40 protein-coding genes, 2 tRNA genes and 1 pseudogene (1 of these 43 running past the window's edge) are annotated in these 57,671 nt (G+C 70.6%); 30 read left to right on the top strand and 13 right to left on the bottom strand.

The window, feature by feature from the left end:
* On the bottom strand, window positions 1–2,482 hold the 5' portion of the coding sequence (locus tag AB0C62_RS35830) for a S8 family serine peptidase (RefSeq protein ID WP_362980481.1). The gene continues 827 nt to the left of window position 1, outside the view; 2,482 of the gene's 3,309 nt are visible here — the first part of the coding sequence; it begins with the start codon at window positions 2,480–2,482; its stop codon lies beyond the left edge, outside the window.
* Window positions 2,483–3,079: 597 nt separating this feature from the next.
* Here AB0C62_RS35830 and AB0C62_RS35825 point away from each other — a divergent pair.
* Both AB0C62_RS35825 and AB0C62_RS35820 read left to right on the top strand, forming a co-directional pair.
* Window positions 3,080–4,864 carry a TIGR03767 family metallophosphoesterase gene (locus AB0C62_RS35825; RefSeq protein WP_362980479.1) on the top strand — a complete coding sequence of 595 codons (1,785 nt, stop codon included), beginning with the start codon at window positions 3,080–3,082 and terminating at the stop codon, window positions 4,862–4,864.
* A gap of 90 nt (window positions 4,865–4,954) precedes the next feature.
* On the top strand, window positions 4,955–6,127 hold the full coding sequence (locus tag AB0C62_RS35820) for a serine hydrolase domain-containing protein (RefSeq protein ID WP_362980477.1): 1,173 nt from the start codon (window positions 4,955–4,957) through the stop codon (window positions 6,125–6,127).
* 12 nt (window positions 6,128–6,139) lie between these two features.
* Here the strand turns inward: AB0C62_RS35820 and AB0C62_RS35815 are convergent, their stop codons facing one another.
* The 3 genes from AB0C62_RS35815 to pepN all read right to left on the bottom strand — a co-directional run bounded on the left by AB0C62_RS35815 (window position 6,140) and on the right by pepN (window position 10,922).
* Window positions 6,140–6,706 (bottom strand): isochorismatase family protein, encoded by a 567-nt coding sequence (locus AB0C62_RS35815; protein WP_362980475.1) that lies wholly within the window; start codon window positions 6,704–6,706, stop codon window positions 6,140–6,142.
* A 225-nt stretch (window positions 6,707–6,931) separates the two neighbouring features.
* Window positions 6,932–7,984, bottom strand: coding sequence for a hypothetical protein (locus AB0C62_RS35810; protein WP_362980473.1), 1,053 nt, complete (start codon window positions 7,982–7,984; stop codon window positions 6,932–6,934).
* Window positions 7,985–8,318: 334 nt separating this feature from the next.
* Window positions 8,319–10,922, bottom strand: a complete 2,604-nt coding sequence (gene pepN / locus AB0C62_RS35805; RefSeq protein ID WP_362980471.1) for an aminopeptidase N — start codon at window positions 10,920–10,922, stop codon at window positions 8,319–8,321.
* Window positions 10,923–11,122: 200 nt separating this feature from the next.
* Between pepN and AB0C62_RS35800 the strand changes: the two genes are divergently transcribed.
* Window positions 11,123–11,791, top strand: a complete 669-nt coding sequence (locus AB0C62_RS35800; RefSeq protein WP_362980469.1) for a DsbA family protein — start codon at window positions 11,123–11,125, stop codon at window positions 11,789–11,791.
* Window positions 11,792–11,867: 76 nt separating this feature from the next.
* Here the strand turns inward: AB0C62_RS35800 and AB0C62_RS35795 are convergent, their stop codons facing one another.
* Both AB0C62_RS35795 and AB0C62_RS35790 read right to left on the bottom strand, forming a co-directional pair.
* On the bottom strand, window positions 11,868–12,074 hold the full coding sequence (locus AB0C62_RS35795) for a hypothetical protein (RefSeq protein ID WP_362980467.1): 207 nt from the start codon (window positions 12,072–12,074) through the stop codon (window positions 11,868–11,870).
* Window positions 12,075–12,679: 605 nt separating this feature from the next.
* On the bottom strand, window positions 12,680–14,089 hold the full coding sequence (locus AB0C62_RS35790; RefSeq protein WP_362980465.1) for an amino acid permease: 1,410 nt from the start codon (window positions 14,087–14,089) through the stop codon (window positions 12,680–12,682).
* Window positions 14,090–14,608: 519 nt separating this feature from the next.
* Here AB0C62_RS35790 and AB0C62_RS35785 point away from each other — a divergent pair.
* Window positions 14,609–15,193, top strand: coding sequence for a biotin transporter BioY (locus AB0C62_RS35785; RefSeq protein WP_362980463.1), 585 nt, complete (start codon window positions 14,609–14,611; stop codon window positions 15,191–15,193).
* A 156-nt stretch (window positions 15,194–15,349) separates the two neighbouring features.
* Here the strand turns inward: AB0C62_RS35785 and AB0C62_RS35780 are convergent, their stop codons facing one another.
* Window positions 15,350–16,069, bottom strand: coding sequence for an LPXTG cell wall anchor domain-containing protein (locus AB0C62_RS35780; RefSeq protein WP_362980461.1), 720 nt, complete (start codon window positions 16,067–16,069; stop codon window positions 15,350–15,352).
* 185 nt (window positions 16,070–16,254) lie between these two features.
* Between AB0C62_RS35780 and AB0C62_RS35775 the strand changes: the two genes are divergently transcribed.
* Window positions 16,255–19,386 carry a protein kinase gene (locus AB0C62_RS35775; RefSeq protein WP_362980459.1) on the top strand — a complete coding sequence of 1,044 codons (3,132 nt, stop codon included), beginning with the start codon at window positions 16,255–16,257 and terminating at the stop codon, window positions 19,384–19,386.
* A gap of 63 nt (window positions 19,387–19,449) precedes the next feature.
* Here the strand turns inward: AB0C62_RS35775 and AB0C62_RS35770 are convergent, their stop codons facing one another.
* On the bottom strand, window positions 19,450–20,937 hold the full coding sequence (locus AB0C62_RS35770; RefSeq protein WP_362980457.1) for an amino acid permease: 1,488 nt from the start codon (window positions 20,935–20,937) through the stop codon (window positions 19,450–19,452).
* Window positions 20,938–21,196: 259 nt separating this feature from the next.
* Here AB0C62_RS35770 and AB0C62_RS35765 point away from each other — a divergent pair, with 259 nt between their 5' ends.
* On the top strand, window positions 21,197–21,685 hold the full coding sequence (locus AB0C62_RS35765; protein ID WP_362980455.1) for a ribose-5-phosphate isomerase: 489 nt from the start codon (window positions 21,197–21,199) through the stop codon (window positions 21,683–21,685).
* Between the two features lie 64 nt (window positions 21,686–21,749).
* Entirely contained in the window at window positions 21,750–22,559 is an 810-nt protein-coding gene (locus AB0C62_RS35760; protein ID WP_362980453.1) for a DNA-formamidopyrimidine glycosylase family protein, read from the top strand.
* Window positions 22,560–22,595: 36 nt separating this feature from the next.
* Here the strand turns inward: AB0C62_RS35760 and AB0C62_RS35755 are convergent, their stop codons facing one another.
* A complete protein-coding gene (locus tag AB0C62_RS35755; RefSeq protein ID WP_362980451.1) occupies window positions 22,596–23,825 on the bottom strand; it encodes a GNAT family N-acetyltransferase in 1,230 nt (409 codons plus the stop codon).
* A 170-nt stretch (window positions 23,826–23,995) separates the two neighbouring features.
* Between AB0C62_RS35755 and AB0C62_RS35750 the strand changes: the two genes are divergently transcribed.
* Complete coding sequence (locus AB0C62_RS35750) at window positions 23,996–25,168, top strand: PP2C family protein-serine/threonine phosphatase (protein ID WP_362980449.1); 1,173 nt, start codon at window positions 23,996–23,998, stop codon at window positions 25,166–25,168.
* 100 nt (window positions 25,169–25,268) lie between these two features.
* Complete coding sequence (locus AB0C62_RS35745; RefSeq protein WP_081217266.1) at window positions 25,269–25,724, top strand: HD domain-containing protein; 456 nt, start codon at window positions 25,269–25,271, stop codon at window positions 25,722–25,724.
* Window positions 25,725–25,894: 170 nt separating this feature from the next.
* Here the strand turns inward: AB0C62_RS35745 and AB0C62_RS35740 are convergent, their stop codons facing one another.
* Complete coding sequence (locus AB0C62_RS35740; protein ID WP_362980447.1) at window positions 25,895–27,082, bottom strand: acyltransferase family protein; 1,188 nt, start codon at window positions 27,080–27,082, stop codon at window positions 25,895–25,897.
* Window positions 27,083–27,731: 649 nt separating this feature from the next.
* On the opposite strand from AB0C62_RS35740, the gene AB0C62_RS35735 reads away from it, so the two are divergent.
* Window positions 27,732–27,926 carry a hypothetical protein gene (locus tag AB0C62_RS35735; RefSeq protein WP_016435177.1) on the top strand — a complete coding sequence of 65 codons (195 nt, stop codon included), beginning with the start codon at window positions 27,732–27,734 and terminating at the stop codon, window positions 27,924–27,926.
* Between the two features lie 220 nt (window positions 27,927–28,146).
* Here AB0C62_RS35735 and AB0C62_RS35730 read toward each other — a convergent pair.
* Window positions 28,147–28,220: transfer RNA gene (locus AB0C62_RS35730), tRNA-Gly, on the bottom strand.
* A 162-nt stretch (window positions 28,221–28,382) separates the two neighbouring features.
* Here AB0C62_RS35730 and AB0C62_RS35725 point away from each other — a divergent pair.
* From AB0C62_RS35725 to AB0C62_RS35700, 6 genes are all read left to right on the top strand, one after another.
* A tRNA-Pro gene (locus AB0C62_RS35725) sits at window positions 28,383–28,459 on the top strand.
* Window positions 28,460–28,660: 201 nt separating this feature from the next.
* Window positions 28,661–30,040 (top strand): trigger factor, encoded by a 1,380-nt coding sequence (gene tig / locus AB0C62_RS35720; protein ID WP_362980445.1) that lies wholly within the window; start codon window positions 28,661–28,663, stop codon window positions 30,038–30,040.
* Window positions 30,041–30,517: 477 nt separating this feature from the next.
* Window positions 30,518–31,123 carry an ATP-dependent Clp protease proteolytic subunit gene (locus tag AB0C62_RS35715; RefSeq protein ID WP_362980489.1) on the top strand — a complete coding sequence of 202 codons (606 nt, stop codon included), beginning with the start codon at window positions 30,518–30,520 and terminating at the stop codon, window positions 31,121–31,123.
* Between the two features lie 117 nt (window positions 31,124–31,240).
* The gene (locus AB0C62_RS35710) at window positions 31,241–31,921 is read left to right on the top strand and encodes an ATP-dependent Clp protease proteolytic subunit (protein WP_081217263.1); all 681 of its coding nucleotides are present in this window, start codon (window positions 31,241–31,243) and stop codon (window positions 31,919–31,921) included.
* Window positions 31,922–32,081: 160 nt separating this feature from the next.
* The gene (gene clpX / locus AB0C62_RS35705; protein WP_081221566.1) at window positions 32,082–33,368 is read left to right on the top strand and encodes an ATP-dependent Clp protease ATP-binding subunit ClpX; all 1,287 of its coding nucleotides are present in this window, start codon (window positions 32,082–32,084) and stop codon (window positions 33,366–33,368) included.
* 248 nt (window positions 33,369–33,616) lie between these two features.
* Window positions 33,617–33,829 (top strand): hypothetical protein, encoded by a 213-nt coding sequence (locus AB0C62_RS35700; RefSeq protein WP_362980443.1) that lies wholly within the window; start codon window positions 33,617–33,619, stop codon window positions 33,827–33,829.
* A gap of 95 nt (window positions 33,830–33,924) precedes the next feature.
* Here the strand turns inward: AB0C62_RS35700 and AB0C62_RS35695 are convergent, their stop codons facing one another.
* The gene (locus tag AB0C62_RS35695) at window positions 33,925–34,917 is read right to left on the bottom strand and encodes a hypothetical protein (RefSeq protein WP_362980442.1); all 993 of its coding nucleotides are present in this window, start codon (window positions 34,915–34,917) and stop codon (window positions 33,925–33,927) included.
* A gap of 136 nt (window positions 34,918–35,053) precedes the next feature.
* Here AB0C62_RS35695 and AB0C62_RS35690 point away from each other — a divergent pair, with 136 nt between their 5' ends.
* From AB0C62_RS35690 to AB0C62_RS35640, 11 genes are all read left to right on the top strand, one after another.
* On the top strand, window positions 35,054–37,678 hold the full coding sequence (locus tag AB0C62_RS35690) for a valine--tRNA ligase (RefSeq protein ID WP_362980440.1): 2,625 nt from the start codon (window positions 35,054–35,056) through the stop codon (window positions 37,676–37,678).
* A gap of 256 nt (window positions 37,679–37,934) precedes the next feature.
* Entirely contained in the window at window positions 37,935–39,470 is a 1,536-nt protein-coding gene (locus AB0C62_RS35685; protein ID WP_362980438.1) for a folylpolyglutamate synthase/dihydrofolate synthase family protein, read from the top strand.
* A 5-nt stretch (window positions 39,471–39,475) separates the two neighbouring features.
* On the top strand, window positions 39,476–39,889 hold the full coding sequence (locus AB0C62_RS35680) for a DUF4233 domain-containing protein (protein WP_362980436.1): 414 nt from the start codon (window positions 39,476–39,478) through the stop codon (window positions 39,887–39,889).
* Between the two features lie 155 nt (window positions 39,890–40,044).
* Window positions 40,045–40,458, top strand: a complete 414-nt coding sequence (gene ndk, locus AB0C62_RS35675; RefSeq protein ID WP_362980434.1) for a nucleoside-diphosphate kinase — start codon at window positions 40,045–40,047, stop codon at window positions 40,456–40,458.
* 382 nt (window positions 40,459–40,840) lie between these two features.
* Window positions 40,841–41,860, top strand: a complete 1,020-nt coding sequence (locus tag AB0C62_RS35670; RefSeq protein WP_081217257.1) for a rod shape-determining protein — start codon at window positions 40,841–40,843, stop codon at window positions 41,858–41,860.
* A 220-nt stretch (window positions 41,861–42,080) separates the two neighbouring features.
* A complete protein-coding gene (gene mreC, locus AB0C62_RS35665) occupies window positions 42,081–43,019 on the top strand; it encodes a rod shape-determining protein MreC (protein ID WP_081217256.1) in 939 nt (312 codons plus the stop codon).
* Window positions 43,020–43,037: 18 nt separating this feature from the next.
* Complete coding sequence (gene mreD, locus AB0C62_RS35660) at window positions 43,038–43,709, top strand: rod shape-determining protein MreD (RefSeq protein ID WP_362980432.1); 672 nt, start codon at window positions 43,038–43,040, stop codon at window positions 43,707–43,709.
* A gap of 140 nt (window positions 43,710–43,849) precedes the next feature.
* Entirely contained in the window at window positions 43,850–46,114 is a 2,265-nt protein-coding gene (mrdA, locus tag AB0C62_RS35655; protein WP_362980430.1) for a penicillin-binding protein 2, read from the top strand.
* A 34-nt stretch (window positions 46,115–46,148) separates the two neighbouring features.
* Window positions 46,149–47,345: a rod shape-determining protein RodA gene (rodA, locus tag AB0C62_RS35650; protein ID WP_362980428.1), complete on the top strand. Its 1,197-nt coding sequence runs from the start codon at window positions 46,149–46,151 to the stop codon at window positions 47,343–47,345.
* 158 nt (window positions 47,346–47,503) lie between these two features.
* A complete protein-coding gene (locus tag AB0C62_RS35645; RefSeq protein ID WP_362980426.1) occupies window positions 47,504–49,042 on the top strand; it encodes a CYTH and CHAD domain-containing protein in 1,539 nt (512 codons plus the stop codon).
* Window positions 49,043–49,152: 110 nt separating this feature from the next.
* Window positions 49,153–51,117: a TIGR03960 family B12-binding radical SAM protein gene (locus AB0C62_RS35640; RefSeq protein WP_362980424.1), complete on the top strand. Its 1,965-nt coding sequence runs from the start codon at window positions 49,153–49,155 to the stop codon at window positions 51,115–51,117.
* Window positions 51,118–51,191: 74 nt separating this feature from the next.
* Here AB0C62_RS35640 and AB0C62_RS35635 read toward each other — a convergent pair whose 3' ends face one another.
* A complete protein-coding gene (locus AB0C62_RS35635; protein ID WP_362980422.1) occupies window positions 51,192–51,881 on the bottom strand; it encodes a DUF899 family protein in 690 nt (229 codons plus the stop codon).
* Window positions 51,882–52,043: 162 nt separating this feature from the next.
* On the opposite strand from AB0C62_RS35635, the gene AB0C62_RS35630 reads away from it, so the two are divergent.
* From AB0C62_RS35630 to AB0C62_RS35620, 3 genes and pseudogenes are all read left to right on the top strand, one after another.
* On the top strand, window positions 52,044–53,252 hold the full coding sequence (locus AB0C62_RS35630) for a hypothetical protein (RefSeq protein WP_362980421.1): 1,209 nt from the start codon (window positions 52,044–52,046) through the stop codon (window positions 53,250–53,252).
* Between the two features lie 48 nt (window positions 53,253–53,300).
* Window positions 53,301–54,089: a TIGR03936 family radical SAM-associated protein gene (locus tag AB0C62_RS35625; RefSeq protein ID WP_362980419.1), complete on the top strand. Its 789-nt coding sequence runs from the start codon at window positions 53,301–53,303 to the stop codon at window positions 54,087–54,089.
* A 261-nt stretch (window positions 54,090–54,350) separates the two neighbouring features.
* A pseudogene (locus AB0C62_RS35620) lies at window positions 54,351–57,596 on the top strand (Rne/Rng family ribonuclease); the annotation flags it as partial.
* Between the last annotated feature and the right edge of the window lie 75 nt (window positions 57,597–57,671).

Raw genomic sequence — 57,671 nt, 5'->3', positions numbered from 1 at the left:
AGATGAACCGGGTCTGGCTCTTGTCCTTCAGCCCGCCGATCGCGACCTCCAGCGCGGAGGCGCCCTCGGGGACCGTGACGAAGTAGGACGTGGTGCTGTTGCGCTGCACCGAACCCGACGCCTTGTAGGTGTACTTGACCGGCGCGGAGACGACGACGGTCGACAGGATCTGCTTGTCGACGCCCTCGGTGCGCGGGTCGTCGACCTCGAGGATCGCGCTCTTGAGACCGGCCGACCGCGGGGCGGCCTGGACCTTGACGGTCACCGGCTGGTTCAGCGGGAGCCTGACCTCGTCCGAGCCGACGATGCGGAAGGTGTTCTCGGCGTTGTTCTCGAAGTACAGCTCGTGCCGGATCGCCCGGTCCTCACCGGACGTACGCGTGACGGTGATGTCGTACGTCCTGCGCTCGCCCGCCTTGAGACCGCCCTCGCGGTCGTAGAGGCCGGTGCCGAAGCCCGGCGTCTTCAGCGCGTAGTCGATCGCGGTGTCGACCGGCGCCTTCACGGCGTAGTCGTGGGCGGTGGCGCCGTCACGGATCGAGTCCCAGGCGTCGGGGATGTTGATGAGCCCCGCACCCTCCTCGTACGCCTGGACACCCTTGATGTGGTCGGCGGTCGACGTCAGCGCGGTGCGCAGGGTCGCCGGGGTGAGGTCGAGGCCCTTCTGCTTCGCGGCGCTGATCAGCAGGGCGGAGGCGCCCGCGGCCTGCGGCGACGCCATCGAGGTGCCCTGGAGCATCGAGTAGCCGGCCGGCAGGGTGTAGCCCGCCTCGGCGACCGGGGAGCCCGGCAGCCAGGTCTGGGTGGAGTTGATGGAGGCGCCGGGCGCGCTCAGCGTCGGCGCGAAGCCGCCGTCCTCACGCGGGCCGCGCGAGGAGAAGGGCAGCATCGCGTACTTCTTCTCCACCTGCGAGCCGTAGTTGGAGGCCCAGGTGTCCTTGGAGATGGTCGCGCCGACCGAGATGACCTTGTCGGCCAGGCCCGGGTCGCCGATGGTGTTCGCGCCGGGGCCGGAGTTGCCCGCGGAGATCACCAGCTGGACGCCGTAGGTGTCGATGAGACGCGTGTAGAGCTCGCTGCGCGCGTTGTTGCCGTCGTTGAGCGCCGGCAGTCCGCCGATGGACATGTTGACGATGTCGACGCCACGGTTGGCGACGAGGTCGATCATGCCCTCGGTGAGCGCGACGTTGGTGCAGCCGCCGGTCCAGGTGCAGGCGCGCGAGGAGACGATCTTCGCGCCGGGCGCCGCGCCGTTCATCTTCCCGCCGAACAGGCCGTTCGCGGAGGTGATGCCCGCGACGTGGGTGCCGTGCTCGGACTCGATGACGCCGATGTTGACGAAGTCGCGCTTCTGGCCGACCCAGTCGCCGCCGTACGGGTCCATCGGGACGTCCTTGCGGATCTCCACGACGAAGGGCTGGCGCTCGACGACGTCCGTCGCCGGGTTGTCGGTACCGAAGTAGCCGATCTGGAAGCCGTCCTTGTACGGCTTCATCGGCTTGTCGTCGGTGAAGTCGCCGTTGTTGTTCAGGTCGACGGTCACCGTGCCCGCCGCCGGGTCGTAGAGCACACCCCAGACGTCGGTCGTGTCGCCGTCGCGGTTCGCGTCGCCCTTGGCGTCACCGCCGGCCGTCACCGACTCGCGGAAGGTGCTGATCTCGTAGGAGCCCGCCGGCGCCGTCCACGTCCGGCCGCTGTACGTGAAGGTGGGCCCGGCCACGGGCGTGATCATCGGGCGCCACGTCGCGTCGCTGTCGAGGATCGGGTCCGTCGAGGTCACCCAGTCGACGATCTTGCGCTCGCCGGTGGTGGTCTTCTGGAGCGCGGGGTGGCCGAGGTCGACCCCCGAGTCCAGGATGCCGATGGTGACCCCGCGGCCGTCCGCCTTCGGGTGGTCCTTCACGAAGTCGACGGCACCCGTCTCGAAGGACGGGTTGTACGGGTTCTCGGCGGGGGTGTTCTTGCCGGGGGCCCGGTACGTGGTGGCCGTCGCGGTGTTGCTGCCGTGCTTCGCGGTGTCGGCGCTCGGCGTCGGGTCGTCCAGCGCGATCTCCTGGCGCAGATCGATCCCGTGCACCGAGGACAGTTTCGCGGCGGCGGCGATGGCCGCGTCCGCCCGGCCCGTCGGGACGGTCGCCCGGACGTAGCCGAGCTTGTCGTAGGTACGGCCCACCGAGCCGCCCTTGACCGCGTCCAGCTGCTCGGCCACCTGCTCGGTCCTGCCGGGAGCCGTGGCGATCATCATCGTGACGTTCTTGTCGCCGTTCGCCTTGGCCTCGGTGAGGAGGTCGGCGTCGCTCGAACCGAGCTTGGCGGCGGCTGACTTGGTGCCGGGGTCGGCGGTGGGCGCACCCGGGTCCGCGGAGAAGGCCATGGGTATCGGCCCGGCCGCGGAGAGCGCGGCCACCAGGCCCGCGGCCACGGCAATGCGGGCCACGCGTCTCGCGCCCGATATCGGGGCGCGCTGAGGGTCGGAGATCATCTGCATCCCTTGTAGGTAAAGGAACGAGCGTGGAGCGGCCGGTTCCGGCAGTCGATTCGGGCCGGTCGCGTCAGTCCGGTATGTGAACCCGGATGACCGCTCAGCTTTACCTAAGGGACAGTTGTTTGGGGAGAGTTGACCGATGCGGGATGAAGCCATGGCGTACTTCCGCCATACGCCACGCCGGTGATCACCCGCTATGAGCGGACATGCCGGACGATGCCGCGTCCGCTTCCGCCGATCCGACGTTCTTTCGTGTGCGCGCCGTGGCGGGACGCCTTCGTGCCGTGACGGTGATCTACCGTCAGATGCTCGCGGTGCGTCCGGCTCCCGAGGGTGGCGATCGTTTCCCTGGGGGCGAACGAAGCTCCCCTACCCAGGAAGGTGAACGCGGAGTGACCGGGCCCGGGCCGTTCGGACAGGGCTCCATGGACGCACAGGGTGCGCCAAGATCCACGTACGGTGATCGGCGCCGGGCGTTGCTGCCGAGTTAACGCGCAGGTCACCCCCGCTGCCAACGATCCATGGTGAGCGGGGTGTTCGTTCCTGGCGCCCCGCGACCACAGCCGACGCGTTCGCACTCGGGGAGACCGCGCCATGTCGCGCACACGCTCTGTCGCCGCCGTACCCGCTCTCAACCGCCGCACCCTGCTCGCCGCCACCGGAGCCCTGTCGCTCTCCGCCGGCGTCGGCCTCGCCCGGCGCCCGGAGGCCGCGGCGCACGCCGCGACCCCGGGACGGGAGACCGTCGCCGACTCCGTCGCCCAGTCCGAGGCCCGGTCGGCGGCGGTCACGCCGCTCGCCCCGCCCGAGCTGGTCCCCTACACCCGCGGCACCACACTGCGCGGCGTCGCCGCCCCACGCTCCGGCACCTCCGGGTACCGGCGGCTCGGCGACGGCGCCGGCTGGCAGCGCGTCGTCCGGGACGAACTGGCCGCGGGGAAGAAGGGCCGCGCCGACCGGCGCACCGCGCTCGCCTCCTTCGTGCAGCTCACCGACCTGCACCTGACCGACGCCCAGCACCCGCTGCGCCTGGAGTACCTGCGCGCCCAGAACAAGAGCTTCTGGCGCCCCCAGGAGACCCTGACCGTCGCCGGAGCCGTCTCCCTCGTGGAGCGGGTCAACTCCCTGCGGGGAGCCCCCGTCACCGGCTCCCCGCTGCACTTCGTCATGACCACCGGCGACAACACGGACAACAACTCCAGGACGGAACTGGACTGGTTCCTGAAGGTCATGAGCGGCGGCCGCATCAGCCCGAACAGCGGCGACCCGCGGCACTACGAGGGGGTCCAGGCCAGCGGCCTCAAGACCTACTGGCAGCCCGACGCGGCCCTGCGCGACGCCGACAAGCAGCTCGGGTTCCCGCGCATCCAGGGGTTCCTGGAGGCGGCCATCCGCGAGCTGCGCAGTCCCGGCCTGAGCCTGCCCTGGTACTCCACCGTCGGCAACCACGACGCCCTCCCGCTGGGCTGCTACGGCACGCGGGGCGACTCGTACCTCACCGAGTTCGCCGTCGGCGGCAAGAAGCTGATGTCCCTGGGCGCGGCGGAGTGCGACAAACTCGCCAAGAGCATGAAGAAGGGCTCCAGCCCCAAGGGCGCCGAGGTCCACGCCCTGCTCAAGGCGCACACCCGGCAGATGCGCTCGGTCACCCCCGACGAGAACCGGGCCCCGTTCACGCCGGCCGAGTACCTCAAGGCGCACCTCGACCCGGCGCACACCGGGCCCGGCCCGATCGGCCACGGCTACTCCTCCGCGAACCTCTCCGCGGGCACCCAGTACTACACGTTCCGCATCGCGGAGGACGTCATCGGTGTCAGCCTCGACACCACCGACCCCGGCGGTCACTACGAGGGGTCCGTCGGAACGGCGCAACTGCGCTGGCTGGAGAAGACGTTGCGCGACAACAAGGACGCCTACGTCATCGTCTTCAGCCACCACACCAGCAAGACGATGCGCAACATGAACGCCGACCCGACCCACCCGGGGGAGAAGCGGCACGGCGGGGACGAGGTCGTCGCCCTCCTCGCGCGCTTCAGCAATGTGCTGGCCTGGGTGAACGGCCACTCCCACAAGAACGACATCACCCCGCACGCCGCCCCCGGCAACCGCTCCTTCTGGGAGATCTCCACCGCCTCACACGTCGACTTCCCCCAACTCGCCCGCGTCATCGAACTGGTCGACAACAAGGACGGCACGCTCTCCCTGTTCACCACCCTCATCGAGTCAGCCGCCCCGCACGCCACGGACTTCTCCGACCTCAGCCAGACGGGCCTGGCCGCGCTCTACCGCGAGCTGTCCTTCAACACGCCCGGCGCCCGCACCGACCTCGCCGGCACCTCGCGCGACCGCAACACGGAGCTGATCCTGAAGAAGGGCTGAAAGCAGCTCAACCCGCGCGGACCGGGCAACCCCGTGCCGCGGACCCGGGTCCGTCCCCCTGACACGTTCGACAGTGAGACGGGGGAAGACATGAGGGTACGTACGGGACTTGTGGGAGCCACCGCCGTGGCGGTCGCCGCGGCGCTGGCGGGCACCGCGGTGGCGGCGCCCGCCGCGGGAGCGGGCCACGCGCCGACCCGGCAGGCCATGGAGGCGGCCGTACGCGACGGTGTGCCGGGCGTGACGGCGACGGCCTCCGGCCGGCACGGCACCTGGTCCGCGACGGCGGGCACCGGCGACCTGCGGACCGGTGCACCGCGCTCCACCGCCGACCACTACCGCGTCGGCAGCATCACCAAGACGTTCGTCTCCACCGTGCTGCTCCAACTGGAGGCGGAGGGACGGCTGTCGCTGGACGACACGGTGGACCACTGGCTGCCCGGCGTGGTGCGGGGCAACGGCAACGACGGAAGGAAGATCACCCTCCGCCGGCTCCTCAACCACACGAGCGGGATCTTCGACTACACGACCGACGACGACTTCGTGCGCACCTACTTCGCCAAGGACGGCTTCGTCCGGCACCGCTACGACACCGCGACACCGGAACACCTCGTCGCGATCGCCATGGCCCACGAACCGAACTTCGCGCCGGGCGCCTCCTGGAGCTACTCCAACACGAACTACATCCTGGCCGGAATGGTGATCCGGAAGGTCACCGGGCACTCCTACGCCACGGAGATCCGGGACCGCATCATCGAACCGCTCGGACTGCGCGGCACGTCGGTCCCCGGCACCACGGCGACGCTGCCGCGACCCAGCAGCAGGGCCTACTCCAAGCTGGCCAGGACCACGACGGGACCGACGTACGACGTCACCACGCTCAACCCGACGCTCGCCGCCTCGGCCGGCGGGATGATCTCCGACAACGCCGACCTGAACCGCTTCTACACCGCCCTCCTGCGCGGCAGGCTGCTGCCGCGCAAGCAGCTCGCCGAGATGAAGACGACGGTCCGCGTCGACGAGGTCCCGAACGCGGGCTACGGCCTCGGTCTCATCGACCGCGAACTGAGCTGCGGTGTCCACGTGTGGGGCCACGACGGGGGCATCCACGGCTCGACCTCCTCCGCCGTCACCACGGCGGACGGCCGGCACGCCCTCGCCTTCAACTTCAACGGGGACTGGTCGGGCGACAGCGACGCGGTGATCGAGGCGGAGTTCTGCGGAAAGCGGCCGGCGGCGGGCCGGACGGCCCGGACCCGCTAGCCGCCGGCCGCTCTAGTCCGCGGTCGTCGCCGTGAAGGCCACCTTCGCGGTGTCGACCGTGGCCGCCTGCCGGCCCGGCGCGTCCTGCCCCCGCCAGTACAGGTTCGTGTGCGCGACGACCTGGGCCGGGGCGGGCGCGCCGTACGCGGTGAGGTCCTCCGTGGTGTGGGCGTCGCCGACCAGCGTCACGTCGTACCCGCGGGTGAACGCGCCGTGCAGGGTGGAGCGGACGCAGGCGTCGGTCTGGGCGCCGGTGACGACCAGGTGGCCGACGCCCCGCTGGGCTAGCACGTCCTCCAGGTCGGTGGCCTCGAACGAGTCGCCGTAGTTCTTGTGGACGACGGGCTCGGTGTCCTCGCGGACCAGCTCCGGCACATAGGTCCAGGCCTCGCTGCCGACCTTCATCTCGTCGTCCGAGTGCTGCACCCAGATCACCGGCACCGCCTCGGCGCGGGCCCTGGCGACCAGGATGTTGATGTTCTCGATCACCTCGGCGCGGTTGTGGGCGGCGTCCACCGCGCCGTGCTGCATGTCGACCACCAGCAGTGCGGTGTTCGGGCGACCGGGCAGGGTCGTCATCGGGCTCTCCCCTCGGGCGTCCTGCTCGTCACGGCAGGCACGTCGGTGCATGGATCTGCTGTCCGCCCCACAGTAGAACGGCCCACCGACAACGCCCTCGGAACAAGTGCTTCCCCCAGGTCTCCGGATCGCCAGGTCTCCTTGGCGAAGAGGGGCACACGGGAAGGGGCCCGCGCCGTCGCGCGGGCCCCTTCCCTCCCCTCCTGCCACCACCCCGGTCCGTCACTACCGGGGCAGTACCACGACATGCGCCGCGGGATCGCGGTCCGCCGACGCCATCAGCGCGGTACGGACGACCGTGGCCTGCTGCTCCATCGCCTCACGGAGCTTCTTCGGCGTGATGTGGACGACGGTGATCCCGAGCCGCTCCAGCACCTCACGCTTGCGGGCGTACTCGGACCACAACGCGTCCTCGTCCTGCCGCGGGGCGCGGGTGTCCAGCTCGACCGCCACCGCCTGCTCGGGCCAGTACGCGTCGAGGCCGCCGATGTGCGGGCCGCCGGGCAGCCGCAGGTCCACGTTCCACACCGGGTCGGGCAGGCCGTGCTCGCGGACCATCCGGTACAGGCGGTCCTCCGCGATCGCCCGGCCCTCCGCCAGCAGCGAGTCCACCGCGTCCACCACGTGCGGCCGGCCCAGCAGCCGGGCCGCCGTCAACTCCCGCACCACGGCCGCCGGTTCGCAGTGCCCCCCGCGTACCGCTTCCGTCAGCAGCCTGCGTACGACGTCGGCGTCGGCGAGTTCCGCGACCGCGTCGGCCAGCGCGCGGGGCACCGGCGCCACCGGGACGCCGGTCACGAACGCGGGCGAGGGCAGCGAGGGCGTCCGCACGATACGGACGCAGCCCGTCGAGCGCAGCCGGCGCAGCCGGGGCACCAGCACGTCGATCGTGTCGAGGGAGAGCAGCGGCGGCGCCGTGGTGAACCCGTGCAGGGCCAGCGCCGCCAGGCCGGTGACCAGCACGTCCGCGAACGGCTGCGGGGCGTGCGGGTCCTCGGCGCCCGGCTGCACCGGGATGGAGGCCACCCGGTGGGGAGCGGGGGAGCGGGCGGTGTACAGCAGTGCGGCCTGCAGCCGCTCCTCGGCGGTGGGCGGGCCGGGGTGGAGCAGGACCACACCCGGAAGGATCTGCTGCCAGGCTCCGCCCGCCCGGCACTGCTCGTTCGTCTCGGCGGCCGTGACGCCGTGGCTGCGCAGCTGAGTCGTGGTCAGGACCCGGCGCTGCACGTGGGACAGGTGACGGAGGGGGCGGGGGGAGAGCGGGGTGTTGTGGTTCATGATCCGGGGTTTCCCGCCCGGAAGCGGTCCTCTAACCGCTGTTACACGCTCGTCGACAAATCCGGACAAGCCCGCACTAAAGTACGGGCGTTCGAGTGCCGAAAGGCGCTGGTCCGGACGGGGACTAATAGGGGTTACGGCTCTGAATACATGTAATTCGTAACCAGTGGTCCCGTCGGATGAAGTCACCGGAGAGGGCACCCGCCGAACACCGGACGGGAGGTCCCGGGGGAAGCGCCGCCGGGTCCACGGCGCGAACGCGGCGCGAACGCGGCGAGGGCACCGGACGCGCGCGGCGCCGGTGCCCTCGAAGCGGAGTGTGTCGTGCGGGTGTTCAGCCCGCGGCGATGTCGCAGGCCTGGCCGCGCAGCGCCCGTGCCAGGTCGTCGCGGGACTCCAGCACCAGCCGGCGCAGCGCGGGCGCCGCGTCCTCGTGCGCGGCGAGCCACGCGTCCGTCGCCTCCAGCGTCTCCGGGGAGTCCTGGAGACCGGGGAACAGGCCCCTGACCACGTCCATGCCGATCTGGATGGACCGCTCCGCCCAGACCCGGTCGATCGCGGCGAAGTACCGGTCGGTGTAGGGCGCGAGCAGTGCGCGCCCCGACGGCTGCGCGAAGCCGGAGATGGTCGCCTCGACCAGGGCGTTGGACAGCGCGTCCGACTCCACGACGGCCGCCCAGGCCTGCGCCTTGACCGCCGCCGAGGGGCGGGCCGCCAGGCAGCGGACCTGGTGCCGCTTGCCCGACGCCGTGTCGTCGCGGGCGAGTTCTGCGCCGATCACCGACTCGTCGGCCACGCCGTGCGCGGCCAGCGGCTCCAGGAACGCCCAGCGCAGTTCCTGGTCGACCTCCAGCCCGTCGATCTTCGCCGTTCCCTCCAACAGGCCCTGGAGCAGCTGGAGATCGGCCTCGCCCGACGCCACGTGGGCGAAGAAGCGGGCCCACGCGAGCTGGTGCTGGCTGCCCGGCTCGGTGAGCCGCAGCTCCTTGAGCGCGCCCTCGGCCAGCAGCCGTGCGCCCTCGGTGCGCCAGTCGGGCGCCACGTAGTGGACGAGCGCGGAGTCCGCCCAGCCGTGCAGCGTCTGGAGGACGCCGATGTCGGACTCCCGCCCGGCGAACCGCAGCACCAGACCGATGAAGTCCCGGGCGGGCATCAGCGCGTCACGCGTGAGGTTCCACAGGGCCGACCAGCACAGGGCCCGCGCGAGCGGGTCGGTCATCTCGCCGAGGCCGTCGCGCAGGGTCGCCAGCGAGCCCTCGTCGAAGCGGATCTTGCAGTACGTGAGGTCGTCGTCGTTGACGAGAACCAGGTCAGGGGCCTGCGCGCCGGCCAGGTCCGCGACGACCGTCCGCGGACCGTCCACGTCCACCTCGGCGCGCGCGTACCGCACGAGCGCGCCGTCGCCGCCCTCGCGCAGCGACTCGCGCCGGTAGAGGCCCACGGCCACGCGGTGCGGGCGCAGTTCGGGGTGGGACTCGGCGGCCTCCTGGAGCACCGCCAGTTCGGTGACGCGGCCCTCGGAGCTCAACACCACCTGCGGGGTGAGGGAGTTGACGCCCGCCGTCTGGAGCCAGGAGCGGGCCCAGACGGCCATGTCGCGTCCACTGGTCTCCTCCAGGACCGACAGCAGGTCGCCGAGGCGCGTGTTGCCGTACGCGTTCCGCTTGAAGTAGCGGCGGGCGCCCTCCAGGAAGGCGTCCTGCCCGACGTACGCCACCAGCTGCTTGAGGACGGAGGCGCCCTTGGCGTAGGTGATGCCGTCGAAGTTGAGCTTGGCGTCCTGGAGATCGCGGATGTCGGCGGTGATCGGGTGCGTGGAGGGCAGCTGGTCGGCGCGGTAGGCCCAGGCCTTGCGGCGGTTGGCGAAGGTGATCCAGGCGTCGGTGAAGCGGGTGGCGCCGACGTTGGCGAACGTGCCCATGAAGTCGGCGAAGGACTCCTTCAGCCACAGGTCGTCCCACCACACCATGGTGACGAGGTCGCCGAACCACATGTGCGCCATCTCGTGCAGGATGACGTTCGCCCGGGCCTCGTACGACGCCTGCGTCACGTTGCCGCGGAAGATGTACTCCTCGCGGAAGGTGACCAGGCCCGGGTTCTCCATCGCGCCGAGGTTGTACTCGGGCACGAACGCCTGGTCGTACTTCCCGAAGGGGTACGGGTAGTCGAAGTGGTCGTGGAAGAAGTCCAGCCCCTGCTTGGTCACCAGGAACACGTCGTCGGCGTCGAAGTGGGGCGCCAGGCCCTTGCGGCACATGGCGCCGAGCGGGATCTCCAGCGTCGTACCGTCGTCGAAGGTGCGCGTGTAGGAGTCCGTCACGTAGTGGTACGGGCCGGCGACGACCGCCGTGATGTACGTCGAGATCGGCTTGGTCTCGGCGAACCGCCAGACGCCGTCGGTGAGTTCGCCCGCGCCGTTGCTCCAGGCCGTCCAGCCCTCGGGCGCCCGGACCGCGAAACGGAACGGCGCCTTGAGGTCCGGCTGCTCGAAGTCGGCGAACACGCGCCGCGCGTCCGCCGGTTCGTACTGCGTGTACAGGTAGACCTCGCCGTCCTCGGGGTCGACGAAGCGGTGCATGCCCTCGCCGGTGCGGGAGTAGGCGCACTGGGCGTCCACCACGAGTTCGTTCTCCGCGGCGAGATCCTCCAGCCGGATCCGCACGCCGTCGAACACCTCGCCCGGATCGAGGTCCCGGCCGTTGAGCGAGACGGCCGTGACGCTCGGCGCGATCAGGTCCGCGAAGCTCGCGGCGCCCGGCTCGGCGCAGCGGAAGCGGAGCGTGGTGACCGACCGGAAGGTGCGGGGACCGCCGTCCGCGTCACCGGACTCCGTCTCCCCGACGGCCGAGCGCAGGTCGAGGAAGACGTCGTAGCTGTCGACGGACAGCAGTGCCGCCCGCTCCTGGGCCTCGTCGCGGGACAGGTTCTCACCGGGCACGGCTGCACTCCCTCATGGCGTCATAGACATGTGTGAACAGGACCGATCCTGCCATGTGCCCCTGTCACCGGACAGCGCGGCGCCGGGGACGCCGTGGGACGGCACCGGCAGGCGTGGAGGGCGGAACGGGGGCGCCGTGCGGGAATGGTGTGGACGACCTCGTGCGTTGCACCCACAAAGACCGCGTTCCGAGGAGAGCCATGTCCGAGCAGACCGCTCAGCCCAGTTCCGGCAAGACCCCCGTCGACTTCTGGTTCGACCCGCTGTGCCCCTGGGCCTGGATGACCTCGCGGTGGGTGCTCGAGGTGGAGAAGGTCCGCGACATCGAGGTGCGCTGGCACATCATGAGCCTCGCCGTCCTGAACGAGCCGAAGCTGGACGAGCTGCCCGACCACTACCGCGAGATGCTCTCGACCACCGCGTGGCAGCCGATCCGGGTCGTCACCGCCGCCTGGCAGAAGCACGGCGACGACATCCTGGGCCCGCTGTACACCGCGCTCGGCACCCGCATCCACAACGAGGGCGCGGGCCCGACGAAGGAGGCCATCGCGGCCGCCCTCGACGAGGTCGGGCTCCCCGCCGACCTGATCGACTACGCCGACCAGGACGACTTCGAGTTCGACGCTGAGCTGCGCGCCTCCCACAAGGAGGGCATCGAGAAGGTCGGCCAGGACGTCGGCACCCCGGTCATCGCCGTGCCCGGCGCCGACGGCGAGCAGATCGCCTTCTTCGGCCCCGTCGTCACCCCCGCGCCCAAGGGCGAGGAGGCCGCGAAGCTCTGGGACGGCACGCTCCTGGTCGCCTCGGTGCCGGGCTTCTACGAGCTCAAGCGCTCCCGTTCCGCGGGTCCGGACTTCAGCAACCTGTAATCCGTCCCCGCCCGGCGCTCTCCGCCGGCGGCCCGCTCTCCCCGGGGCCCGGCACACGCCGGGCCCCGGTCGCGTGTCAGGTGGCGGCCTGGGCCTCCGGGAAGTCGCCGCCGTCCCGCCAGTTGATCCAGCGCTGGAAGCGGCGGCAGCCCTTCCGGGTGCAGCGGTGATAGGCGGCGGGGTCGTCCACCGCCAGGATCCGGCGCACGTGCGCCTCCTCGTCCTTGGTGAGCTTGCGGAACCGCTGCAGCGGTCCTCCGCAGTTCGGGCAGCGCACGTCCACGGCGACACCTCCGTGTGGAACCGGTCCGGGGGGAGAGAGCGGGCACGAGGGCCGGAAGCGTCCGGGTGCCGGACGCCGGCCCCGCGAGCGTATGCGCTCCCTGGGTGGGCCCACGGTCCCAAATTCCGCCCCACCGCGACGCCTTTTCACCTCGAGCGCCCCCTGCACAGCAGGTTCCGCCCCCATCGGACGGCCCTACCCGCACGAGGGACTCGCTCCGACCGCGCGTGTCCTGGAGGCAGACCCCTTGTCCACGCCGTGGGTGCACGGAACCCGGGCAGAGGAGAGCCCCCGCGAGTCATGTCCTCGCGGGGGCTTCCTTTCTTCCGCCCGCTCCGTGAAAGGTGAGAAGACGATCACGAGCAGGACGCTTCACGGTCCCGGCGCCCAACGGTGCGTACGGACGGGCACGCGACCCGCCAAGCACCCCTCCGCTTTATTGCGAATGGGTCGCAACTGCACGCTAGCAGCAACAGGGTCAGGGTGGGTGCCCGGGCGCGCACCGCACCCTTGAGCGGCCGGAATCGAGCCCCGGGTGCGACGAAGGGGCCCCCGCGCGATGTCGTCATCGCGCGGGGGCCCCTTCGATGAGGCGGCAGGGCCGGTCAGGCGCGGGCGCGGGCCCGCTGGCGGGCGTAGCCGACCGCCGCCAGGAACAGCGTCATGCCCCCCGTGGAGTAGAGCTGCACGCGGGTGTCCGGCTCCCGGGCCATCAGGACGAAGACGGCGACCATGCCGGCCAACGCGATCCAGGTCAGTGCGGGGAACGCCCACATGCGGACGACCAGCTTCCGCGGCGTCTCCCGGTCCAGGCGGCGGCGCAGCCGCAGTTGGGAGACCGCGATGAACATCCAGACGACCAGGATCACCGCGCCGATCATGTTCAGCAGCCACGGGAAGACGTCGTCCGGACGCCAGTAGCTGAGGACGACACAGGCGAAACCGAAGACGCAGGAGACGAGCACGGCGACCCGCGGCACCCCCGACGAGACGCGGCCGAGCGCCTTCGGGCCCTGCCCGCGCTCGACCAGGGAGTAGGCGATGCGCGAGGAGCCGTAGATGTTCGCGTTCATCGCCGACAGCAGCGCCACGAAGATGACCACGTTCATCAGCTGCCCGGCCCCCGGAATGCCGAGGCGTTCGAGGGTGGCGACGTACGGGCCGCTGGTGACGACCGCCTCGGAGTCCCACGGCACGAGCGTGACGATGACCGCCATCGAGCCGACGTAGAAGAGCGCGATGCGCCACATCGCGGTGCGGACCGCGCTCGCGACGCCCTTGACCGGATCCTGCGACTCGGCCGCGGCGATCGTCACCGTCTCCAGGCCGCCGTACGCGAACACCGACGCGAGCAGGCCGATGACGAGCCCCTCACCGCCGTTCGGCAGGAAGCCGCCGTCGCCGGTGAGGTGCGCGGTGCCGGGCGCGTCCGTACCCGGCAGGACGCCGGTGATGGCCAGCACGCCGAGCACGAGGAACAGCGCGATGGCGCCGACCTTGAGCGCCGCGAACCAGAACTCGAACTCGCCGAAGTTCTTCACCGCGGCGAGGTTGGCCACGCAGAAGACGACCATGAACAGCGCCACCCACGCCCACTCGGGCGTGCCGGGCAGCCAGCCGGTGACGATCTTCGCGGCGGCGATGCCCTCCAGGCCGACGGCCGTGCACAGCAGCACCCAGAAGGCCCAGCCCGCCGTGAAACCGGCCCAGGGCCCGATCGCCCGCTCGGCGTGCGCCGAGAAGGATCCGGACGACGGATACGCGGCCGACATCTCGCCGAGCATCCGCATCACCAGCATGACGAGCAGACCCGAGACGGCGTACGCGATGACGATGGACGGACCGGCGGCGGCGATGCCGGCACCGGAGCCGACGAACAGTCCGGCGCCGATGACACCGCCGAGGGCGATCATCGAGAGGTGACGCTGTTTCAGACCGTGGGACAGGGGCGCCTCGGCGTCGGCGGAGCCGGGTGGGGTGTCGCCGGGCGGGGTGTCGAGGGTGGTGCGGGACATGAGAGCGGGTGGTCCCTTACGTGCGAGTACGTGCGAGCGGCAAAAACGCCCACAGTCTGGGCAGCCCCACCACCGGGAGGGCAAGGCCGCCCAGCATGCGGACGCGACCCGTACGGAGCGTGAGGTTCCGTTTACTTCGGGGCCGGGGCCGGGGCCGGGGCCGGGGCCGGGGTCGGAGTCGGAGTCGCGGTCGGGGTGGGGTCGGGGCGGCGGTCCGGCGACAGCGGCGCGAGAGTCGCGCCCCCTCGGCAGGATCGCCGCGACCCCTTTGGTGAGTCCCCACAGTCGAGCCCGGCGCCGGAACGCGGCACGGGCCACGTCACCGCAGTGACCAGCATCACCTTCGCGCGGGTGTACGGGCCGTTCTTTGTGAGGAGCCCACCAAGCTCCCGTTCCGCCCTTTGTCGAGCGCTGACGGTGATCACCCGTAGGCCCCTGGGATAGCGTCACCGTGTCCCGACCTGCCCTCCCCCCGAACTCCCCAGGAGTCCGCGGGGCATCCCCTTCGCCGGAGTCCCCATGAGCACCGCTGCCGTCACGTCCTCCCGACCCGGCGAGGTCCTCGCCGACCTCCTCCCGGCCTCCCGCGTCCGCGACGTCGCCCTCGTGGTCGGCGGTGCCGCGCTCACCGGCCTCGCCGCCCAGATCTCGCTGCCCGTCCCGGGGTCCCCGGTGCCGGTGACCGGCCAGACCTTCGCCGTGCTGCTCGTCGGCACGGCACTCGGCGCGCGCCGCGGTTTCCTCTCTCTCGCGGTGTACGCGCTGGTCGGCATGGCCGGCGTCCCGTGGTTCGCGGGCGGCGGCTCGGGTGCGGCGGCGCCGTCCTTCGGCTACGTCCTCGGCATGCTGCTCGCGTCGACGGTCGTCGGGTCCCTGGCCCGTCGTGGCGCCGACCGCTCCGTCCTGCGCATGGCGGGCACGATGCTGATCGGCGAGGCGATCGTCTACGCGATCGGCGTCCCCTACCTGGCGCTGGCCACCGGCATGTCGGCGAGCGCGGCCGTCGCGGCGGGCCTCACGCCGTTCCTGATCGGGGACGCCCTCAAGGCCGCTCTGGCCATGGGCGTGCTGCCGACGGCGTGGAAGCTCATCGACAAGAAGTGACGCTCGACAAGAGGTGCGTTCGGCGAGAAATGAAGCTCACCGAGCGAGACGTGCCGTCCTGGAGGACGTGACGTTCAGCGGAAGAGGCCCGCCGGGGGTGACCCACCCCGCCCGGCGGGCCTCTTCCGCGTTCTCACCCGAGGCCGTGCCCGGCGGTCACGCCTCCTGGCGCGGCCTGCGGCGGACCCACCACATCCCGACCGCTCCGGCCGAGATCAGGGCCGCGCCCGCCGCACCGAACGGCAGGACCGAACTGCCCGGACCGGTCTTCGGCAGCGAGTCCCCGCCCGGTGCCACCGGCTTGTTGTCCGTCCCCAGCAGCAGCGGGGTGGCCGGCGCGTCGGGCGACGGGTTCGTCGTCCCGAACGGAACCGGTCCCTGCTGCCAGTAGGTCTTCTTCCCGTCGCTCGTCTGGACCGGAAGACAGATCTTTCCGGTCTTCCCCAGATCGAACGTGGCATCGACGGCGTACGATTTCGACTTGCCCATCGCGAGATTACCGACGGAGCAGACGAAACCGCTGTTCGAACCGTCCGGGAGATCCTTTTCTCCCATCGCCGTGCAGCCCTTCACGTTCTTGACCTTCAGGCCGTCGAAACCGACCACCAAAAGCCGGATGTCGCCGCTTTCCTTTGTCCCTTCGTTCTTCACCGTGGCGGTAATCGCCGTCTTCCGCGTACTGTTGTCGACCGAGATCTTCGACGGCAGCAGCGTGGTCACCTTCACGCCCGCCGGTGCCTTGTCCATCGCCTTGCCGCCCTTGCCGCTGCCCGGTCCCTGGTCGTCAGCGGCGGCGGTGCCGGAAAGGATCACCACGGCCGAGAAACATGCCGCGAGCAGAGATCCCGTAATGGTCGTCGTGTGACGAGAACGCATGTTCGCCCCCTTGGCTGCGCCTGAATTCGCAGTACTTGAAGAGGTACCACAAGATTTCTCCGCACTATGCTGGTACGGCCTGAAGTGTGACCATTGTGTTTCCGCTGTGACGGGCGAATGTGGCTGATGTTGAGGGGGTGGGGGGATTGTCGGCGAACGTACAGGGTGGTGTTCCGGGATTACTGGTGACCGGGCGCTATCGACTGGTCGAGAGTATTGGCCAGGGGGGAATGGGGCGGGTGTGGCGAGCCGCCGACGAAATGCTCGACCGGCAGGTCGCGGTCAAGGAAATGCGCATAGACGGACTCGATCCCGAGGACACCCGCACGCGCCGGGAGCGCACCCTGCGCGAGGCGCGGGCCACGGCCCGGATCGACCATCCGGGCGTCGTCCGCATCTACGACGTGGTGGACGCGAGCGAGCGGCTCTGGATCGTCATGGAGCTCGTCGCCGGCCGCTCCCTCGAACGGATCGTGGTCGAGGACGGCCCGCTGGACCCGCGTGAGGCGGCCCGCGTCGGCCTCGAACTGGTCGGTGCGCTGCGGCAGGTGCACGCCGGGGGAGTGCTGCACCGCGACATCAAGCCGGGCAACGTGCTGGTCGAGCGCGCCGGGCGGCGACGCGTCGTGCTCACCGACTTCGGCATCGCCGCGCTGCAGGACGCCGAGGCGCTCACCATGGCCGGCATGCTCGTCGGCTCCCCCGACTACATGGCGCCCGAGCGGATCTCCGGCCGCCCGCAGGGGCCGCCCTCCGACGTGTGGTCACTCGGCGCCACCCTGTGCGCGGCCCTCGGCGGCCGCTCCCCGTTCTCCCGCGCGACCACGTACGCGACCCTGCACGCCGTCCTCTACGAGGAGCCGGTCCTCCCTGCGGCGGCCGGTGCGTTGCGGGACATCCTGGCCGCCCTCCTGGAGAAGGAGCCGGACACCCGGCCCGGTCTGGAGGAACTGGAGACGGCGCTGGAGGAGATCGCCCGGCCCCCGGTTCCCGGAACGGCGGCCACCCGCCCGTTGACGGAGGGCCCGGAGTACGACTTCACCGACGGCGTCGAGTTCGGTCCCGCGTACGGCCGCACACGGAACGAGGTGCCCGAGCGCCCCGCGGACTCCCGTCAGGAACCCGACCCCTTCTCGCCCGGCGGTCAGGATCCGGGCCGCCCGTCCGCCCCGGACCACGGCCCCGACCCCCACCGCCCCGCAACTCCGGAACCGGCCCGGACCTCCCAGAGCCCGCCAACTCCGGAACACGGTCCGGCGACCCCGGTCGCCGGACCTGAACCGGGTCACGCGACCACTCCGGCCACCGAGCACGGCCGGCCCTCCACGACGACCCCGAGCCCCGATCGCGGACCGGACCCGGCCCGTCCCGTCGCTCCGCGCTCCGGCCGGGGTCCGGGGTCCGCGCCGACGCCGGGCACCGGACACACGCAGACTCCCGCCGCCGTTCCCGGCCCAGGGGGCGAACCCGACGCCGCTCACGTCTCACCTCCGCGTTCCGGGCGGGCCCCCGGATCCGCCACGCCGGGTGCCGGAGCCGGTCAGGCCCCCGCGACGGCCCCGAGCACCGAGCACGTACCGGCCCCTGCCCGCACCGCCGGTCCGCGTTCCGGGGAGGCTCTCGGATCCGCACCCACCCCGGATGCCCGCCATGGCCAGGCCCCCGCGACGGCCCCGAGCACCGCTCGCGAACCCGGCCCGGGGTACCGGCCCACCGTCGTCTCCCCGGGTGGGCCGGTCCCCGAGAGCCCTCCGGCGCGGCCCGTGCGGGAGCCCGATTCCCGGGCCACCGCCACGTCCACCCCCGTGTCGGCACCTCCCACCCCCTCGGAACCCGCGTCGGCCCCGGCCCACGACCCCGCTCCAGGACGCCGAGCCGCGTCCGACTCGACCACCACGTCCGAACCGCGCTCCACGCGCCAACCCGCGCCGGACCAAGCCGACTTGCCGGCCGCGACTCCCGGGCCGACCTCGGAGCCCACGCCCGCCCCTTCCCCGGACACCCCGCCAGGGCGCGAACCCGGCCCCGAGCGCCGCTCCCCGCGTCAACTCGCCCCCGATGCGCGGAAGGTGCCCGAGCCGTCCGCGGGTCCCACGGACAAGTCCGCTCCTCCCGAGGCCGATCCGACTCCCGCCCCGGAGCCCGCGCCCGCGTCATCGCCCACGCGCGCCCTGCTGGACGCCCGGCGCATCCGGGCGACGCGGCTTCCGGCGGACCTTCCCGAAGCGACCCCGCCCGCGGAGGAGCCGCTCTCGGACGACCCGGCGGAGGGTTCCTCACCCGCGGAGGACCTCCCGCAGGACGGGGGGACACCCGCCGACCCCCGGGAACACCCCTCCGTACAGGACGCCGTCCCGGTCCCGCGTAGGCCGACCAGCAAGAGCGCGCCCGACTTCCGGAAGCACCCGCGGGCCCGTTCCGCGGAGGGTGTTCTGGCGAGCGACGCCGAGGCCCTCACCCGGGACCGCGATCTGCCGGCCACGGCCAACGCCTCCACCGAAGCCCCGTCCGAGCCGCGCGGGGAACCCCGTTCGGAGACTCCGCCCCAACTGCCCACCGCGCCGGTGTCCGTACTGCCGCCACGGCGTGAACTCCCGCACTCCGCAGGGCAGTCGGCTCCGGCAGCCGGGTCTCCGCCGGGATCCGGAGAGGACACCGGGACGGCTACCGGGGCGGGCCGGCGGGGTGGCAGGCGCCGGGTCGTCCTGGCGGCCGCCGGTGTGGTCGTCGCGGGGGCGGTCGCCGGGATCGTCCTCGCGCTGTCGGGCGGCGGATCGCCCGAGGGAGGGAGCGCCGCGTCGCCGGGAGCCTCGTCCGCGGCCACCGCCTCGTCCGCGGGCGGTGGCCCCACGTCCGCCTCGCCCACCGTCGAGGGCACCTCGCGCCCGCCCAGCCTGCCCCCGGGAGCGCACCGGGAGGCCGGGGGATACGCGTGGGTGACGCCGAAGGGCTGGCGCCGCGATCTGCAGACGGGGTCGGAGGTGCACTACACCTCACCCGACGGCGCACAGGAACTCGCGGCCAAGTCCTCCCTCGCCAGGGGGAACCTGATGGACACCTGGCAGACCTCGGAGCAGAACGCCCGGCAGGGCCGGGACTACCGGAAGATCCGGCTGGAGGAGACGACGTTCCAGGGCCGGCCCGCGATCGTCTGGGAGTACACGTTCACGATCAAGGGCGTGCGCTGGCACGCCCGGCTGCTCGGGTTCGACGTCGACGGGAAGTCGTACCAGATCAACACCTGGTACCACCGGGACATCGAGGACCGGGCCGTCGCGACCTACAACCGGGTCAAGAAGAGCTTCACCGTGCTCTGAACAGGGAGAGGGGCCCGCGGCACAGTGCCGCGAGCCCCTCTCCCGTCAGGCCGGGAGGGCGGGTCAGGCGCCGACCTCGGCCTGCTCCTCGTCGCGGGACGCGCTCGTGAGCGGTCCCGCGGCCGAGGACGAACCTGCGCCGAGCTTCTGCCGGACGACGGCGATGACCAGCACGATCGCCGCGACCAGCAGCGACAGCAGCACGGTCGTACGGCCGTCGTGCTCGGTGTCGGTCAGCATGTAGCCGAGGACGAAGACGATCAGCGCCGCGGTCGCCCACGTCAGGTACGGGTAGAGCCACATCTTCACGACGAGCTTCTCCGGCGCCTCACGCTGGATGATCTTCCGCATGCGCAGCTGCGAGAAGCAGATGACGAGCCACACGAACAGGGCGACCGCTCCGGAGGAGTTGACCAGGAAGAGGAAGACCGAGTCCGGGAACTTGTAGTTGAAGAAGACGGCGACGAAGCCGAACACGACCGAGACGACGATGGCGATCATCGGCACACCACGGCGGGTGGTCCGGGCGAACGCCTTGGGCGCGTCCCCGCGCTCACCGAGCGAGAACGCCATCCGGGAGGCCGTGTAGAGACCGGAGTTGAGGCAGGACAGCACCGAGGTCAGCACGATGAAGTTCATGATCTGACCGGCGTGCGCGATGCCGAGGGAGTCCAGGGCGGCGACGTACGAGCCCTTCTCCTTGATCGACGGGTCGTTCCACGGCACCAGGGTGATGACGACGAGGATCGAGCCCAGGTAGAAGACGGCGATACGCCAGATGATGCTGTTCGTCGACTTGGTGACGGCCCGCTGCGGGTCCGAGGACTCGCCGGCCGCGAGCGTCGCGATCTCGCTGCCCATGAAGGAGAAGACGACCAGCAGCACACCGGTGAGGATCGCGCCGGGCCCGTGCGGCAGGAACCCGCCGTGCTCGCTCAGATTGCCCACCCCCGCCTTGTCGGCGTGGACACCGGGCAGCACCCCGAAGATCGCGAGGGCGCCGACGACGATGAACGCGCCGATCGCCACGACCTTGATCCCGGCGAACCAGAACTCGAACTCGCCGTACGAGCCGACCGAGACCAGGTTCGTCGCGGTCAGGACGATCATCACGATGAGCGCCCAGCCCCACTGCGGTACGGCGGGCATCCACCCTTCGAGGATCGTGGCACCTGCGGTGGCCTCCACGGCCAGCACCACCACCCAGAAGAACCAGTACAGCCAGCCGATGGAGAAGCCGGCCCAGCGGCCGAGAGCGCGGTCGGCGTGCGCGGAGAACGAGCCCGAGGTCGGGTTGGCGGCGGACATCTCGCCGAGCATCCGCATCACCAGCACCACGAGCGTGCCGACGAGAGCGTAGGAGAGGAGGATGCCGGGGCCCGTGGTGGCGATGCCGGTGCTGGACCCGACGAAGAGTCCGGCTCCGATGACACCGCCGATGGCGATCATCGTCAGGTGACGGTTCTTGAGTCCGGCCTGGAGGCCGCCACCGGGTTCTCCGGGGCCTCCTGGGGCCTGTGCGGCCTTCGTGGGGGTCGGCTGCGAGGTCATGAGGGGGATTCCTTTGCGCCGGATGAGCAGATTCCCGTACACAGCGTCCCGTCCGTACGAGCGGTGTACGGGGAACGCATCGCTCCATCGTGTGGACCGGCGTACGAGTTGGTCCAGTGAAACGGAGGCAAAGGAATTCGTGAACCTTTGAATCCAGATCGTTACTTGAGGTTTCCTTGAGGTTCTGTAGTATTGCTCACGTTTTTCGGCCGTCGGCCCCGGCGAGGCCGGACCCGGACGGGCGTGACACACTCGGACCATGCGCGTGTATCTCGGCTCCGATCATGCCGGTCTCGAACTGAAGAACCACCTCGTCGAGTGGCTCACGTCCGCGGGCCATGAGCCCGTCGACTGCGGGCCCCACATCTACGACGCCCAGGACGACTACCCGCCGTTCTGCCTCCGCGCCGCCGAGCGCACCGTGGCGGACCCGGGCTCCCTCGGCATCGTCATCGGCGGCTCCGGCAACGGCGAGCAGATCGCCGCGAACAAGGTCGCCGGCGTACGCGCCGTACTCGCCTGGAGCGAGGAGACCGCCGCGCTGGGCCGCGAGCACAACAACGCCAACGTCATGTCGGTGGGCGCCCGTATGCACACCGAGGAAGAGGCGACGAAGTTCGTCGAGACCTTCCTCGGCACCCCCTTCACCGGCGAGGAGCGCCACGTCCGGCGCATCCAGATGCTCGCGGACTACGAGACGACGCGGGAACTCCCGCCCATCCCGGCCCACCACCCGCAGCAGCCGTAGGACCGCGGAACCGTTCGGGGCCCGGGACGCCGGGCCCCGCGACGAAGGACCACCAGGAGGACCCGTGCCCGAGGGGCACACCATTCACCGGCTCGCCCAGGACCACCTCGGCGCGTTCGGCGGCCGCCCGGCCCGGATCACCAGCCCCCAGGGCAAGTTCAGCGACGCCGCGGCCCTCCTCGACGGGTCCGTCCTCACCACGGCGGAAGCCCACGGCAAGCACCTCTTCCTCGGCTTCCGCGACGCCGACTGGATCCACATCCACCTCGGCCTCTTCGGCAAGGTCGGCTTCGGTGCCACGCCCGCCCCGCCGCCCACCGACACCGTCCGCCTGCGCCTCGTGAACGACACCGCGTACGTCGACCTGCGCGGCCCCACCACCTGCGCCCTCATCACCGACGACGAGAAGGGCGCGATACACGACCGGCTGGGCCCCGACCCGCTGCGCCCCGACGCCGACCCCGCGGCGGCCTACCGCCGGATCTCCCGCAGCCGTACGACGATCGCCGCCCTGCTGATGGACCAGAAGGTCATCTCGGGCGTGGGCAACGTCTACCGCGCCGAGGTCCTCTTCCGGCACGGCATCGATCCGTACCGCGCGGGCAAGGACCTCCGGGCGGGGGAGTGGGACGCGATCTGGGCGGACCTCGTGGACCTCATGCGTGAGGGCGTCCGCAACAACCGCATCGACACGGTCCGCCCCGAGCACACCCCCGACGCCATGGGTCGGCCACCGCGCGTGGACGACCACGGCGGCGAGGTCTACGTGTACCGCAGGGCCCACCTGCCCTGTCACCTCTGCGGCGGCGAGATCCGCACCGCCGACCTCGCCGCCCGCAACCTGTTCTGGTGCCCGACCTGCCAACAGGCCTGAAACGGGGCCGACTCGGCGCCGGCGTCCCGCCCTCCCCTAGAACCCGTGCGGAAGCCAGGGCGCGACCACCGAGGTGAACGCCATCGACGCCTCCGCCAGCGCACCCTGACGCAGCTCCCGCACCCGCCCGGCCGCCGCGAGCGAGGCGAGCGGCACACCGCCCAGATACGCCGCACCCAACTCCCGCACGGACAACGCCAGATCGGGTGAATCCCCGGTACGGACGCACGAAGCGCCCTTCGCGTCACCGGTCAGCCGCCAACGCCCCTCGTTCCAGGGGCAGAAGGAGTCCTCGACCTCCAACACCACGTCCACCGGGGCCTGATACGCCCGCGCCTCCAGCGCCGCCCCGACGTCCACGAGCCGCACATGCAGCGCGTCCTTCATCCGCACCTGACACCGCCGGATGTCCGAGACCATGTGCTGCCAGTCCTCGTCCACGGGACGGCCCCGGGTGCGCAGCGTCGTCGTCAGGTCGACGTCGAACAGGAACCGCCACAGAGCGGCCCGCGCCGGCGGGTCGATCCCCTCCAGGTCCTCCAGCTGCACCACGCCGTCGTGCCCCGCGGGACCCCAGCCCGGCTTCACCCGGAAGCGCGTGTAGCCCACCGCCGCGCCGTCCCGCTCCGCGACCACGCACTGCAGAGAGGACGCGCCGTCCCGCTCGCCCTCCGGGTCGAGCACCTGGAGCCGCTCCCAGCCCGGCTGCCGGGCCGGCATCCCCGGACGCTCCGGCACGCGCCGCGCGTACACCGCCTCGCACACGTCGAGGACATCGCCCGGCGCCGCGTAGCGCAGTCGTACGTCGTCCGTCCCCGGCGGCACGGACAGCCGGACGCGGTCGGTGTCGATCTCGGCGTTGATCTGCAGGGTCCCGATGCCGTAGCCGAACCGGCCGTAGATCGCCGGTTCCGACGCGGTCAGCACGGCGAGCGGCTCGTTTCCCGCACGGAGATCGTCCAGCTGCCGCCGCATCATCGCGGTGAGCACCCCGCGCCGCCGGTGCGTCGCGGCCACGCTCACCATCGTCACCCCGGCCGCCGGCACCGAGGCGCCGCCCGGGACGGTGACGCGGAAGGAGAAGGCCCCCGCCGTACCCACACACTCCTCGCCGTCCCACACGCCGAGCGAACGGTCGTACTCTGTGAGCGCGTTCCACAGTTCGCGCTCCTCGGACGACTCCGCCACACCTCCGAACGCGCGGATCAGGTTCTCGTACCACTTGTCCCAGTCGGCCTGCCGGAGCACCCGGACGTCAGTCGTCATAGCCCATGCCTACCAGGGCAATGCGGTACGAGCGAGGGAATTTCGCCTGCTGCCGAGCCCCCTGACCGGAACGTGTCGGTGAAGTTCTCTGTGAAGTTGAGCGCTCGGACGGGGGACAAGTGGGACCTCCCGTGCCAAGCACCTGGTCCGATGGATAGGGTCCCGAACTAATGGCAGCAGGACGAGAGCGGCGCTCGGAGGCCGATACGTTCGCGGCCCGGTTGAAGAAGCAGTGGCACCGGGCCCGCACAGGGCTGCGCAGATCCGCCGTGGACTACTTCCGCGGCGACGGTTCCGACTGGATCGCCCTCGCCGGCCTGCTCATCACGATCCCCCTGATCGCCGCCACCACCCTGGTGAACTCGGTGTGGTGCTCACCCGCCGTCCTCGTCCTGCCGATCGTCGCCGGCGGCCTGCTGCTCCGCCCCGCGAGCCTGCTCGGGCTGTACGCGGCGGCCGCCACCGCGCTGATAGTCGAGTCCGTGAAGCTCGGCCCCTACACCGAGGGCCCCTCCCGGGTCACCCCCGGCGTGGTCCTGGTCGTCGCGGCCTGCGGTTTCTTCGGCCTCCTGATCGCCCAGTTCCGCAGCCGGGTGGGCGTGCCCTGGCGGCGCGGCGGCACCATGCTCTTCGACCTGCGCGAACGCATCCGGGTGCAGAGCAAGCTGCCGCAGCTTCCCGTGGGCTGGCACCGTGAGATGGCGCTGCGCCCGGCGGGCGGCCAGTCGTTCTCCGGTGACTTCGTCGTGGCCGCCCGGACGAACGGCGGCCGGACCCTCGAAGTCGTCCTCACGGACGTCTCCGGCAAGGGGATGGACGCCGGCTCCCGCGCCCTGCTGCTGTCCGGAGCCTTCGGCGGCCTGCTCGGCTCGCTCCCGCCGCACGCCTTCCTGACCGCCGCCAACGGCTATCTGCTGCGCCAGGACTGGGACGAGGGCTTCGCCACCTCGATCCACCTGGTGCTCGACCTCGACTCGGGCGACTACGAACTCTTCTCCGCCGGGCACCCGCCGGGCCTCCAGCTCAGCGCGGGCAGCGGCCGCTGGGAGGAGAAGGCGGCGGAGGGCCCGCTCCTCGGTGTGTACGACGGTGCCCAGTTCGACCCCGTGAAGGGCTCGCTCCGGCCCGGAGACGTGTTGATGCTGTTCACGGACGGTCTGGTCGAAACCGCCGAACGCGACATCGTCGAGGGCATCGACCGGCTCACCGGTGAGGCCGACCGCTATGTCGCCGGCGGCTTCCACGGAGCCGCCTGGCATCTCATCGAGGCCGTCGCCAAGGACGTCAACGACGACCGGGCCCTGCTGCTGATCTGCCGCGAGGGCCTGAACTCGGCGCGCTGACCCGGGCCGATCAGGGGCCCGGTCCGCGGCGCAGGCCCCGGACGTCACGGTTTTTCGGCAAGAAGGCGGCAGCGAGGTGTTCCGAGGGGACACTGAACCCGTGACGCAACCTCTCCTGACCCTCGCCGAAGTCGAGGCGCTCGCCCGCACGGCGCACGCCGCCCAGACCGACAAGGCCGGCCGCCCGTACGCCGAGCACCTCCAGGCGGTGGCGGACGGCGTCCGCGAACGCGGCGGCGACGAAGACCAGATAGCAGCGGCCTGGCTGCACGACGCCGTCGAGGACGACGCCCTCTCCGAGGAGTGGCTGACCGAGGCCGCGCTGACCCCTCGTACGAAGGACATCGTGCTGGCGCTCACCAAACAGGACGGCGAGTCCGCGGAGGCCTACGCCCGGCGCATCCGCACCACCCGCGGCGCCCTGCTGGTCAAGGCGTCCGACCTGGCGCACAACGCGGACCCGGTCCGCCTCGCGGTCCTGGACGAGCACACCCGGGCCCGCCTGACGAAGAAGTACGCGGCGATGCGCTCCCTGCTGGGACTTCCGCCCACCTGAACGTCCCTGCTCGCGCGGCCACTTGACCACCTCGCGCCGCGGTCCGCGGAGCGCACCCGCGCACGAGGGCGGGCCCGGGATCACTCCCGGGCCCGCCCTCCGCCATGTCTCCCGCCGACCGGCCGCGCAGTGGCGGGTCGGGGCCCGCCGGCCGGTCGTGCGCCGTCTCCCTAGGCGTTGGCCTTGGCCCGCTCCCGGGCCAGTTCCGCCGCGTCCTGCTTGAAGGCCCACTCCATCTTCGGCTCCATCGCGAAGCGGAACATCCGCTGGACGGGCCGGGTGCACAGCACGGTGATCAACGCCGCGGCGACGACCGTCACGAAGATCTCACCGACGGGGGTCTGCACCCAGCTGTGGTCGAGCCAGTTCCACTGCCGGGAGGCGCGGACCACGAAGCCGTGCAGCAGGTAGCCGTACAGCGTGCCGGCGCCGAGCGCCGTGAACCAGTACTGACGCCCGGGGACCCAGGCGAAGAAGCACGCGGTGAGCAGGAGCGAGCAGCCGAAGAGCGCCAGCGTCATGACCACACCGGCCCACCACGGAGCACCGAGTTCCTGGGCCGCGTCCCGGTGGTAGAACCAGGAGTCGTTCATCCGGGGCCCCGCCCAGTAGCCCACGGCCAGGGCCACGGCGACGACGGGCACCGACAGGATGCGCACCTCGCGGCGGCGCACCATCTGGAAGTGCTCGGGCTTCATGACCAGGCCGAGGACGAAGAACGGGAGGAACTGCAGGACCCGTTGGAGGTCCAGGTCGTTGCCGATCTCCGGCGAGGCGCACGCGAGGGCGGCGAGGCCGAGCGCCAGGGGCACGGGCCAGCGGACCAGCTTCCACAGGGGGGCCGTCAGCCGCCAGACGAACAGCGCGATCAGGAACCAGGTGAGATACCAGGGATCGAGCAGACTGATCGTCTGGTCCGCGTTGCCTCCGACATAGCGGTCGAACAGCGAGTACGCGGTCTCGAAGAGGACGTAGGGGACGACGACGCCGGTGACGAGCCGCTTCAGGCGGTCGGGGCGCATGTCGAAGTTCCGCGAGAAGTAGCCGGAGATGATGATGAAGGCCGGCATGTGGAAGCCGTAGACGATCACATAGAGCGCGTCGACCGTACGGCTCTGCCCCTTCAACGGCTCCCAGGTGTGGCCCATGGCCACGAGCACGATCGCCAGGTACTTGGCGTTGTCGAAGAAGGCGTCGCGGCTCTTCGCGGGCTTGGCGCCCGCCGTCGGGCCGGCGGTTGCGGGGGCCGCCCCGGTGGACGGCCGGGGCGAGAGCCGGCTCGACACCCCGTCCTTCGGCTGCACCGCCGGAGGGAGGGGCGACCCGGTGCGGCCCGGGGGTCGGAGTGTGTTGGTCACAGGCCCTCCCGCCACGAACTTCCGGGGGCGGTCCTGAGCCTCGCTGCGCATACGGGAGACGTGGCGTGGTGGGACATCTGAGGCACCCTAGCGTTCTCTGTGTGTTCTCGTAAAACCTTCGATCGCATTACCTGCTATCGCCTGCGTCTACCCCGGATTTGAAGATGTGTGCCTGTCGATTCACACAAGATCGCGTATGCCGATTCCCTTGCCAGGAAGGGGTGTTCTGTCCCACTTCATCCAGACTAAAGAGCGACATAACGCCCGCGGGCGACTCTGGTCATATGTCCGGTTCATTGGGCTTTAGTTACCCGTCTTCGGTGTCCGCGGTGTGCCTGTGGCAACAATTCGAATTACCTGCGAACAGGGTGTGTGGACATGGCAACGACCTCTATTGGTTTTCTGTGAGGGGGCACTGTCGAATTGCCGTACGGGGCTGCGGAGTCGGCTCCCGGCGCGAGGGCGCGGACGTGCGGGCGGGGCCGCGAACCGGTGTGTCCTTGGCCGGCTCTTGGGTCTGTCCTTGGCCAACGATGCGTCACCTGCCGCATACGAACGGCTCGTTGGTGGCACGATGGTCCTGGCGGGGGTGTGCGGGGCTGCACCTCCGGGCCGGGAGAGCGGGACCGACCGTAGGGTGTGATCAGTTGTGGCCATTTCGCTGTCAGTGGTGCTGCTGTTGGCGATCATCCTCGTGGTACTGATCCGAGGAGGATCGATCAAGGCGGGACCTGCCATCGTCGCGGTGCTCTTCGGCTTCTTCCTCGCGTCGACCGGCATGGCCCCGTCCATCAACCGGTTCCTCAACTCGATAGCGGAGACGATCAACTCGATCAGTTTCTGAGGCCGTCGGCGGCCGAACCTTCCGCGCACACCCGCGACAGGAGTCGCCTCGGCGTCGGCGCCGACATCGGGGACCCCTGCGAGCGGGTCATCCCGAGGACGACGCTCCGGGCACCTCGGCGGGCAGGGCGTGAAGAGCGGCGGTCGAACGGCGCGCGCAGCCCCGGAAACGACTCAGGGCCAGGCAGAGGATCGAACCTCTGGCCTGGCCCTACGTCATATGGAGCGGGCGACGGGAATCGAACCCGCGTAGCTAGTTTGGAAGACTAGGGCTCTACCATTGAGCTACGCCCGCACAGGGTGCGCCGCAGGTCAGCGACCGCGGCACTGGATGCATCGTAGCGGGTCGGCCCCCCTCGGCGCACACCCCGTTTCCTTCCGTGTGCTCCGCCGTGTCGGCCCGGCGAAATGCGGCAGCCGCACCGCTTGCGGGCATGTACCCTACGTGTCGCACCGACGGGGTGTGGCGCAGCTTGGTAGCGCGTCCGCTTTGGGAGCGGAAGGCCGTGGGTTCAAATCCCGCCACCCCGACCACCGGCAGAACCAGCCGGGGCCCTGCCTCGGCAAGATCACCTTTTGGGGCGTGTACCGCCTGCGGTTACTATGCAAGCTGCGTGCCCGTATGTCTGCACTGTTACGTCTCTCAAGGGCCGCGCGAATCCGCCCAAGGCTCTGCCCGACCGGCAGAAGCACGCAGCAGAACCCCCAAGAAGTCAGCCACAAGGAGACCGAACCGTGAAGAGCGCCGTGGAGACCCTGAACCCGACCCGGGTTCGGCTCACTGTCGAGGTGCCCTTCGAGGAGCTCAAGGACAGCCTCGACGCGGCGTACAAGAAGATCAACCAGCAGGTCACGGTGAAGGGGTTCCGGAAGGGCAAGATCCCGGCGCGCGTCATCGACCAGCGGTTCGGTCGCGGCGCCGTGCTCGAAGAGGCCGTCAATGACGCGCTCCCGAAGTTCTACACCGAAGCGGTCAACGAGGCTGAGCTGAATGTCCTCGGACAGCCCGAGGTCGACATCACCGAGCTGAAGGACGGCGAGACGCTGAACTTCACCGCCGAGGTCGACATCCGTCCCGCCATCGAGATCCCGGACTACTCCGGCATCGAGGTCGAGGTCGACGCCGTCGAGGTCAGCGACGAGGACGTCGAGAAGGCCGTCTCCGAACTGCGTGAGCGTTTCGCCTCGACCTCCCCGGTCGAGCGTGCCGCCCAGGACGACGACGTCGTCACCCTCGACCTGGAGGCCAAGGTCGACGGCGAGGTCCTCGAGGACGGCGTCGCCAGTGGTGTCTCGTACACCATCGGCTCGGGTGAGCTGCTCGACGGCATCGACGAGGCCGTCAAGGGCCTGGAGGCCGGTGGCGAGACCACCTTCGCCTCCGAGCTCAAGGGTGGCTCCGCCGCCGGCAAGGAGGCCCAGGTCACCGTCAAGGTCACCCAGGTCGCCGCCCGTGAACTGCCCGAGCTGGACGACGAGTTCGCGCAGCTCGCCTCCGAGTTCGACACCCTCGACGAGCTGAAGGCCGACAGCCGCAAGCGCCTCGAGAACATGAAGCAGTACGACCAGGCCACGCAGGCCCAGGAGCGTGTCCTGGAGAAGCTGCTCGAGCTGGTCGAGGTGCCCGTCCCCGAGAAGCTGCTCGAGGACGAGATCCACACCCGCAAGCACAACCTCGAGCACCACCAGCTCGGCCAGATGGGCCTCGACCTCGCGAAGTACCTGGAGATCCAGGGCAAGACCGAGGAAGAGTTCGACGCCGAGACCAAGGAAGCCGCGGTCAAGGGCATCAAGACGCAGTTCGTCCTCGACGAGCTCGTCAACAAGGAGAAGCTGAACGTCAACCAGGAGGAGCTCACCGAGCACCTCATGCGGCGCGCGCAGTCCTCCGGCATGTCCCCCGACCAGTTCGCCCAGGCCGTCGTCGAGGGCGGCCAGGTTCCGATGCTTGTCGGCGAGGTCGCCCGCGGCAAGGCGCTCGCGGTCGTCGTCGAGGCCGCCACGGTCAAGGACACCAACGGCGAGGTCGTCGACCTGGACGACGAGGACGAGGCCGACGAGACGGCCGAGACCGTCGAGGCCACCACCGAGGCCGAGGACAAGCCCGAGGCCTGATCACCTCATCTTGTACGCCTGAACGCCGATGGGCCCCGGGGACGCTTTCGTCCCCGGGGCCCATCGGCGTACCGGAGGCGCGGAGAAGTGCGCGAGCACCCCACGACACCCCCACGGCGACCCGCACCCGCCACCAGGGCGCCGACGGCAGCCGCGACCGCGTCAGCGGCCGACGCCGGCCGTGCCCGGAGCCGGGGGTCCGGGGTTCCAGGGCCGCGCACAGGGCCGCCCGAGCCCCTCCTGGGGCGGGACCAAAACCCCGGTCAGGCCAGCACAGCGCATGCGCTCACAGCGAACAGTTCCCTCTGCGGGATTCCCCGGAGGGACCCGCGCGTTAGGGTCCATGAATACGAGGGCAGGGGAGTCCCCGAAGCCGCCCCGAGCGGTGTATAGCACCGGGGTCCCACGCCCCCAGCAGAAGACGTGAGACGGCCCGGCGCCGTCGTAAGACGAGCAGGTGGATACGTGACGAATCTGATGCCCACAGCTGCCGGCGACCCCATCGGTGGTGGCCTCGGCGACCAGGTCTACAACCGACTGCTCGGCGAGCGGATCATCTTCCTCGGCCAGGCGGTCGACGATGACATCGCCAACAAGATCACGGCGCAGCTGCTGCTCCTTGCCTCCGACCCGGACAAGGACATCTACCTCTACATCAACAGCCCCGGCGGATCGATCACGGCCGGTATGGCGATCTACGACACCATGCAGTACATCAAGAACGACGTGGTGACGATCGCGATGGGCATGGCGGCCTCGATGGGCCAGTTCCTGCTCAGCGCGGGTACGCCCGGCAAGCGCTTCGCCCTGCCGAACGCCGAGATCCTGATCCACCAGCCGTCCGCGGGTCTCGCGGGCTCCGCCTCGGACATCAAGATCCACGCCGAGCGGCTGCTGCACACCAAGAAGCGGATGGCGGAGCTGACCTCCTTCCACACCGGTCAGACCGTCGAGCAGATCACTCGTGACTCGGACCGCGACCGCTGGTTCGACCCGGTCGAGGCCAAGGAGTACGGCCTCATCGACGACATCATGCCCACCGCTGCCGGAATGCCGGGCGGCGGCGGCACCGGGGCGGCGTAAGCCCCTCCAGCGCCCCCGGAGGTGGCGCAGGGCCCCTGGTCGCCCCCGGGTGACACAGGGCCCCGGCGCGGCCCCCAGCCGACCGCTCAGCCCTTTTCAGGCTTTTCAGGAGACACAGTGAACGACTTCCCCGGCAGCGGCCTCTTCGCCCGCACGGAGGCCGAGTACACCGGTCCTCGTGCGGAGTCCCGCTACGTCATCCCGCGCTTCGTCGAGCGCACCTCGCAGGGCGTGCGTGAGTACGACCCGTACGCGAAGCTGTTCGAGGAGCGCGTGATCTTCCTCGGCGTGCAGATCGACGACGCCTCAGCCAACGACGTCATGGCGCAGCTCCTGTGCCTGGAGTCGATGGACCCCGACCGTGACATCTCGGTCTACATCAACAGCCCCGGCGGCTCGTTCACGGCCCTCACGGCCATCTACGACACGATGCAGTTCGTGAAGCCGGACGTCCAGACGGTCTGCATGGGCCAGGCCGCCTCGGCCGCCGCGATCCTGCTGGCCGCCGGCACCCCGGGCAAGCGCATGGCGCTCCCGAACGCCCGTGTGCTGATCCACCAGCCGTACAGCGAGACCGGCCGCGGCCAGGTCTCGGACCTCGAGATCGCCGCCAACGAGATCCTCCGGATGCGCTCGCAGCTGGAAGACATGCTGGCCAAGCACTCGACGACGCCGATCGAGAAGATCCGCGAGGACATCGAGCGCGACAAGATCCTCACCGCTGAGGACGCGCTCGCGTACGGCCTGATCGACCAGATCATCTCCACCCGGAAGATGAACAACTCGGCGGTTGTCTGACGTACCGCTGTATCGTCTGCCGTTCCCTGGCGCGGTTCGCTGCGAAGTGAACCGCGCCAAGGGGGGCCCGAACGAGGGGCTCGGCAAGGTACCGTCGGACATAAGGCAGCACCAGGAGCCGCTGGATCCAGGCGACTCCCAGGCGAAGGGGAAGCACACCGTGGCACGCATCGGTGACGGCGGCGATCTGCTCAAGTGCTCGTTCTGTGGCAAGAGCCAGAAGCAGGTCAAGAAGCTCATCGCAGGCCCCGGTGTGTACATCTGCGACGAGTGCATCGATCTCTGCAACGAGATCATCGAGGAAGAACTCGCGGAGACGAGCGAGGTGCGCTGGGAGGAACTCCCCAAGCCCCGTGAGATCTACGAGTTCCTCGAGGGATACGTCGTCGGACAGGAGTCCGCCAAGAAGGCGCTCTCCGTCGCGGTGTACAACCACTACAAGCGCGTCCAGGCCGGTGAGAACAGCGCGGGCCAGAACCGCGAGGACGCCATCGAGTTGGCGAAGTCCAACATCCTCCTGCTGGGCCCCACGGGCTCCGGCAAGACGCTGCTCGCCCAGACCCTCGCGCGCATGCTGAACGTCCCGTTCGCCATCGCGGACGCGACGGCGCTGACGGAGGCGGGGTATGTCGGCGAGGACGTCGAGAACATCCTGCTGAAGCTCATCCAGGCCGCCGACTACGACGTCAAGAAGGCCGAGACCGGGATCATCTACATCGACGAGATCGACAAGGTGGCCCGCAAGAGCGAGAACCCGTCGATCACGCGTGACGTGTCCGGTGAGGGTGTCCAGCAGGCCCTGCTCAAGATCCTCGAGGGCACGACGGCCTCGGTCCCGCCGCAGGGCGGCCGCAAGCACCCGCACCAGGAGTTCATCCAGATCGACACGACGAACGTCCTGTTCATCGTGGGCGGCGCCTTCGCGGGCCTGGAGAAGCTCATCGAGTCGCGGGCCGGCGCCAAGGGCATCGGCTTCGGCGCGACGATCCGCTCGAAGCGGGAGCTGGAGTCCAAGGACCAGTTCGAGGACGTCATGCCGGAGGACCTGGTCAAGTTCGGCATGATCCCCGAGTTCATCGGGCGTCTCCCGGTGATCACCTCGGTCCACAACCTGGACCGCGAGGCCCTCCTCCAGATCCTGGTCGAGCCGCGCAACGCGCTGGTCAAGCAGTACCAGCGCCTCTTCGAACTCGACGGCGTGGAGCTGGACTTCGAGCGCGAGGCCCTGGAGGCCATCGCCGACCAGGCCATCCTCCGCCAGACCGGTGCGCGAGGCCTGCGCGCGATCATGGAGGAAGTCCTCCAGGCCGTGATGTACGAGGTCCCGTCCCGCAAGGACGTCGCCCGCGTCGTCATCACCGCCGACGTCGTCCTGTCGAACGTCAACCCGACCCTGATCCCGAGGGACGCCCGCCGCGGCGGGCCGGGCGAGCAGAAGACGGCCTAGACACCAGCACGTATCGGGGGCGACGGCAGCATGCCGTCGCCCCCGACGCATGTCCGCACCCCGCGAGAGTGTGATGTGCGCGTCATCTGACGAGAACGCTGCGTGACCGTTCCCCGGCGGTGATCTTCTGGTCCGCGGCGAGGTTGACCACCTCGTGAAGTCGAGACCAAACGGGAGATGTGGACATGAAGTTGAGGCGAGCGGTGACAGCCTTGTGCGTTGCGGGTGCGGCGTGCGTCGTACCGCTGGTGACGGCCACGGCAGCGCAGGCCAACCAGAGCACCTGCGTCAACTACATCGGCAACCACCACTACGTGGTGGGGCCGAAGGTGAAGGCGGCCTGCGGCAACAAGGCGCTGACCATGCCGCTGGGGAAGACACCAAACCCCTACTGCCTCGTCGGGCTGGTGCAGATCCACGTCAAGAGCGAGGACGCGCAGGCCGCCTGTATCCGGGCCTGACAGGTGTCCGGGGCCTGACCGGCTCGGTGCGTTCATGAGGGAGGCGCCCCGCGGATCCGCGGGGCGCCTCTTCGTCTCCGTCGTGGGGCGAGCGGTCAGATCTTGACGCGGATGTCCTTACGGAGAGCCGCGGTCACCTTGGCGGACTCGTCCATGCTCACACCATGGCCGCCTTCGGCTGCAACGCCGAAACCGAGCGTGCTGTAGTCGGCCCACATGCACATGTACTGGGTGTCGGTCTTGCCGGTCGCCTGGTTGGGTGCCTTCGCCTGCTGGCACTTCATGATGGCGCCGTCGAGACCGGCCGGGCTCACGGACTGGGGGTCGCCGATGAACTCGACCTTGGTGGTGGAGTCCTTGGAGGAGTCCTTCTTGATGTTGGCGAACGCGGCGTCGAGGGCGGACTCCGGGTCCTTCACCTTGCCGTAGAGGCCGGAGAACGTGACGGCCTTTGACCCGGCGATGACCGTGGGGTCCTTCAGCGTGTCCGGGTCGGCGAGGTCGATCGTGGAGTAGATGGCGTCGACGGACTTGGCGTTGGTGATGCCACTGGCGGCCAGGTCCTTCGCGTCACCGGAGGAGGGGTCCTGCGGTCCCCGGTCGTTGCCCATGCGCTGGTACGCGCCGCCGATCACCTTGGCCGGCGTCGTCAGCTTGTGGGGGCCGTCGTCCGCGACGGTCGCACCGCCGCCGCCCCCGCCGATCGCGAAGTACACGGCCACGGCTATCGCCGCGACCACGGCGACGCCGCCGATGATCAGACCGGTCTTCTTCTTGCCGCCGGACGGCACCGGCGCCATCGGGACGGTGCCGTAGGGGGGCTGGCCGTACGGGGGCTGCTGGCCGTAGGGAGGGGTCTGCGGCTGGCCGGGCTGCGGGGCCTGCTGCGGGTAGCCGTAACCGGGCTGCGCCGGGGGAGCCTGCTGCGGGTACCCGTATCCCGGCTGGGGAGCCTGCTGCGGCGGCTGACCGTAGGGGCCCGGCTGACCGTAGGGTCCCGGCTGTGGGGGCTGCCCGCCGCCCGGCTGACCGTACGGTCCGGGCTGCTGAGGCTGCCCGCCGTACGGGCCCGGCTGGTTGTAGCTCATTTCTGGGTTCCCCTCCAGATGCTTATGTGTTCCTGACATCCTGGCGCACAGGGCGAGGGGCCAGCCCTCCGGGGGCCGCACCGTTACGAAGTAATCCCGTTTCGGGACACGGGTGTGACGCCCCTAAACTGACCCCGTGACCGAGAACTCTCAGCAGCCGCAAGCAGCGCCCACCTCCGAACTGCCGACCCAGTACGCGCCGGCCGATGTAGAGGGGCCGCTCTACGAGCGCTGGGTGGAACGGGGCTACTTCGAGGCGGACGCGAAGAGCGACAAGCCGCCGTTCACGGTCGTCATCCCGCCGCCGAACGTCACGGGCTCCCTGCACCTCGGGCACGCCTTCGAGCACACCCTCATCGACGCCCTCACCCGCCGGAAGCGCATGCAGGGCTTCGAGACGCTGTGGCAGCCCGGCATGGACCACGCCGGCATCGCCACGCAGAACGTCGTCGAGCGGGAGCTCGGCAAGGAGGGCAAGTCCCGGCACGACCTCGGCCGGGAGGCGTTCGTCGAGCGCGTCTGGCAGTGGAAGGCCGAGTCCGGCGGGCAGATCTCCGGGCAGATGCGCCGCCTCGGCGACGGCGTCGCCTGGTCACGCGAGCGCTTCACCATGGACGAGGGCCTCTCCCAGTCCGTCCAGACGATCTTCAAGAAGCTCTACGACGACGAGCTGATCTACCGCGCCGAGCGCATCATCAACTGGTGCCCCCGCTGTCTGACCGCGATCTCGGACATCGAGGTCGAGTACCAGGACGACGACGGCGAGCTGGTCTCCATGAAGTACGGGGACGGGGACGACGCCATCGTCGTCGCCACCACCCGTGCCGAGACGATGCTCGGTGACACCGCCGTCGCCGTCCACCCCGACGACGAGCGGTACAAGCACCTCGTCGGCAAGCTCATCCGCCTCCCGCTGACCGAGCGGTCCATCCCGGTCGTCGCGGACGAGCACGTCGACCCCGAGTTCGGCACCGGCGCCGTCAAGGTGACGCCCGCCCACGACCCGAACGACTTCGAGATCGGGCAGCGCCACGACCTGCCCAACATCGCCGTCATGGACGAGCACGCCGTCATCACGGTCCCCGGCCCCTTCCAGGGCCTGGACCGCCTGGAGGCCCGCTCCGCCATCGTCGCCGCCCTGCGCGCCGACGGCCGGATCGTCGCCGAGAAGCGGCCCTACGTCCACTCGGTCGGCCACTGCTCGCGCTGCAAGACCACCATCGAGCCGCGGCTGTCCATGCAGTGGTGGGTCAAGGTCGGCCCGCTCGCGAAGGCCGCCGGCGACGCGGTCCGCGACGGCAAGGTCAAGATCCACCCGCAGGAGATGGAGAAGCGCTACTTCGACTGGGTCGACAACCTCCACGACTGGTGCATCTCGCGGCAGTTGTGGTGGGGCCACCGCATCCCCGTCTGGTACGGCCCCAACGGCGAGATCGTCTGCGTCGGGCCGGACGACGAGGCTCCCACGGGCGAGGGCTGGCACCAGGACACCGACGTCCTCGACACCTGGTTCTCCTCCGGCCTGTGGCCGTTCTCCACGCTCGGCTGGCCCGAACAGACCGAGAGCCTCGCGAAGTTCTACCCGAACTCCGTCCTCGTCACCGGCTACGACATCCTCTTCTTCTGGGTCGCCCGGATGATGATGTTCGGCCTGTACGCGATGGACGGCACCCCGCCGTTCCACACCATCGCCCTGCACGGCATGGTCCGCGACCAGTTCGGCAAGAAGATGTCCAAGTCCTTCGGTAACGCGGTCAACCCGCTGGACTGGATGGACAAGTACGGCAGCGACGCCCTCCGCTTCACGCTCGCGCGCGGCGCCAACCCCGGTGTCGACGTGCCGATCGGCGAGGACTGGGTCCAGGGCTCGCGCAACTTCGCGAACAAGATCTGGAACGCGACCCGCTTCGCGCTGATGAACGGCGCGACGGTCGAGGGTGAACTCCCGCCCGTCGAGGAACTGTCGGCCACGGACCGCTGGATCCTGTCCCGGCTGAACACCACGGTCGCCGAAGTGGACGCCCTCTACGACGACTTCCAGTTCGCCAAGCTGTCGGACGCCCTGTTCCACTTCGCCTGGGACGAGGTCTTCGACTGGTACGTCGAGCTGTCCAAGACGACGTTCATGGCGGGTGGCGAGCCCGCGAAGGTCTCCGGCCGGGTCCTCGGCGAGGTCCTCGACGTCACGCTGCGGCTGCTCCACCCGATCGTCCCGTTCGTCACGGACACGCTCTGGACGACCCTCACCGGGGGCGAGTCCGTCGTCATCGCCGAGTGGCCCGAGGACAGCGGCTTCCGCGACAGCGCCGCCGAGCGGGAGATCGAGTCCCTCCAGTCGGTGATCACCGAGGTCCGCCGCTTCCGCAACGACCAGGGTCTCCAGCCCGGTCAGCGGGTCCCGGCCCGGCTGGTCCTCGACGGGACGGCGCTGGCCCCGCACGAGGCGGCCATCCGCCAGCTGCTGCGTCTCCAGCCGGAGGGCGACAGCTTCGCGGCCACGGCGACCCTGCCGGTGGCCGGTGCCACGGTCGCGCTCGACCTGTCGGGCACGATCGACGTCGCCGCCGAGCGCAAGCGGCTCGCCAAGGACCTCGCCGCCGCCGAGAAGGAGAAGGCCCAGGCGAACGCCAAGCTCGGCAACGAGGCGTTCCTGGCGAAGGCCCCCGATCAGGTGGTCGACAAGATCCGCACCCGCCTCGCCAAGGCGGACGAGGACATCACCCGCATCCAGGACCAGCTGACCCGCCTGCCCGAGGCGTAGCCGCTCGCCCCAGGACGGACGAAGGCCCCCGGACCGCTCGGTCCCGGGGGCTTCGCCGTACCCGACCGGCCGTCTTTCGCCCCCTGCGCCCCTGCCCTTCCCGCCCCCTGGGGCTCCGCCCCAGACCCCGCTCCTCAAACGCCGGAGGGGCTGGATTGTCGCGAGCGTCGGAGAGGCTGAAAGATCTCAGGCCGGCGGAGCGGGCGAAAAACACCCAGACGTCCGTACCCCCCGGCCGCCTCCGTAGACTGGCCCCGTGAGCGACCTCCCCCCGCACGACAGCAGCGCGCCCGACGACCCGGAGCGTGATCCGCTCGGTCTCTTCGAGGAGATCGTCGAGGCCGAGACCGACCGTGACCCCGACCTCGCGGTGATCGCGGCAGGCAGCCGCACTCTGCGCACCCAGGGCCACGACGGCCGACAGGCCGACGTGCCCGCCCGCCCCGCCGACCCCGAGGTCGACAAGGCGCTGCGCGAGGTCGAGACGGAGCTGGCCGGCCGCTGGGGCGAGACCAAGCTGGAGCCCTCCGTCGACCGGATCGCCGCGTTGATGGACGTCCTCGGAGAGCCGCAGCGCGCGTACCCCTCGATCCACATCACGGGCACCAACGGCAAGACGTCCACGGCCCGCATGATCGAGGCGCTGCTGAGCTCCTTCGACCTGCGCACCGGGCGCTACACCAGCCCGCACGTCCAGTCGGTCACCGAGCGGATCAGCCTGGACGGGGCGCCGATCTCCGCCGAGCGGTTCATCGAGACGTACAACGACATCAAGCCGTACATCGAGATGGTCGACGGGCAGCAGGAGTACCGGCTGTCCTTCTTCGAGGTGCTGACCGGCATGGCCTACGCGGCCTTCGCCGACGCGCCCGTGGACGTCGCCGTCGTCGAGGTCGGCATGGGCGGCAGCTGGGACGCCACGAACGTGATCGACGGTGATGTCGCCGTCGTGACCCCCATCGATCTCGACCACACCGACCGGCTCGGCGAGACGCCCGGCGAGATCGCCGTCGAGAAGGCCGGGATCGTCAAGCAGGACTCCACCGTGATCCTGGCCCAGCAGCCGGTCGACGCGGCCCAGGTGCTGCTGAAGAAGGCTGTCGAGGTCAACGCGACCGTGGCCCGCGAAGGCCTGGAGTTCGGCGTCGTCGCCCGCCACGTCGCGGTCGGCGGACAGCTCCTGACGCTGCGCGGTCTCGGCGGCGAGTACGAAGAGGTGTTCCTGCCGCTGCACGGCGCCTACCAGGCGCACAACGCGGCCGTGGCGCTCGCCGCGGTCGAGGCGTTCTTCGGCGTCGGCGCCGCGCACGCCGAGCGGCTGGACATCGACACCGTGCGCAAGGCGTTCGCCTCCGTCACCTCGCCGGGCCGGCTGGAGATCGTCCGCCGGTCGCCGACCGTGGTGCTCGACGCGGCGCACAACCCGGCCGGCGCCCGGGCCACCGCCGAGGCGGTGAGCGAGGTGTTCGACTTCAGCCGGCTCATCGGGGTGGTCGGCGCGAGCGGCGACAAGAACGTACGGGAGCTGCTGGAGGCATTCGAGCCGATCTTCGCCGAGGTCGTCGTCACGCAGAACACCAGCCACCGCGCGATGGACGCGGACGAGCTGGCCGGGATCGCCGTCGAGGTCTTCGGCGACGACCGGGTGCAGGTCGAGCCGCGGCTCGACGACGCGCTGGAGGCCGCGATCACGCTCGCCGAGGAAGAGGGCGAGTACGCGGGCGGCGGCGTGCTGGTCACCGGATCCGTCATCACGGTCGGCGAGGCCCGACTGCTCCTGGGGAGGGGCTGACTGTCGTGCGTACGCTCTGTGCTTCCACGCTGATCGGCGAGTTCTTCGTCATCGGTTTCGCCGGGCTCGTCGCCATGAAGGAACCCGATCTGGCCACGGCCACGGTCTGGACGGTCTGCGGGATCCTGATGCTGCTGAGCGTGCTGCTGTGCGGCATGATCACGCGGCCCGGCGGTGTCCAGCTCGGCTGGGCGCTGCAGATCCTGCTGATCGCCGGGGGCTTCTTCGTCCCGTCGATGTTCGTCCTCGGCGCGATCTTCGCCGCCCTGTGGTGGGCGTCCGTCCACTACGGGCGGAAGATCGACGAGGCCAAGGCGCGGTTCGCCGCCCAGGCCGAGTCGGCGGGGGAGGGCACGGCCCCGGAGCGGAATCCGTCCCGGCCGCAGGCCCAGGCGGAGGCGGGCGGCACGCCGGCGTAGCTCCGTCGGGAGGGGGCGGCGACGCACCGGCGTAGGCCGGTCGTGGGACGGGAGCGCGGGCGCGTGCCGGTATCACCTGACGCTGCGTGACAGCGCCCCCGACACGCCCTGTAGCCTCGGTCACCCGCACATTTGTGACCTGAAGGAGCCACCCAGTGAGCCAGCGCACCCTCGTCCTCCTCAAGCCCGACGCCGTCCGTCGGAGCCTGACCGGCGAGATCATCAGCCGTATCGAGCGGAAGGCCGGCTGGCAGATCACCGCGCTGGAGCTGCGCACCCTGGACCAGGACACGCTGGAGCAGCACTACGGCGAGCACAAGGGCAAGCCCTTCTACGAGCCGCTGGTGCAGTTCATGGCCTCCGGCCCGGTCGTGGCGCTCATCGTCGAGGGCGAGCGGGTCATCGAGGGCGTGCGCGCCCTCGCCGGTCCCACCGACCCGATCGCCGCCGCCCCCGGTTCCATCCGCGGGGACTTCGGCGTGATCGTCCGCGAGAACCTGATCCACGCCTCCGACTCCGAGGAGTCCGCCGAGCGCGAGGTGAAGATCTTCTTCCCCGGCCGCGTCTGAGCGTCGCGGCGGGGCCGCGTTCCCGCCCGCGGAGGGTCCGGCGGCCGTCCGGTGGATCTTTCGAGCGCGTCGCGCGGCAAATTTTCGAGAATTTTTCTGAGGGTGCGTCAGCCACTCTCGGACTGCCTGACCTGGGGCGGCCGTGGAATTTCCGGCCGTCCCGTGGCATATGCGTGCCGATCGGGGGAACGCGTGCCCCCGATGGCCCGTCTCCAGAAGCGGGGCGGCTCATCATCTGCTGACAATGGCGAAGACCCTCGCGCAGTGTTCGGGCAGGCGCGTCTACGATGGAAGCCTTCACGTCACTGCACCCACCTCGCCGTCCTAAAAAGCCGTCAAAGCTCCACTTGGGAAGGCCAGACGAATCCTGATGGGGAACTCAATGTCGTTCATCGGCCGTGACATGGCTGTCGACCTCGGGACCGCCAACACGCTGGTGTACGTCAGGGGTCGCGGGATCGTACTCAACGAGCCGTCCGTCGTCGCGATCAACACCAACACCGGTGGAATCCTCGCGGTCGGCGCCGAAGCGAAGAAGATGATCGGGCGGACGCCCGGCAACATCGTTGCCGTGCGCCCGCTGAAGGACGGTGTGATCGCCGACTTCGAGATCACCGAGCGCATGCTCCGCTACTTCATCCTGAAGATCCACAAGCGGCGCTACCTCGCCCGTCCCCGTGTCGTCGTCTGTGTGCCCTCCGGCATCACGGGCGTCGAGCGCCGTGCCGTCATCGAGGCGTCGTCCCAGGCCGGCGCCCGCCAGGTGCACATCATCGAGGAGCCCATGGCCGCGGCCATCGGTTCCGGCCTGCCGGTCCACGAGGCCACGGGCAACATGGTGGTGGACATCGGCGGCGGCACCACGGAGGTCGCGGTCATCTCGCTCGGCGGCATCGTCACCGCCCAGTCCATCCGCGTCGCGGGCGACGAGTTGGACAACGCGATCATCCAGCACATCAAGAAGGAGTACAGCCTCCTTCTCGGTGAGCGGACGGCCGAGCAGATCAAGATCACGATCGGTTCGGCGTACGACCTCGACACTGACGAGCACACCGAAATCCGCGGCCGGGACCTCGTGTCCGGACTGCCCAAGACGGTCGTCATCTCCGCGGCGGAGGTCCGCAAGGCGATCGAGGAGCCGGTCAACGCCATCGTCGACGCCGTGAAGACGACGCTCGACAAGTGCCCGCCCGAGCTCTCCGGTGACGTGATGGACCGCGGAATCGTTCTGACCGGCGGCGGAGCCCTGCTGCGCGGTCTCGACGAGCGGCTCCGCCGCGAGACCGGCATGCCGATCCACATCGCCGAGGACCCCCTCGACAGCGTGGCGCTCGGCTCCGGAAAGTGCGTCGAGGAATTCGAGGCGCTCCAGCAGGTGCTGGACGCGCAGCCCCGCCGATGACGTAACGCTTCGATTCCGCCGTACGAGATGATCTCTTCTCGTACGGCGGATCATTGGTGTGGAGGCATAAACTCCTGCGACATAGAGACATAACCTCTCCCATAACAGTCACCCCGTCCTCCACTCCACCACCCCAGCCTCATCGCACCCACGGGCCCGCTTCTCGCCCGGGGTGCGCCCCTGTTGACCCATTTCGACGAGGAAGGCACGGCCGCCGCACGTGAGGGACACACGAGAGAGCCGGCTGCTCCTGGTGCTGCTGATCGCCATCGCGTTCGCACTGATCACGGTGGACATCCGCGGCGGGCAGGACTCACCGGTCGACGGCGCCCGCCAGGCCGCCGCGACGGTCTTCGGCCCGATCGAGAACGGGGTGTCGTCCGCGGTCGACCCCGTCGGCAACGCCGTCGCCGCGGTCCGCGACTCGGGCGACCGCCACGACCGCGTCGCCCAACTGGAGCACGACAACGCGGCGTTGAAGGCGAAGCTCGGCAGCGACGACCGCAACCGCAGCCGCCTCAAGCAGCTCGACAAGATGATCAAGGTGGCGGGCGAGGGCCAGTACGGCATCAAGGGCGCCGAGGTGATCGCCATAGGAGCGGCCCAGGGCTTCTCCTGGACCGTCACCATCGACGTCGGCGCCCACGACGGCATCAAGCGCGACATGACCGTCCTGAACGGCGACGGACTCGTCGGCCGCGTCACCACCGTCGGCCCGGACACCGCCACGGTGCTGCTCGCCAACGACCCCGACTTCACCGTCGGCACGCGCATGGAGTCGACCGACGAACTCGGCTTCGCCTCGGGACAGGGCGACAGCCCGCTGCGCGTCGAACTCCTCAACGCCAAGGCGAAGATCAAGAAGGGCGACCGGCTGATCACCTTCGGCTCGCAGGCCGACAAGCCGTTCGTCCCCGGCGTGCCCGTGGGCACCGTCTCCCGGGTCGACCCCTCCGGCGGCGACCTGACCCGCACGGTCTACGTCAAGCCGTTCGTCTCGTTCACCAAGCTCGACATCCTCGGGGTCGTCGTGACCGCCCCGAAGAGCGACCCGCGCGACGCCGTGCTGCCCCCGAAACCGAAACCCACGCCCACGCCGACGGTGACCGTCACGGTCACCCCCTCGGCGAACGCCCCCGTCGACGGCCAGCAGCAGTAGCAGGAGGAGCCGAATCCCATGCGTTTCAACAGGATGCTGCTCTCCGTCACCCTGGTGGTCGTCGCCCTGGTGATCCAGGTGAGCGTTCTTGCCCGTCTCCATCTCCCGGGCGCCGTCCCGGACCTGGTGCTCCTGACCGTGATCGCCCTCGCCATGGTCTACGGCCACGTCGGCGGCGCGCTCATCGGCTTCGGCGCCGGTCTGCTCTCCGACGTCGTCCCGCCCGCCGACCACGCCGCCGGGCGCTACGCCCTGGTGCTGTGCGTCATCGGCTACTGCGCCGGCCTGGTCAAGCCGGAGAACGGCCGCCTCAAGTCGGCCACCGGCCCGATGGCCGTGGTCGTCGTCGCCGCGATCGGATCCACCCTGCTCTACGCGGGAGTCGGCGCCCTCGTCGGCGACACCGCCGCCCGCCACGTCGGGCTCACCAGCCTGCTGTTCACCGCCGCCCTCTACGACCTGCTGCTCGCGCCGTTCGTCGTCCCCGTGGTGATGGCACTCGCCCGGCGCGCCGAGAACGACCCGCTCTCCGAAGCAGGTTCGGCCGGAGGGGCCGGTGACGTCTCGACGGGCTGGCTGTCCTCCGGCACCGGGCTGCGCATCGGCAGCCAGCGCAGCGGACTGCGCGTGAAGGCGGCCAAGGCGCGGGTCGCCCGCGCGGGACGTATCAAGGGGGTGAAGCGCCTGTGAGGACACCGAGGAGATCCGTCCGGCTGTCGTCCCAAGCGCCGCACGGGTCACGGAACTTGGCCGGCCACGGGCTCGCCGCGCACAGGTTCGCCGTGTACTCGTATGTCACGTACACACACTGAGAGGGGGAGGCACAAGCAGTGACCAACATCCCGGAGACCGGCCGGACCCCACGGGTCCAGATCCGGCTCGTCGTCATCCAGATTCTCGTACTCTCCCTCCTCGGCACCCTGGGCGGCCGCCTCTGGTACCTCCAGATCCGCAACGGCGACGAATACGCCAAGGAAGCCTCCGGCAACCACGTCCAGCAGGTCGTCCAGCCCGCCGTGCGCGGCTCGATCCTCGACGCGCGGGGCGTTCCGATCGCCGACAACGAGACCCGCCTCGTGGTCTCCGCCTCGCGCACCGACCTGCTGAAGATGCGGGACGACGGCCAGGCCGTCCTCACCAAGCTCGCCGGCGTCCTGGGCCTGAAGCCCAAGGACGTCATGGAGAAGGTCCGCCTCTGCGACGCCAAGACGCCGCAGCCCTGCTGGAACGGCTCGCCCTACCAGCCCATCCCCATCACCGACGAGGCCACGCCCAAGCAGGCCCTCCAGATCCGCGAGCGCTCCGAGGACTTCCCCGGAATCAGCGCCGAACCCGAGGCCGTCCGCCGGTACGCCGCCCCCGGACAGGCCAACACCGCCCAGGTGCTCGGCTACCTCTCGCCCGTCACCGACGACGAGATCACCAAGGCCAAGGACACCGACTCCCCGTACCTGCGCTCCGACCAGGTCGGACGGTCGGGCCTGGAGCGCGAGTACGACAAGGAACTGCGCGGCAAGGCCGGCGTCACCCGCTACGAGGTGGACAACCTCGGCCGCGTCATCGGCCAGGCCAAGAGCGACAAGGCCGAGCCCGGCGAGAACCTCGTCACCAGCATCGACTCCCGGGTCCAGCGGGTCGCGGAGTACGAGCTGAACGACGCGATGAAGGTCGCCCGCACCCAGTTCGACAAGATCACCGGCGAGAACTACAAGGCCGACTCCGGTGCCGTCGTGGTCATGGAGGCCAAGACCGGCCGTGTCGTCGCCATGGCGTCCAACCCCTCGTACGACCCGAACGCCTGGGTCGGCGGCATCTCGGGCAAGGACTACACCGCCCTCACCGGCAAGAAGTCCAACTACCCCCTGCTGAACCGGGCCATCCAGGGCCAGTCCGCGCCCGGCTCGACGTTCAAGGTGATCTCCACGGCCGCCGCCGTCGAGGCCGGATACGCCTTCGACGGGCACTACCCGTGCACGAGTTCCTACTCCGTCGGCAGCCAGGTCTTCAAGAACTTCGAGGGCGAGAGCTTCGGCCCCATCTCCCTCGGCCGGGCCCTCGAGGTCTCCTGCGACACCGTCTTCTACGGCCTCTCCGACAACGAGTGGAAGAGGGACGGGGGCATCAGCCCGAAGAAGACCCCCAAGGACTACTTCTACAAGGCCGCCCACCAGTTCGGTCTCGGCAAGGAGACCGGCATCGACCTCCCCAACGAGGTCACCGGCCGCGTCCCCGACCGCAAGTGGAAGGCGGACTACTGGAAGGCCAACAAGGCCGTCTGGTGCAAGACCGGCAAGAAGGGCGGCACGTACGTCCAGCAGATCGCGTACGAGAACTGCCTCGAAGGCAACCGGATGCGCGAGGGTGACTCGATCAACTACTCCATCGGTCAGGGTGACACCCTCGTCACCCCGATCCAGGAGGCCGCCATCTACTCCGCGGTCTCCAACGGCGGCACCCTGTACGCCCCGACCATCGGCAAGGCGCTCGTCAGCCCCGACGGCAAGACCGTCCAGGAGATCAAGCCGAAGAAGAACGGCAGACTGCCGGTCGACCAGGCGACGCTGAGGGGGATAAACGATGCCTTCGCGGGCGTCGTCACCCGCGGTACCGCCGCCTGGAAGTTCGGCGGCTGGCCCCAGGACAAGATCCCGCTGCACGCCAAGACCGGTACCGCCGAGGTCTACGGCAAGCAGACGACGTCCTGGCTCGCCACGTACTCCAAGGACTACACGATCATCATGACGATCTCCCAGGCCGGTACGGGCTCGGGAGCGTCCGGTGAGGCCGTGCGCAAGATCTACAACGCCCTCTACGGCGTCTCCGCCGACGGCGACATCGACAAGAAGAAGGCCCTCCTGCCCACCCCGCAGAAGAGCCTGCCGAAGATCGAGCGCGACGGCTCGATCGACTCCCCGGACGTCTCCAAGGACCCGGTCAAGGACCTGAAGGCCAACGACGCCCTCCGGGACGGGACCACCGACCCCGGCCAGGACCTGCCCGCGGGCACCACGCCCTCGCCGACCGCCGCCAACCGTGACACGCGCAGGCGCACGGCCCGCCGGGGGACGCCGCGGGGGAAGAGGGTCCTGACATGACGAGCGCGCCGACCAACGGCCTGAGGATCCTGACATGACCGGAGCCAACAACTTCTCCGTCTCCGGGTACGGACCCGAGCGCGCGGGCTGGACACGCCTGTTCGCCCGCGACTCGCTCGCCCGCCGGCTCGACTGGCCGATACTGCTGTCGGCCGTGGCGCTGTCCCTGATCGGCGCGGCCCTCGTCTACTCGGCGACCCGCAACCGCACCGAGATCAACCAGGGCGACCCGTACTTCTTCCTCATCCGCCACCTGATGAACACGGGCATCGGCATCGGGCTGATGATCGGCACGATCTGGCTCGGCCACCGCACCCTGCGCACGGCCGTGCCGATCCTGTACGGCCTCTCGGTCTTCCTGATCCTGCTGGTGCTGACCCCGCTCGGTGCGACGATCAACGGCCAGCGCAACTGGCTCGTCGCGGGCGGTCTGTCGCTCCAGCCCGCCGAGTTCATCAAGATCACGATCATCCTGGGCATGGCGATGCTGCTGGCCACCCGCGTCGACGCGGGCGACAAGCAGTACCCCGACCACCGCACGGTGCTCCAGGCACTGGGCCTGGCGGCCGTACCGATGATGATCGTGCTGCTCATGCCCGACCTCGGCACCATCATGGTCGCGGTCATCATCGTGCTCGGCGTCCTGCTGTCCTCCGGTGCCTCCAACCGCTGGGTGTTCGGCCTGATCGGCGCGGGCGCCCTCGGAGCGATCGCCGTCTGGCAGCTCAAGATCCTCGACGAGTACCAGATCAACCGCTTCGCCGCCTTCGCCAACCCCGACCTCGACCCGGCCGGCGTCGGCTACAACACCAACCAGGCCCGCATCGCCATCGGTTCCGGCGGCCTCTTCGGCACCGGCCTCGGCCAGGGCTCGCAGACGACCGGCCAGTTCGTGCCCGAGCAGCAGACCGACTTCGTCTTCACCGTCGCCGGTGAGGAACTCGGCTTCGTCGGCGCGGGCCTGATCCTGGTGCTCCTCGGCGTGGTCCTGTGGCGCGCCTGCCGCATCGCCCGCGAGACGACCGAGCTGTACGGCACGATCGTCGCGGCCGGCATCATCGCCTGGTTCGCCTTCCAGGCCTTCGAGAACATCGGCATGACGCTCGGCATCATGCCGGTCGCGGGTCTACCCCTGCCGTTCGTGTCCTACGGCGGATCCTCCATGTTCGCCGTGTGGGTCGCGGTGGGGCTGTTGCAGTCGATCAGGGTGCAGCGGCCGATGTCGGCATAGGCGCCCGGGCGGCCGGGGCGGCGGCGGTGACCGAGAGGGTCCGGCCACTCCCGGGCCGCCCGGCCGCACCGGCCGGGACGGCGAGCAGGACGGCGAGCCGGCCACGAGAGGCTGATCGGGTACTGCCCAGGGCCCCGAATCGCGTCTAGATTCGGTTCATGGCGGACACGAAACGCGAGATCGAGCGCAAGTACGAGGGTCCCGCGACCGAGAACGGCGCCGACGGCCTGCCGGATCTCAGCGGCGTCGCCGGAGTCGCCGCCGTCGTCGACAAGGGCGTCGCCGAACTCGACGCCACCTACTACGACACCCCGGACCAACGCCTCGCCGCCGCCTCCCTCACGCTGCGCCGCCGCACCGGGGGCGCGGACGCCGGCTGGCACCTCAAGCTCCCCGTCGCCGAGGGCGTACGCGACGAGATCCGCGCACCTCTCTCCGACACCGTGCCCCGCGCCCTGTCCGGCCTCGTCCGCTCCCGCGTGCGCGACACCGAACTCGTCCCCCTCGTCCGCCTGGTGTCCTCCCGCGACGTCCGCCACCTCGTCGACGGCTCCGGCGCCCTGCTCGCCGAGGTCAGCCTCGACCGGGTCCGCGCCGAGCGGCTCGACGGAGGCGGGGGCACCGCCGCCTGGACCGAGATCGAGGTGGAACTCGCCGACGAGGGCGACCCCGCCTTCCTCGACAAGGTCGAGAAGAAGCTCCGCAAGGCGGGCCTCCACCGCTCCGCCGCACCCTCCAAACTCGCCAAGGCCCTGACGGAGACCGGCAACCGGGCCGGCCAGCGCCGCGACGGGCGCGCGGGGAAGCCCGCCCGCGCGACGGCCCCCGGCACCGCGGGCGACCACGTCCTCGCCCACCTCCGCGCCCAGCGCGACGCCATCGTCGAACTCGACCCCGCCGTCCGCCGCGACGTCCCCGACTCCGTGCACAGCATGCGGGTCGCCACCCGCCGCCTGCGCGGCACCTTCGGCTCGTACGCCAAGGTCCTGGACCCCGCCGTCACCGGGCCGATCGGCGACGAGCTGAAATGGCTGGCCGGCGAACTCGGCGTCGACCGCGACCGGGAGGTCCTCACCGAGCGCCTCACCCAGGCCCTCGGTGAACTGCCGCGCTCCCTCGTCGGCGGGCCCGTCCGCACCCGGCTGCGCACCTGGGCGCACGCCCGCCACGGCGGCTCCCGGCGCCGCCTGCTCGCCGTCCTCGACGGAAAGCGGTACCTGGCACTGCTGAGCGCCCTCGACGCCCTGGTGGCGGACCCGCCGCTGCTCAAGGCCGCCGCCGGGGATCCCGAGAGGGTGATCGCCAAGGCGGTCCGCAAGGACGTCGCGAAGGTCTCCGAACTCGTTGCGCAGGCCCTCGACGGGCGGCCCGGCACCGACCGCGACCTCGCGATGCACGAGGCCCGCAAGAAGGCCAAGCGCACCCGCTACGCCGCCGAGGCCGCCGTCCCCGCGCTGGGCGCTCCCGCCGCCGGCCTCGCCAAGGCGATGAAGTCGCTCCAGGGCCTCCTCGGCGACCACCAGGACAGCGTGATGACCCGCGAGGCCCTGCGGGAGCTGGCGGCCCTGGCGCACGCGGCGGGGGAGAGCTCGTTCACCTACGGCGTGCTCTACGGGCGTGAGGAGCAGCGCGCGGCGGCGGTCGAGGCGGCGCTTCCGGGGGCCTGGCGGGCGACGCTGGAGCAGGCGTCCGTCTGACGGTCACCGTCCGTGGGTGGGCGAGCCCGGGTGGACGACCGTGGGCGGAGGGGGCTCCCGTCCGCGTTACGCTGGATGGTCAACCCTGTCGGCTCACAAAGGTTCGCGAGATGTCTGCCGAAACCGCTGTGTCGGTCTTCCCACAGCTCGAAGCCCTGCTCCCGCATGTGCAGAAGCCCATCCAGTACGTCGGCGGAGAACTCAACTCCACGGTGAAGCCGTGGGAGGAGTGCGACGTCCGCTGGGCGCTCATGTACCCCGACGCGTACGAGGTCGGCCTGCCCAACCAGGGCGTCATGATCCTCTACGAAGTGCTGAACGAGCGCGAGGGCGTCCTCGCCGAGCGCACCTACAGCGTCTGGCCCGACCTGGAGGAGCTGATGCGCGAGCACCGGGTCCCCCAGTTCACCGTGGACAGCCACCGCCCGGTGAAGGCCTTCGACGTGTTCGGCCTGTCCTTCTCCACGGAGCTGGGCTACACGAACATGCTGACCGCCCTCGACTTGGCGGGCATCCCGCTGGAGTCGAAGGACCGCACCCTCGACGACCCGATCGTGCTGGCCGGCGGGCACGCCGCGTTCAACCCCGAGCCGATCGCCGACTTCATCGACGCGGCGGTCATCGGCGACGGTGAACAGGCCGTCCTCGACATGACGGAGATCATCCGCACCTGGAAGGCGGAGGGCCGCCCGGGCGGGCGCGAGGAGGTCCTCTTCCGCCTGGCGAAGACCGGCAACGTCTACATCCCGGCCTTCTACGACGTCGAGTACCTCGCCGACGGCCGCATCGCGCGCGTCGTGCCCAACAAGTCGGGCGTGCCGTGGCGGGTCTCCAAGCACACCGTCATGGACCTCGACGAGTGGCCGTACCCGAAGCAGCCCCTCGTGCCGCTCGCGGAGACCGTCCACGAGCGCATGTCGGTGGAGATCTTCCGCGGCTGCACGCGCGGCTGCCGCTTCTGCCAGGCGGGCATGATCACCCGTCCGGTGCGCGAGCGGTCCATCACCGGCATCGGCGAGATGGTGGAGAAGGGCCTGAAGGCGACCGGCTTCGAGGAGGTCGGCCTGCTCTCCCTGTCCTCCGCCGACCACTCGGAGATCGCCGACATCGCCAAGGGCCTCGCGGACCGGTACGAGGAGGACAAGGTCGGTCTCTCCCTGCCCTCCACCCGCGTGGACGCCTTCAACGTCGACCTGGCCAACGAGCTGACCCGCAACGGCCGTCGCTCGGGCCTGACCTTCGCGCCCGAGGGCGGCTCCGAGCGCATGCGCAAGGTCATCAACAAGATGGTCTCGGAGGAGGACCTCATCCGGACCGTCTCCACGGCCTACGGCAACGGCTGGCGCCAGGTGAAGCTGTACTTCATGTGCGGCCTGCCGACCGAGACGGACGAGGACGTCCTGCAGATCGCCGACATGGCGATGAACGTGATCGCCGAGGGCCGCAAGGTCTCCGGCCAGAACGACATCCGCTGCACGGTCTCGATCGGCGGCTTCGTGCCCAAGCCCCACACCCCCTTCCAGTGGGCGCCGCAGCTCTCCGCCGAGGACACCGACGCCCGCCTCACGAAACTCCGCGACAAGATCCGCGGCGACAAGAAGTACGGCCGCTCGATCGGCTTCCGCTACCACGACGGCAAGCCCGGCATCGTCGAGGGCCTGCTGTCCCGCGGCGACCGGCGCATCGGCTCCGTCATCCGCGCCGTCTACGAGGACGGCGGCCGCTTCGACGGCTGGCGCGAGCACTTCTCGTACGAGCGCTGGATGCGCTGCGCCGACAAGACGCTCCCCGACTTCGGCGTGGACCTCGACTGGTACACGACCCGCGAGCGCTCCTACGAGGAGGTCCTGCCCTGGGACCACCTGGACTCCGGTCTCGACAAGGACTGGCTCTGGGAGGACTGGCAGGACTCCCTCGACGAGACCGAGGTCGAGGACTGCCGCTGGACCCCCTGCTTCGACTGCGGGGTGTGTCCTCAGATGGACACGAGCATCCAGATCGGCCCGACCGGCAAGAAGTTGCTGCCGCTGACGGTCAAGAACCCGGCTCCGGCGGCCAGTGGGCACACGCACTGAAGCACGGGTGACGCGGAACCGAACGAGGCGCCCCCTTCCCGACGGGAAGGAGGCGCCTCGCTGTGTGCCCGTCCTCAGGCGTGACCCGTTCCCGGGCCGTAGGCCGCCGCGATGTCCTTGGACGCGGCCCAGCGGCTGTAGGTGGGGGACTGGGGCCAGCCCTCGGGGGAGTCCTGCCATTCCTCCTGGCGTCCGTACGGCAGGAGGTCGATGAGCGCGAAGGTGTGGCTCAGCTGCTCGGTGCCGCGGCCGTCGGTGTGCCAGGTGCGGTGGACGGTGTCGCCGTCGCGCAGGAACACGTTGACGGCGAAGCCGCCGCCGGGCGGTGCGCCGACGTCCGCCCCGAACGGGCTGTTCGCCGTCGAGTACCACGGCATCCGGTTGCCGACCCGCTCCTTGTAGGCGAGCGCCTCGTCGATGGGGCCCTGGGTGACGACGACGAAGCGGGCGTCGTACTGGTCGAGGAACTCCAGGCGGGTGAACTGCGAGGTGAACCCCGTACAGCCCGGGCACTGCCACTCCTGGCCGGCGAACCACATGTGGTTGTAGACGATCAGCTGCCGCCGGCCCTCGAAGACGTCCGCTAGCCGGACGGGTCCGTCCGCGCCCTCCAGCGTGTACTCCGGCATCTCGACCATCGGCAGACGGCGGCGCTCGGCGGCGACGGCGTCGAGCTCCCGCGTCGCGGCCTTCTCCCGCGCCCGCAGGCTCTCCAGCCGGTTCTCCCAGGTCGCGCTGTCGACGACGGGTGGTAGTGCGCTCATGGTCCCCTCACACAGCTCGTAGGCGACGTTCCCTTGCGCAGACTCGGACTCCCCGAGGGACGGGAACTCATCGGTCGCCCACGACCGGTGGATCGCACAACGACGTGACGCCGGGTGTCCCCGTGGCGCATCCATCGGGGTGGCCGCTGCGTCTAGGCAGGTATGGATCTGGAAAAGCCGTCTGCCGGGACGGCCGAGCGGCCCGGGGCGCCAGGGGCGGGGGCCGAGGGCTGTCTCGCCGTCGCGATCCGCGTTCCCGTGCGGATCGTGGTGCTCGTGCTCGTCGTGCCGGTGCGCATGGTGTGGGACGCGTGCGTCGTCGGCGGGAGGATTCTCCGGGACACCGTGCTGCGCCCGCTGGGGCGGGTCGTCGGCTGGGTGGCGCGGGCCCTGTTCGTCTGGCCGTGGGTGGCCCTGTGGCGGTACGTGGTCGTGCCGGTCGGCACCGCACTGGCCTGGCTGGGACGGGTGCTGCTCGTCGTGCCGGCGGTGTGGCTGTACCGCGTGCTCCTGACCCCGCTCGGCCACGGCCTCGCCTGGTTCGCCGGCGGGGTCGGGGCGGTGCTGGGCTGGATGTACGCGCGGCTGCTCACGCCCGTGGGACACGCCGTCGCCGCGCTGCTGCGGGGCGTCGGTCTGGTCCTCGCCGCTGTCGGCGGCGGACTCTGGACTGCTGTCGTCTGGCTGGCGCGTCACCTGGTGGTCGTGCCGGCCAGGTGGCTCCACACGTGGGTACTCACGCCCGTGGCGAGGGCGGTCGTCCTGCTGCTCACCGGGATCGTGTGGGTCGTACGGATGATCCTGCTCGGCATCGGTGCCGTCCTCTACTGGACGGCACGCGTTCTGCTGGTGCTGCCCGCGCTCGCGCTGTGGCGCTGGGTGCTCGTGCCGGTCGGCCGGGCCCTCGCCGTCGTCGGACGGGAGGTCGGCGAAGCCCTCGGGCACGCGTGGCGTGTCGCCGGACACATCTCGCTCGCCGTCGGACGGTTCCTCGGACGGCTCCTGACGTGGACCCTCGTGGATCCTGCCCGCTGGGCGTACCGGACGGTGCTGACGCCGGTCGGTCACACCGTCCGCGACCTGGTGCTCAAGCCCGCCGCCGAGGCGGCACGCAGCGCGGGACGGACAGCGCGACAGGCACTGGCCGCCGCCCGCGACGGGGCGCGCCAGGCCCGCGCCGACTTCCGCCGACTGCTCCTCGGCCCGCCCCGGGAGCCGCAGCTCGTCACCGCACCGGAATCGCGGCCTGCCCCAGCCCCCGAACCACGGGCCGCCACCCCCCGGGAGACGGAGCCGCTCGGTCCGCGGGAACCAGTCGCGGGCGGGACACGTACTCTAGGTAGCAGTACGACCGCACTCACGAAGGACTGAACGACACTGGGCAAGCGACAGCCCGAAGGCCCGCCTCCCGCTCCCGCGGTGCAGCGCGTCCGACTGCGCTACACCAAGCGCGGCCGCCTCCGGTTCACCAGCCACCGTGACTTCCAGCGCGCTTTCGAGCGCGCCCTGCGCCGCGCCGCCGTACCGATGGCGTACTCGGCCGGGTTCACGCCGCACCCCAAGGTGTCGTACGCCAATGCCGCACCCACCGGCACGGGCAGCGAGGCGGAGTACCTGGAGATCGCGCTCACCGAGGCGCGCGACCCGGAGAGGCTGCGTGCGCTCCTCGACGAGTCGATGCCCTCGGGCCTCGACATCATCGAGGCGGTGGAGGCCCGCACCTCGGGTCTCGCCGACCGGCTCACCGCTTCCGTGTGGGAGCTGCGCCTCGACGGCGTGGAACCGGCCGAGGCGGAGCGCGCGGTGGCGGCGTTCACGGCCGCCGAGACCGTGGAGGTCAGCCGCAAGACCAAGAATGGCGTACGGACGTTCGATGCCCGGAGCGCCGTGGCGGCTCTTGAGACGGTCGCCGGGACGCACGGTCCCCAGGCTGATAGGCCGAGCGACCAGGCCTGTGCGATACTGCGGCTGGTTGTTCGGCACGTGACGCCTGCCGTTCGACCCGACGACGTCCTGTCCGGTCTTCGCGCCGTGGCCGACCTGGCGCCGCCGGTCGCCGCAGCGGTGACCAGGCTGGCGCAGGGGCTGTTCGATGAAGAGACCGGCACGGTGACCGACCCGCTCGCGCCCGACCGCGAGGCAGTCGCAGCCGCCCCAGCCGATCGCACAGGGGCCGCCGAAACTGCCGCCGCGAAGGCGTCGGCGTAGGGAAGTCCCGCGTAAGGACGCACGTCGTAGCGCCGCCCTCGTATCCGGGAGCCATCTGGGTCGGGCAGCGCACCCCACCACAAGACTTTCGCCAGGCCGTACGCACACATGGCGTACGGAACCGGCGAGACAGGACACAGAGAGCTCCCGTGCGGCGCCCGCGCCCCGGACGGCGGCACCGCGCATCGCGCGAGCCGCGGACGTCACCGGCACTGCCGGACCAGGCGCGGCGCCCGGGAGCCTGACGGGAGATCCACCCGCATGCTCGAGCCGACCGAAGCCGCCGAGCCCTCCACGGGCTCCGACGACAACAACAGCCCCAGCGACACCCTGCCGCCGCGGCGCCGCCGCCGTGCCGCGTCGCGCCCCGCCGGTCCTCCGACCGCCGCCTCCGAGGCCGCGGCCGAGACCACCGCGCCGGCCATACCGGCCGTCGCGTCCGCCGAATCCGTCGCGGACGAGCCCACCACCACCGCGGACTCCGTGGACCCGGAGCCCGAGGAGACGGACGAGGCGGCCCAGGCCGCGGCGGCCGACACCGAGGACGCCGCACCGCGCCGTACGCGCCGCCGTGCCACCCGCCGTGTCTCGGCCCCCGCCGGTGTGCCGGTGGCCGACGAGGCCACCGAGATCGCCGAGACCGTGGTGCCCGCCCCGGCCGCCGTCGCCGAGCCCGCCGCCCGGGCGGCCGAGGAGACCCCGGCCCCCGTCGAGGAGCCCGCTCCCGCCGGCCGTACGCGCCGCCGAGCCACCCGCCGGGTCGCCGCGCCCGCCGCCGCCGAGGCCGCCGAGACGGTGACCGCACCCGCCGAGCCCGTCGCCGCCCCGGCGCAGGCCGAGGCCCCCGCCGAGACGGTGGAGGCGGAGGAGGACGCCACTCCTCGCCGCGCCACCCGTCGTCGTGCCACCCGGCGCGTCTCCGCCCCGGCCGGCACGCCCGAGGGCGACGCCGCCGACGAGCGTGTGGAGGCGCCCGTGACCAGCGAGAGCAAGCCCGCGGAGTCCGAGCGTCCCGAGGCCGTTCAGGCGGACGCCGCGCCGGCCGAGGACGGTGCCCCGCGCCGTGGCCGCCGCCGCGCCACCCGGAAGGCCGCCGGCGGTTTCTCGGCCCCCGCGCCGAAGGAGACCGACGACTCCTCACGGCGTCCCGGCCGTCCCGCCGTCGCCGTCTTCCAGGCGCCGGTGTTCACCGAGCCGATGTTCCAGACGCCGGAGCGCGCCGCCGCCGCGGCCGCCGCCGCGGCCGCCGCCGAGGCCGCCGGAGCGAGCGTCGAGGCCCCCGAGCCCGTCGAGGCCCCCGAGCCGGCCGAGGCCGTCGAGGAGCCCACCGGCGGGCGTCGCAGCCGCCGCCGTCGCCGGGCCGTCGAGGACGAGCCGGTGACCGTGGCCGCCGAGGAGCCGGAGCCGCAGGAGCCCGAGGAGTCCGCCGAGGACGCCGAGGACGCCGAGGACAGCGCCGAGGGTGACGACAGCGAGGAGGAGTCCGCGGGCTCCCGACGCCGTCGCCGTCGTGGTGGCCGTCGCCGCCGCCGTGGCGAGTCCGCCGACTCGGACCACGAGTCCGGCGACTCCACCGACGAGGACGAGGCGGCCGACCAGGCCGCGCAGGACGCCGAGGACACCGCCGAGCAGGTCGAGGAGGACGCCGAGGAGTCCGACGACGACGAGCGCGGGGAGTCGGGCGGCTCCAGCAGCAGCCGTCGCCGTCGCCGCCGCCGCCGCCGCGCCGGTGACTCCGGTGGCGACAACGAGTCGAGCGACAACGACCCCGAGCGCACGGTCGTCAAGGTCCGCGAGCCGCGGAGCAAGAACGTCGAGCGGTCCGGTGACGCCACGGACGAGGTCCAGTCCATCAAGGGCTCGACCCGCCTGGAGGCGAAGAAGCAGCGCCGTCGCGAGGGCCGCGAGCAGGGCCGCCGCCGCGTCCCGATCATCACCGAGGCCGAGTTCCTGGCCCGCCGTGAGGCCGTCGAGCGGGTGATGGTCGTCCGCCAGAGCGGCGAGCGCACCCAGATCGGCGTCCTCGAGGACAACGTGCTCGTCGAGCACTACGTCAACAAGGAGCAGTCGACCTCGTACGTCGGCAACGTCTACCTGGGCAAGGTCCAGAACGTGCTGCCGTCGATGGAGGCCGCCTTCATCGACATCGGCAAGGGCCGCAACGCCGTGCTCTACGCCGGTGAGGTCAACTTCGAGGCGCTCGGCATGGCCCACGGGCCGCGCCGCATCGAATCCGCCCTCAAGTCCGGCCAGTCGGTCCTCGTGCAGGTCACCAAGGACCCGATCGGTCACAAGGGCGCGCGTCTGACCAGCCAGGTCTCCCTCCCGGGCCGCTACCTCGTGTACGTGCCCGAGGGCTCCATGACCGGCATCAGCCGCAAGCTGCCCGACACCGAGCGCGCGCGTCTGAAGACCATCCTCAAGAAGATCGTCCCCGAGGACGCGGGCGTCATCGTGCGCACCGCCGCCGAGGGCGCGAGCGAGGACGAGCTGCGCCGCGACGTCGAGCGTCTGCAGGCGCAGTGGGAGGACATCCAGAAGAAGGCGAAGAGCGGCAACGCCCCGACGCTGCTCTACGGCGAGCCGGACATGACCGTCCGCGTCGTCCGCGACATCTTCAACGAGGACTTCTCCAAGGTCATCGTCAGCGGTGACGAGGCGTGGGACACCATCCACGGCTACGTCGCGCACGTCGCGCCCGACCTGACCGAGCGGCTGTCGAGGTGGACCTCCGAGGTCGACGTCTTCGCGACGTACCGGATCGACGAGCAGCTGATGAAGGCGCTGGACCGCAAGGTCTGGCTGCCGAGCGGCGGTTCGCTGGTGATCGACAAGACCGAGGCGATGATCGTCGTCGACGTCAACACCGGCAAGTTCACCGGCCAGGGCGGCAACCTCGAAGAGACCGTGACCAGGAACAACCTGGAGGCGGCCGAGGAGATCGTGCGCCAGCTGCGGCTGCGCGACCTGGGCGGCATCGTCGTCATCGACTTCATCGACATGGTCCTGGAGTCCAACCGCGACCTGGTCCTGCGCCGCCTGCTGGAATGCCTGGGCCGCGACCGTACGAAGCACCAGGTCGCCGAGGTGACCTCGCTGGGTCTGGTCCAGATGACCCGTAAGCGGGTCGGCCAGGGCCTCCTGGAGTCGTTCTCCGAGACCTGCGTCCACTGCAACGGCCGCGGTGTCATCGTGCACATGGAGCAGCCGACGTCCGTCGGTGGCGGCGGCAAGCGCAAGAAGCGCGGCCGTGGCGGCGCCGAGCAGGTGCACGACCACGACCACGACCACGACACGCACGAGTCGGCCGAGGAGTCGGAGACGGTCGAGACGGAGGCCGAGGTGGCCGCCGAGGTCGCCGCGCCCGTCGCGGTCGAGCCGGACTTCCAGCCGGACGAGGAGCTGTACGGCAGTGCCGCCGAGGCGGAGGCCGCGGCCGGCCGCGGCCGTTCGCGTCGCCGCGCCACCCGGCGCGCGTCGGCTCCGGCCGGTGCGCCGAAGGCCGAGGCGCCGACGACCTGGCCCTTCTCGACCAGGTAGACGCCGTCCCGGGTGAGCCCGGTCAGCAGCAGCGTCGCCGGG

It is taken from the genome of Streptomyces sp. NPDC048643 (assembly GCF_040650615.1).
In the GTDB taxonomy this organism is placed as follows: Bacteria; Actinomycetota; Actinomycetes; order Streptomycetales; family Streptomycetaceae; genus Streptomyces.
Note: the sequence above shows the minus strand (reverse complement) of the source record. Positions and strands in the feature narration are given on the sequence as shown.

Coding starts and splice junctions, on each gene's coding strand:
- AB0C62_RS35820 (WP_362980477.1), top strand. CDS start 4,955: ATGAGGGTACGTACGGGACTTGTGGGAGCCACCGCCGTGGCGGTCGCC.
- AB0C62_RS35785 (WP_362980463.1), top strand. CDS start 14,609: ATGAGCACCGCTGCCGTCACGTCCTCCCGACCCGGCGAGGTCCTCGCC.
- AB0C62_RS35630 (WP_362980421.1), top strand. CDS start 52,044: ATGGATCTGGAAAAGCCGTCTGCCGGGACGGCCGAGCGGCCCGGGGCG.
- AB0C62_RS35645 (WP_362980426.1), top strand. CDS start 47,504: ATGGCGGACACGAAACGCGAGATCGAGCGCAAGTACGAGGGTCCCGCG.
- AB0C62_RS35780 (WP_362980461.1), bottom strand. CDS start 16,069: ATGCGTTCTCGTCACACGACGACCATTACGGGATCTCTGCTCGCGGCA.
- AB0C62_RS35765 (WP_362980455.1), top strand. CDS start 21,197: ATGCGCGTGTATCTCGGCTCCGATCATGCCGGTCTCGAACTGAAGAAC.
- AB0C62_RS35715 (WP_362980489.1), top strand. CDS start 30,518: ATGCCCACAGCTGCCGGCGACCCCATCGGTGGTGGCCTCGGCGACCAG.
- AB0C62_RS35770 (WP_362980457.1), bottom strand. CDS start 20,937: ATGACCTCGCAGCCGACCCCCACGAAGGCCGCACAGGCCCCAGGAGGC.
- AB0C62_RS35750 (WP_362980449.1), top strand. CDS start 23,996: ATGGCAGCAGGACGAGAGCGGCGCTCGGAGGCCGATACGTTCGCGGCC.
- AB0C62_RS35800 (WP_362980469.1), top strand. CDS start 11,123: ATGTCCGAGCAGACCGCTCAGCCCAGTTCCGGCAAGACCCCCGTCGAC.
- AB0C62_RS35825 (WP_362980479.1), top strand. CDS start 3,080: ATGTCGCGCACACGCTCTGTCGCCGCCGTACCCGCTCTCAACCGCCGC.
- AB0C62_RS35755 (WP_362980451.1), bottom strand. CDS start 23,825: ATGACGACTGACGTCCGGGTGCTCCGGCAGGCCGACTGGGACAAGTGG.
- AB0C62_RS35790 (WP_362980465.1), bottom strand. CDS start 14,089: ATGTCCCGCACCACCCTCGACACCCCGCCCGGCGACACCCCACCCGGC.
- AB0C62_RS35670 (WP_081217257.1), top strand. CDS start 40,841: ATGTCGTTCATCGGCCGTGACATGGCTGTCGACCTCGGGACCGCCAAC.
- AB0C62_RS35815 (WP_362980475.1), bottom strand. CDS start 6,706: ATGACGACCCTGCCCGGTCGCCCGAACACCGCACTGCTGGTGGTCGAC.
- mreD (WP_362980432.1), top strand. CDS start 43,038: ATGCGTTTCAACAGGATGCTGCTCTCCGTCACCCTGGTGGTCGTCGCC.
- AB0C62_RS35635 (WP_362980422.1), bottom strand. CDS start 51,881: ATGAGCGCACTACCACCCGTCGTCGACAGCGCGACCTGGGAGAACCGG.
- AB0C62_RS35640 (WP_362980424.1), top strand. CDS start 49,153: ATGTCTGCCGAAACCGCTGTGTCGGTCTTCCCACAGCTCGAAGCCCTG.
- rodA (WP_362980428.1), top strand. CDS start 46,149: ATGACCGGAGCCAACAACTTCTCCGTCTCCGGGTACGGACCCGAGCGC.
- AB0C62_RS35810 (WP_362980473.1), bottom strand. CDS start 7,984: ATGAACCACAACACCCCGCTCTCCCCCCGCCCCCTCCGTCACCTGTCC.
- AB0C62_RS35695 (WP_362980442.1), bottom strand. CDS start 34,917: ATGAGCTACAACCAGCCGGGCCCGTACGGCGGGCAGCCTCAGCAGCCC.